General features: G+C 67.2%; 41 protein-coding genes (1 of these 41 running past the window's edge). 18 read left to right on the forward strand and 23 right to left on the reverse strand.

Annotated features, from left to right (window positions below):
• From G3N62_RS03675 to G3N62_RS03710, 8 genes are all read left to right on the forward strand, one after another.
• A protein-coding gene (locus tag G3N62_RS03675; RefSeq protein WP_241012834.1) for an energy transducer TonB crosses the window boundary here: on the forward strand, positions 1-537 show its 3' portion. 210 nt of this gene lie to the left of the window's left edge; the window shows 537 of its 747 coding nt (coding positions 211-747); its start codon lies off the left edge, out of view; the stop codon is at positions 535-537.
• A gap of 22 nt (positions 538-559) precedes the next feature.
• Positions 560-1,294, forward strand: coding sequence for a MotA/TolQ/ExbB proton channel family protein (locus tag G3N62_RS03680; RefSeq protein ID WP_034187958.1), 735 nt, complete (start codon positions 560-562; stop codon positions 1,292-1,294).
• 13 nt (positions 1,295-1,307) lie between these two features.
• Positions 1,308-1,730, forward strand: a complete 423-nt coding sequence (locus G3N62_RS03685; RefSeq protein WP_080287816.1) for a biopolymer transporter ExbD — start codon at positions 1,308-1,310, stop codon at positions 1,728-1,730.
• Positions 1,727-3,508, forward strand: a complete 1,782-nt coding sequence (locus G3N62_RS03690; RefSeq protein ID WP_124671170.1) for an ABC transporter ATP-binding protein/permease — start codon at positions 1,727-1,729, stop codon at positions 3,506-3,508. Before G3N62_RS03685 ends, G3N62_RS03690 begins: the two co-directional genes overlap by 4 nt.
• 79 nt (positions 3,509-3,587) lie before the next feature.
• Positions 3,588-4,811 (forward strand): thioredoxin, encoded by a 1,224-nt coding sequence (trxA, locus tag G3N62_RS03695; protein ID WP_034187955.1) that lies wholly within the window; start codon positions 3,588-3,590, stop codon positions 4,809-4,811.
• A 42-nt stretch (positions 4,812-4,853) separates the two neighbouring features.
• Entirely contained in the window at positions 4,854-6,212 is a 1,359-nt protein-coding gene (locus G3N62_RS03700) for a metallopeptidase TldD-related protein (RefSeq protein ID WP_124671169.1), read from the forward strand.
• Between the two features lie 12 nt (positions 6,213-6,224).
• On the forward strand, positions 6,225-7,700 hold the full coding sequence (gene tldD / locus G3N62_RS03705; protein ID WP_069704630.1) for a metalloprotease TldD: 1,476 nt from the start codon (positions 6,225-6,227) through the stop codon (positions 7,698-7,700).
• A 40-nt stretch (positions 7,701-7,740) separates the two neighbouring features.
• Positions 7,741-8,172, forward strand: coding sequence for a Fis family transcriptional regulator (locus G3N62_RS03710; protein ID WP_241510306.1), 432 nt, complete (start codon positions 7,741-7,743; stop codon positions 8,170-8,172).
• A gap of 60 nt (positions 8,173-8,232) precedes the next feature.
• On the opposite strand, the gene G3N62_RS03715 is transcribed toward G3N62_RS03710, so the two are convergent.
• Together G3N62_RS03715 and G3N62_RS03720 are read right to left on the reverse strand one after the other, a co-directional pair.
• The gene (locus G3N62_RS03715) at positions 8,233-8,991 is read right to left on the reverse strand and encodes an SDR family oxidoreductase (RefSeq protein ID WP_047903003.1); all 759 of its coding nucleotides are present in this window, start codon (positions 8,989-8,991) and stop codon (positions 8,233-8,235) included.
• Between the two features lie 140 nt (positions 8,992-9,131).
• Positions 9,132-10,076 (reverse strand): LysR family transcriptional regulator, encoded by a 945-nt coding sequence (locus tag G3N62_RS03720; RefSeq protein WP_124671168.1) that lies wholly within the window; start codon positions 10,074-10,076, stop codon positions 9,132-9,134.
• Between the two features lie 166 nt (positions 10,077-10,242).
• On the opposite strand from G3N62_RS03720, the gene G3N62_RS03725 reads away from it, so the two are divergent.
• Positions 10,243-11,457: an FAD-dependent monooxygenase gene (locus tag G3N62_RS03725; RefSeq protein ID WP_034187950.1), complete on the forward strand. Its 1,215-nt coding sequence runs from the start codon at positions 10,243-10,245 to the stop codon at positions 11,455-11,457.
• A gap of 51 nt (positions 11,458-11,508) precedes the next feature.
• On the opposite strand, the gene G3N62_RS03730 is transcribed toward G3N62_RS03725, so the two are convergent.
• Together G3N62_RS03730 and G3N62_RS03735 are read right to left on the reverse strand one after the other, a co-directional pair.
• Complete coding sequence (locus tag G3N62_RS03730) at positions 11,509-12,444, reverse strand: alpha/beta hydrolase-fold protein (RefSeq protein ID WP_059556670.1); 936 nt, start codon at positions 12,442-12,444, stop codon at positions 11,509-11,511.
• Positions 12,445-12,505: 61 nt separating this feature from the next.
• Complete coding sequence (locus G3N62_RS03735; RefSeq protein ID WP_034188001.1) at positions 12,506-13,603, reverse strand: OpgC domain-containing protein; 1,098 nt, start codon at positions 13,601-13,603, stop codon at positions 12,506-12,508.
• A 381-nt stretch (positions 13,604-13,984) separates the two neighbouring features.
• Between G3N62_RS03735 and G3N62_RS03740 the strand changes: the two genes are divergently transcribed.
• Positions 13,985-15,139, forward strand: coding sequence for a porin (locus tag G3N62_RS03740; RefSeq protein WP_034187948.1), 1,155 nt, complete (start codon positions 13,985-13,987; stop codon positions 15,137-15,139).
• A 37-nt stretch (positions 15,140-15,176) separates the two neighbouring features.
• Here the strand turns inward: G3N62_RS03740 and G3N62_RS03745 are convergent, their stop codons facing one another.
• Positions 15,177-16,088 carry a LysR family transcriptional regulator gene (locus tag G3N62_RS03745; protein ID WP_124670983.1) on the reverse strand — a complete coding sequence of 304 codons (912 nt, stop codon included), beginning with the start codon at positions 16,086-16,088 and terminating at the stop codon, positions 15,177-15,179.
• A 142-nt stretch (positions 16,089-16,230) separates the two neighbouring features.
• Here G3N62_RS03745 and G3N62_RS03750 point away from each other — a divergent pair, with 142 nt between their 5' ends.
• Positions 16,231-17,232, forward strand: a complete 1,002-nt coding sequence (locus tag G3N62_RS03750; protein WP_124670984.1) for an aldo/keto reductase — start codon at positions 16,231-16,233, stop codon at positions 17,230-17,232.
• 114 nt (positions 17,233-17,346) lie between these two features.
• Complete coding sequence (locus G3N62_RS03755) at positions 17,347-18,087, forward strand: sulfite exporter TauE/SafE family protein (RefSeq protein WP_124670985.1); 741 nt, start codon at positions 17,347-17,349, stop codon at positions 18,085-18,087.
• 104 nt (positions 18,088-18,191) lie between these two features.
• On the opposite strand, the gene G3N62_RS03760 is transcribed toward G3N62_RS03755, so the two are convergent.
• The 3 genes from G3N62_RS03760 to G3N62_RS03770 form a co-directional block, all read right to left on the reverse strand.
• Positions 18,192-20,363 carry a hypothetical protein gene (locus tag G3N62_RS03760; protein ID WP_124608791.1) on the reverse strand — a complete coding sequence of 724 codons (2,172 nt, stop codon included), beginning with the start codon at positions 20,361-20,363 and terminating at the stop codon, positions 18,192-18,194.
• Positions 20,364-20,860: 497 nt separating this feature from the next.
• Entirely contained in the window at positions 20,861-21,247 is a 387-nt protein-coding gene (locus G3N62_RS03765) for an ester cyclase (protein WP_059556718.1), read from the reverse strand.
• 35 nt (positions 21,248-21,282) lie between these two features.
• Entirely contained in the window at positions 21,283-22,179 is an 897-nt protein-coding gene (locus G3N62_RS03770) for a LysR substrate-binding domain-containing protein (protein ID WP_124670986.1), read from the reverse strand.
• A gap of 497 nt (positions 22,180-22,676) precedes the next feature.
• Here G3N62_RS03770 and G3N62_RS03775 point away from each other — a divergent pair, with 497 nt between their 5' ends.
• The 3 genes from G3N62_RS03775 (at position 22,677) to G3N62_RS03785 (ending at position 25,618) form a co-directional block, all read left to right on the forward strand.
• Positions 22,677-23,528: a peptidoglycan DD-metalloendopeptidase family protein gene (locus tag G3N62_RS03775; RefSeq protein ID WP_124670987.1), complete on the forward strand. Its 852-nt coding sequence runs from the start codon at positions 22,677-22,679 to the stop codon at positions 23,526-23,528.
• 210 nt (positions 23,529-23,738) lie between these two features.
• Complete coding sequence (bla, locus tag G3N62_RS03780; protein WP_124670988.1) at positions 23,739-24,638, forward strand: class A beta-lactamase; 900 nt, start codon at positions 23,739-23,741, stop codon at positions 24,636-24,638.
• Between the two features lie 107 nt (positions 24,639-24,745).
• Positions 24,746-25,618 carry a LysR substrate-binding domain-containing protein gene (locus G3N62_RS03785; protein ID WP_034187999.1) on the forward strand — a complete coding sequence of 291 codons (873 nt, stop codon included), beginning with the start codon at positions 24,746-24,748 and terminating at the stop codon, positions 25,616-25,618.
• Positions 25,619-25,654: 36 nt separating this feature from the next.
• On the opposite strand, the gene G3N62_RS03790 is transcribed toward G3N62_RS03785, so the two are convergent.
• From G3N62_RS03790 to G3N62_RS03830, 9 genes are all read right to left on the reverse strand, one after another.
• Entirely contained in the window at positions 25,655-25,990 is a 336-nt protein-coding gene (locus tag G3N62_RS03790) for a type 1 fimbrial protein (RefSeq protein WP_034187940.1), read from the reverse strand.
• A gap of 363 nt (positions 25,991-26,353) precedes the next feature.
• Positions 26,354-26,608: a GlsB/YeaQ/YmgE family stress response membrane protein gene (locus tag G3N62_RS03795; protein WP_034187939.1), complete on the reverse strand. Its 255-nt coding sequence runs from the start codon at positions 26,606-26,608 to the stop codon at positions 26,354-26,356.
• Positions 26,609-26,737: 129 nt separating this feature from the next.
• Positions 26,738-27,514 carry an ABC transporter ATP-binding protein gene (locus tag G3N62_RS03800; protein WP_124670989.1) on the reverse strand — a complete coding sequence of 259 codons (777 nt, stop codon included), beginning with the start codon at positions 27,512-27,514 and terminating at the stop codon, positions 26,738-26,740.
• The gene (locus G3N62_RS03805) at positions 27,511-28,404 is read right to left on the reverse strand and encodes an ABC transporter ATP-binding protein (RefSeq protein WP_059556662.1); all 894 of its coding nucleotides are present in this window, start codon (positions 28,402-28,404) and stop codon (positions 27,511-27,513) included. Before G3N62_RS03805 ends, G3N62_RS03800 begins: the two co-directional genes overlap by 4 nt.
• Position 28,405: 1 nt before the next feature.
• Entirely contained in the window at positions 28,406-29,320 is a 915-nt protein-coding gene (nikC, locus tag G3N62_RS03810; protein WP_124670990.1) for a nickel transporter permease, read from the reverse strand.
• A gap of 66 nt (positions 29,321-29,386) precedes the next feature.
• Complete coding sequence (locus tag G3N62_RS03815; RefSeq protein WP_124670991.1) at positions 29,387-30,457, reverse strand: ABC transporter permease; 1,071 nt, start codon at positions 30,455-30,457, stop codon at positions 29,387-29,389.
• A 10-nt stretch (positions 30,458-30,467) separates the two neighbouring features.
• Positions 30,468-32,069 carry an ABC transporter substrate-binding protein gene (locus tag G3N62_RS03820; RefSeq protein ID WP_034187934.1) on the reverse strand — a complete coding sequence of 534 codons (1,602 nt, stop codon included), beginning with the start codon at positions 32,067-32,069 and terminating at the stop codon, positions 30,468-30,470.
• 61 nt (positions 32,070-32,130) lie between these two features.
• Positions 32,131-32,694 carry a D-alanyl-D-alanine dipeptidase gene (gene ddpX / locus G3N62_RS03825; protein ID WP_034187933.1) on the reverse strand — a complete coding sequence of 188 codons (564 nt, stop codon included), beginning with the start codon at positions 32,692-32,694 and terminating at the stop codon, positions 32,131-32,133.
• 17 nt (positions 32,695-32,711) lie between these two features.
• Positions 32,712-33,611: a MurR/RpiR family transcriptional regulator gene (locus G3N62_RS03830; protein ID WP_069704642.1), complete on the reverse strand. Its 900-nt coding sequence runs from the start codon at positions 33,609-33,611 to the stop codon at positions 32,712-32,714.
• A 398-nt stretch (positions 33,612-34,009) separates the two neighbouring features.
• Here G3N62_RS03830 and G3N62_RS03835 point away from each other — a divergent pair, with 398 nt between their 5' ends.
• Together G3N62_RS03835 and G3N62_RS03840 are read left to right on the forward strand one after the other, a co-directional pair.
• Complete coding sequence (locus G3N62_RS03835) at positions 34,010-35,266, forward strand: oxalate decarboxylase family bicupin (protein WP_034187931.1); 1,257 nt, start codon at positions 34,010-34,012, stop codon at positions 35,264-35,266.
• Positions 35,267-35,358: 92 nt separating this feature from the next.
• The gene (locus G3N62_RS03840) at positions 35,359-36,666 is read left to right on the forward strand and encodes an Nramp family divalent metal transporter (RefSeq protein WP_124670992.1); all 1,308 of its coding nucleotides are present in this window, start codon (positions 35,359-35,361) and stop codon (positions 36,664-36,666) included.
• A gap of 15 nt (positions 36,667-36,681) precedes the next feature.
• Here G3N62_RS03840 and G3N62_RS03845 read toward each other — a convergent pair whose 3' ends face one another.
• The 6 genes from G3N62_RS03845 to G3N62_RS03870 all read right to left on the reverse strand — a co-directional run bounded on the left by G3N62_RS03845 (position 36,682) and on the right by G3N62_RS03870 (position 43,817).
• Complete coding sequence (locus tag G3N62_RS03845; protein WP_124670993.1) at positions 36,682-37,935, reverse strand: hypothetical protein; 1,254 nt, start codon at positions 37,933-37,935, stop codon at positions 36,682-36,684.
• A gap of 197 nt (positions 37,936-38,132) precedes the next feature.
• On the reverse strand, positions 38,133-39,722 hold the full coding sequence (locus G3N62_RS03850; protein WP_069704644.1) for an ABC transporter substrate-binding protein: 1,590 nt from the start codon (positions 39,720-39,722) through the stop codon (positions 38,133-38,135).
• A 124-nt stretch (positions 39,723-39,846) separates the two neighbouring features.
• The gene (locus G3N62_RS03855) at positions 39,847-40,179 is read right to left on the reverse strand and encodes a sugar ABC transporter ATPase (protein WP_034187928.1); all 333 of its coding nucleotides are present in this window, start codon (positions 40,177-40,179) and stop codon (positions 39,847-39,849) included.
• Positions 40,180-40,447: 268 nt separating this feature from the next.
• The gene (locus G3N62_RS03860; RefSeq protein ID WP_124670994.1) at positions 40,448-40,777 is read right to left on the reverse strand and encodes a hypothetical protein; all 330 of its coding nucleotides are present in this window, start codon (positions 40,775-40,777) and stop codon (positions 40,448-40,450) included.
• 179 nt (positions 40,778-40,956) lie between these two features.
• Positions 40,957-42,516: a DHA2 family efflux MFS transporter permease subunit gene (locus G3N62_RS03865; protein ID WP_034187926.1), complete on the reverse strand. Its 1,560-nt coding sequence runs from the start codon at positions 42,514-42,516 to the stop codon at positions 40,957-40,959.
• A 398-nt stretch (positions 42,517-42,914) separates the two neighbouring features.
• Positions 42,915-43,817, reverse strand: coding sequence for a LysR family transcriptional regulator (locus G3N62_RS03870; RefSeq protein WP_034187925.1), 903 nt, complete (start codon positions 43,815-43,817; stop codon positions 42,915-42,917).
• Positions 43,818-43,963: 146 nt separating this feature from the next.
• On the opposite strand from G3N62_RS03870, the gene G3N62_RS03875 reads away from it, so the two are divergent.
• Positions 43,964-44,650 (forward strand): FUSC family protein (locus G3N62_RS03875; RefSeq protein ID WP_206141142.1); only part of this gene is annotated, 687 nt, incomplete at its 3' end.

The raw sequence follows: 44,650 nt of genomic DNA on the forward strand, positions 1-44,650 counted from the left end.
GAACCGAAGCCCAAGCAGGAGCCTCAGCGGAAGCCGGAACCCAAGCCCGTCGAAAAGACCGTGGTGCGGAAGACGGCACCCTTGCTTTCCTCGGAGGCTCCTGCTGCCCGGACCGTCGCGCCAGCCAAGACCGAGCCCGTCAAACCGGTCGAGCCGGCGCCGCCGGTACCGGTGCCCAGCGCGGTCGCGCCCTCCGCAGCGACACCGCCAGCACCCGCGCCGGGCCCCCAACTGCTCGATAGCCCGAAGCAGATCAGCAGCGCGGAGCTCAAGCAGCTCGGTTGCCGTATCCCGCGGCCGGACTATCCGCCGAAGGCCCGGCGGCTGGAGCAGCAAGGCACGGTGGTGGTGAGGCTGAACGTCGGCGTGGACGGTGTGGTGAAGACGGCGCGGGTTGCGCAAAGCAGCGGCTACCCGCTGCTGGATGCGGCCGCGCTGGCGGCGATCGAAGCCGGCCATTGCCAGCCCTACACGACCGCCGGTATTGCCCGTGCCGTAGAGGCCGAGCAGCCGATCGCCTTCAACCTGAATGATTGACCTGGAATCTACGGAGCAAAAAATGGAACAGTACGGCATCGCCAACGTCTGGCAGCAGGGCGACTTCATCACCCGGTTCATCTTCGTCTTTCTTCTCGGCATGTCGATCGTGTCGTGGTTCGTCATCGTGACCAAGGGCCTGGCGAATCGACGTCTCGAGGTCATGGGCAAGCGTGCGCAGACGCGCTTCTGGTCCACGCCGTCGCTCGATGACGGCATCGAGGCGCTGGGCGACGGCACCGACAATCCGTATCGCGCCGTGGCCCTTGCCGGCCGCGAGGCGAACGACCAGCAGGCCGGCGGCGACGCGTCGCTGCAAGGCAGCCTCAGCAGCAGCGAATGGGTGGCGCGCGGCCTGCGCAACGCGTTCGACGACGAGGTTGCCCGCCTGCAGAACGGCCTGGCCATTCTCGGGTCGATCGGCAGTACCGCGCCGTTCGTCGGCCTGTTCGGGACCGTGTGGGGCATCTATCACGCGCTGATGGCCATCGGCGTGTCGGGACAGGCCAGCCTCGATCATGTCGCGGGCCCGGTCGGCGAGTCGCTGATCATGACGGCGATCGGCCTGTTCGTGGCGATCCCCGCCGTGCTCGGATTCAACTACGTCAATCGAGGCAACAAGCGGGTGAGCCATCGGCTGAACCGGTTCGTGCACGAGTTGCACGTGTACTTCGTGACGGGCGCCAAGGCCCGCTGCGACGTTCGCCCGGTGCCCGCGGCGCCGGCGACGAGCAAGCGCGTCAACGCCGCCGCCTGACCGGGAGCCTATCGTGTCGATTCTCATGGATGGCAACAACGACGAAGGCGTGATGAACGACATCAACATGACGCCATTGATCGACGTCATGTTGGTTTTGCTGATCATTTTCATCGTGACGCTGCCGGTCATCAACAAGGCGGTGAAGGTCGATCTGCCCAAGGCCGCGGCCCAGCCCGCCCAGTCGAAAACGCAGGACATCGACCTGTCGATCACGGCTGACAAGACCGTGCTGTGGAACAAGGATGTGGTCGACGACGCGGCGCTGAAGCTGCGTGTCGAGGCGGCGTCGAAGCAGGGCGATCCACCGGCCGTCAACATCAATGCCGACGAGCACGTCGAATACGGGAAGGTCGCCGCGATACTCGCGGCGCTGCAGGGCGGCGGGCTGAACAAGATCAATTTCGTCATGCAACCGGACAAGGGCCAGCAATGATCAGGAATCGGGCATTCCCGACGGATCGCGCCGAGGATCGGGATGCCAGGCGTCACTTTCCTTCCGTCTGGAAGTTGATCACGCCGTACTGGACCACCAGGGAGGGCATGCTGTCGGCATTGATGCTCGCCTACGTGCTTGGGGCGGGCTGGAGCCACACCTATATCGCCGTGTGGCTCAACCGATGGACCGGCACGTTCTACGACGCCGTGGGATCCGGGAGGTTTCAGGCGCTGCCGAACCTGCTGTTGCAGTTCCTGCTGGTGTCCATGGCCGCCGCCGCGCTGACGGTGTCCACGGTGGTGATGCAATCGATCGTCGAGATTCGCTGGCGGCGATGGCTGACGACCTGGCTGGCCGATCAGTGGCTGGCCCGCCATACCTACTACCGCATCGAGCGCGACCGCGCGCTCGAGAACATCGATCAGCGTATCGCGGAGGATGCGAAGCAGTTCGTCAAGGACACCTTGCAGCTGTCGATGGGCGTGCTTCAGGTGCCGGTGAGCATCGTGAGCTTCAGCGTGATCCTGTGGTCGATCGGCCATTCCCTGGATCTCGATATCGGTGGACACACGTACAGCATCCACGGATACCTGGTCTATGCCGTCTTTCTCTATCAAGGCCTGTTTTTCTGGGCCACGCACCTGCTCGGCCGACGCTTGATCACCCTCAATGCCAAGCAGAACCGCGTGGAGGGCGACTTCCGCGTGCTGATGGTGCGGGTGCGCGAATTCGCCGAGCAGATCGCCTTCTTCGATGGAAGCGGCGCGGAAGGCAAGCGATTGAACGGGGCTTTTCGCCAGGTCGTTTCGAATCTTTATGCGCTGCTTTGGGTCAACACGCGGGTCTCGCTGTTTACCAACATCGTCGGGCAATTCAGCTCGGTGGTGCCCGTGGTGCCCACGTTGCTGGTATTGCCGCAACTGATAACGGGGGGGCTGACGCTGGGCGGGCTGATGCAATCGAACGCAGCATTCAGTTCCGTGTCCAGTTCCCTGGCGTTCTTTCCGCAAGCCTATCTGGGATTCACCGCGTGGCGCGCCGAAGCGAACCGGCTTCGGGAATTTCTCTACGTGAACGCGCTGGATTCGCGGGGAAACGTCGTGTTGACCGCCGGCGAGCGCGGAGCCGTAGGCGCCCATGGGTTGGTTCTGCGCGACGCAGCCGGCGCGGAGATTGCCCGCGTGCCCGACTTCTCGCTCGCACCCGGTTCGCGCTGTCTGATCCGCGGGCGCTCCGGAAGCGGGAAAAGCACGCTGCTCAGAGCGCTCGCGGGCCTCTGGCCCTACGGCGAGGGCATCGTCACCTGCGGTGCCGAAGGAACGATGTTCGTTCCGCAGCGCAGCTACATTCCCGTCGGCACGTTGAAGGCGGCGATCGCGTATCCGCACGAGGAATCGACGTACACCGACGGCCAATGCGCGGACGTCCTGCGCGCATGCGGCCTCGATGCGCACGTTGCATCGATGCTGGACGCCGATCGCTGGAGCGACCGGCTTTCCGGCGGAGAGCAGCAGCGGGTGGCGTTCGCACGCGTGTTGCTGGCCCGCCCGACCACGATATTTCTCGATGAATGCACGTCGGCGCTCGACACCGAGAGCGAGCGAACGCTCTACCAACTGCTGATCGACTGGCTACCTCAGGCCACGATCCTCAGCGTCGCGCATCGACAGGCGTTGCTGGCCTTTCATCAGCAGACCCTCGACTTTTCGCCGGAACCGGCATCCGCGGTCGCGGCCGGCCTGACCGGCCCGGCTTCGTCTGCCTGCCCGGCATGACACCGTGATCCCGTCAGGACGCTTGCACCTCACCGGGGGCAAGGTCCGACAAAACCGAACTGATGGACAGGAACGTGAAATGAGCGATTTGAAAAGTGTGACCGCCGCGAGCTTCGAGGCCGACGTGATGATGAACAGCCGTCCGGTGCTGGTCGACTTCTGGGCCGAATGGTGCGGGCCGTGCAAGGCGCTGGCGCCGACGCTCGAGAAGGTGGCGCGGAACTTCGACGGCAAGGTCGACATCGTCAAGGTCAACGTCGACGAGCATCCGTCCTTGCGCGAGCGTTTCGGTGTGCGTGGCATTCCCGCCCTGGTGCTCATGAATGGCGGCCACGAGGCGGGCCGCATCGTGGGCCCCCGGTCGGCCACGCAACTGGCGAGTTATCTCGATGCGCACCTGGGAACCGTCACGCAGCTGGCCAGGCCCGAAGTGACGCTTCGCGCGTTCGGCGGTGATCCGCAGGTGAAAGCGGCGCGCATCGCACGGTTGCGCGATTATCTGGATCACAAGCAAGCCGCGCTGGACACCCCCATGTGGCCGGACAAGATCAGCGGCGCACTGGAATTCGTCGCCGACTCGCATGATCCGGACGAGTGCGCATCCGTGTTGGGCATGCCGACCGATGTGGTCGAGGCGGTGACGGTCCTGTCGAGCTATCGAGGCACCCATTTCAAGGCGGCGCTGTTCGTGGCGGACTGGCTGGAAAGCGTGCCGGTCGGCGCGAATCTCTCGACGCTGCCCGGCCGGCTGCTGGTGTCGATCCTGTCGAGCCGGATCGTCTCGGACACGCTGGAGGGAGAATCGAGGTTGCTGGCGATTCGTGACGAGCTGGTTTCGCTGCACGCGGCGGAAACGGACGGCGCTCCTGTGGCGGACGCGAACTGGGCGGACGTCCGACAGGCATCCAGGGCGGCGGCGGCCGAACTCGGCGACGGGAGTGCTGCCGTGGCCGCCGAAGTGCTGGAGGCCGCTTCGTCGTCGTTGGCCCGGAATCCGGACGTCTTGAAGGAATTCGTCTTTTCACTTTGCAGCTCCGTGCGGAAATGGCTGCAGGTCAAATGCAACTGGGGCGCGCAGGACGATGCGCGCTTGAATCAATTGGCGGAAGGGGTCTTCAAGCAGGCAATCGACGCCGGCGTCGAGCCGCCGCGGGGCAGCGCGCTGATGGAGCGGGTGGCGGAGGTCGATCCTCAACTCGTGGGGCGTTTCCTGTCTTATTACGAGGACGGCCATCTTGCCGCGGCCGAGCGGGGCAGCGCGATCGGCGACATGCTGATCGCGCTCACCGGGCAGACCGCCTGACGCATTCGACGACACGATGCCGCATGGCGGAGGAGCAGGCTGATGCAATCGAGCAGTACGCAGTTGCAAACCGTTGCCGCTGAACTGGCGAGTTCGGCGGAGCGTGTGATCGCGTTCGCGCGGCAGGCGGGTGCCGAGGGGACGCGCGTGGAGATCGAGGCCGCCGAATCGAGCGCCGTGACCGTGACGAACCGGGTACAGACGGAACGCAGTTTTTGCGGCACCCTGGAGATGACGGTGACGGTATTGCGCGACGGAAAACGCGCTTTCGCGAAATCGTCGGACCTGTCGGACGACGGGCTGAAAAAAATCGTTCGCGCGGCGATCGAGAGTACCGCCGCAACCGAGCCCGATCCCGCGGCCGGATTCGCCGATTCGAGCCAGTTGGCCAGGGACTTTCCCGATCTCGATCTCCATCACCCGCTGGATTGGTCGCTCGACGATATCGGTGCCCATGCGCAACGCGCCGAGGATGCGGCGTTCGCACATGACCCGTCGATCAAGGCGTCGAAGGGCGTGACGGTGAGAACGAGGTCGGGCACGTCGTTGCTGGCCACGTCGGCGGGGTTCCATGCGACGGCGCCGTGGTCCGTCCATTCGATCGCATGTGCGCCCGTCGCGTTCGGCACCGGCGAGAAGCAGATCGGTTTCTGGGGCCATGCAAGTCGCGCATTCGACGATCTCGCGAAACCGGAGGAGGTCGGGGCGCTGGCCGCCAGGCGAGCCATCGACGCGCTCGGCGCGACGCAAGTCCCCACGCAGCAATGCCCGGTTTTGTTCGAGCCGTCGGCGTCGCTGGGGCTGCTGGCCGAACTGGTGTCCTCGGCATCGGGGGATGCGCTGTACCGGAGCGGATCGTTCTTGAAGGATGACATCGACGCGCCGTTGTTTCCGCCGCATGTCCAGCTTGACGAGGATCCATTCGTCAGGCGCGGGATGGCCAGCCGCTGCTTCGACAGCGACGGCATTCCGGGCGGGCGCCGCAAGGTGGTGGAGGACGGCCGCCTGCGCGGGCTGTTTCTCGGACTTTATGCGGCGCGCCGCTTGAACCTGACGCCCACCGGCAACGGCTACGGGCCTCACAACCTCGACATGCGCAGTACACGGACCCAGCCCGGCGACGACTTCGCCGCGATGCTGAGGAAGCTGCATCGCGGACTTCTGGTCACGGAGATGGTCGGCGGCGGCGTGAACCGCCTGACCGGCGATTTCTCCCGCGGCGCCAAGGGGTTCTGGGTGGAAGACGGCGAGATCCGCTTCCCGGTGAGCGGTATCACGATAGCGTCGAATCTCCGCCGGATGTTCGGCGGACTACAGGCGATCGGCAGCGACGCGTTGACGAGGGGATGGGCGACCTCCGGATCGTGGCTGATCGATGCAATGAAGATCGGGGGAGCTTGAAACATGAGTGACATGAAGCAGCGGCAGGTATTGCGGCCTGCCCGCGAGGAGATCCGCACGCTGGCGCGGCACGCGCTGCTGGACCGGCATGGCATCGACGAAACGGCGCTTTTTTCCGCGATGGGCATCGCCCTCGGCCAGCGATGGGACTTTGCGGATGTCTTCCTCAAGGAAACGACCGCGGAATCCTGGTCGCTGGAAGGCGGGGCCGTGCGCGCGAGTTCGTATCGTTGCGATAGCGGCTTCGGACTGCGCGTGTTGAAGGGAGAGCAGGCGACGCTGGCGAGTTCGCAACGCATCGACGCGATGGCGCTCCGGCATGTTGCGTCGCGACTTAGCGAAACCGGAAGCGGCATGTCGCGTGACGGCTCGGCAGCGATGCAGCGCAGGCCGGTTGCAACGGCACGATCGTTCTACGACCCGGCTCATCCGTTGCGGACGATGGAGGGAGCGGACAAGATCGCGCTGCTGAAGACGCTCGACGAGATCGCCCGGGCCGCCGACCCGCGCGTGATCGAAGTGCATGCGGTGCTGAGCGCCGTGCATGAAACGATCTGGATCGCGCGATGCGACGGCCTGAGTGGCGGCGACGTGCGTCCGCAACTGGCCTTGTGGATCAACGTGCGCGTCAGGTCCGGTGCGCGCGTGGAGAGCGCGAGCGGAGGGATCGGCGGGCGCTATGGCATCCGGACGTGGGATGACGACGAACTTCGTACCTTCGTGCGGGAGCGTGTGACGGCCGCCCTCACGAAGCTGCAGGCGCGGCCGGCGCCGGCCGGAAAAATGACGGTGGTGGTCGGCCCGGGCTGGAATGGCGTCTTGCTGCACGAAGCGGTCGGCCATGGACTGGAAGCCGACGGCGTGCGCCGCGGGACGTCCGCCTTCGCGGGACGCCTCGGCGAAAAGGTGGCGTCCGGGAACGTGACCATCGTCGACGACGGAACGCTCCAGGGGGGCCGCGGTTCCTTGAATATCGACGACGAAGGGTGCGCGACGCGGCGCACGACCTTGATCGAGAACGGCGTGCTGCGCGCGTACATGCAGGATGCGCTGAGCGCGAGGTTGATGGGAATGGAGCCGACCGGAAACGGCCGCCGCGAGGGTTACGCGTCGCCGCCCATGCCGCGCATGACGAACACGTTCATGCTGAACGGGGACCACGAGCCGCAGGAAATCATCGAGTCGGTACGCAACGGTATCTACGTGTCGGGTCTCGAGGGCGGGCAGGTCGACATCACGAGCGGTCAGTTCGTCTTCGAGGCATCCGAGGCCTACCTGATCGAAAACGGCAGGATCACCGCGCCGGTCAAGGGCGCGACGATCACGGGCCACGGCCCCGATACCATCCGGAACATCAGCCTGGTCGGCAACGATCTCGCCTGCGATCCCGGCAGGGCGACGTGCAGCAAGGCGGGGCAGTCGATCCCGGTGGGCGTGGGCCAACCGACCGTGAGGGTGGATGAAATGACCGTCGGAGGCACCGCATAGTCATGGCCGTCGAGGCGGCGCATTGCCGGTGGAATGGAACGTGAATAAATGGGCTCATCGTCTCAGTCAGTCCAGCCGCACGCAACGCGAGGCGAAAACGGAACTGCTGCCCTTGCCGAGGCCGATACGCGATGCCTTGTCGCTGGAGTATCACCTTCAGCTCGAAGCGCTGCATGCCGGGGTGGGGTCGCTTGTCGCGCTTCAGGTCCTGATGAGGACCGTGATCGCCACGGGCATCCTGTGCGAATACGGCTACGGGGATGTCGAGGACGCTTCGTACAAGGACCTGGAAAAGATCGCGAACCACGCGTTTTCCTCGGGTTGCCAAGGGCATTTCCATTTCGACGGCGACGCATTCCATCTGTTCGCGAGGGTGCTGACAACGCATGATTTGCAGCTGGAAGTCGCCCCCGTCAAGGTGATCGACGAAGTCGCGAAGCGCCTGCAGCGATACTGCACGGCGACCCGGTGATCGGGTTCCGAAGAATCGGCCGGTGCGGCGCGCGCAACGCGCCTTCGCCCGCAGCGCGCGCTATCCGCGCCCCACGAACGGCATCGCGGTCGCCATGATCGTCATGTTCAGGATGTTCGTGTCGAGCGGCAGGTTCGCCATCTGGACGACGGCGTTCGCGACATGCGCGACGTCCATCCGCGCCTCGGGCGCGAGGCTGCCGTCCGCTTGCGGGACGCCTTGCGTCATCCGTTCCGTGAGCGAGGTCGCCGCGTTGCCGATGTCGATCTGGCCGCATGCGATGTTGTACCGGCGGCCGTCCAGCGCCAGCGATTTCGTGATCCCGGTCACCGCATGCTTGGTGGCCGTGTACGCGATCGTATCGGGGCGCGGCGCGTGCGCCGAGATCGAGCCGTTGTTGATGATCCGGCCGCCTTGCGGCGTCTGCGCTTTCATCACGCGCCACGCGGCCCGTGCGCACAGAAAGACGCCGGTCAGGTTCGTCGCGACGACGCTGTTCCACACGTCGAGGTCGTATTCGTCGAGCGATACGACCGGGGCGTTGCGTCCGGCATTGTTGAACAGGACGTCGAGCCGGCCGAATTGCTGCGCGATCTGCGCGAACGCGCGGTCGACCGACGCCTCGTCGGTGACGTCGGCGGGAAACGCGTGCGCGTCGCCGCCGGCGGCGCGGATGGTGTCCTGCGTTTCTCGCAACGAGGCCTCCGTGCGCCCGAGCAGCGCGACGGTGAAGCCGGCCTGCGCGAGCGCGATTGCTGCTGCCCGACCGATGCCGGAGCCGGCGCCCGTAACGGCGGCGAATTTCTTCGAGACAGACATGGCTTGATTTCCTGCGGGTTGAGTGAGGAACGAGGCGGCCGAGGTTCGATGTCGTCAGCCCTTCGGCAATGTAGTCGAAATGCGCGGCGCACGGATTCGAGCGATATCGGCACTCGTGTCCGACCACGCGGCGAAGGCGATCATTTCTTCCGGCCAGTCGCGGCCTTCCGTGCTCGTGCGCCCGTCTCCGCGAACAGGTCGACCACGACGTCGCGCAGCCAGCGGTTGCCTTCATCCTGATTGACGCGCGTGTGCCACAGCATATGGATCGGCGTGCCGGGCAGCGCGACGGGCAGCGCATGCCAGCCGAGCGAGAACGGCGCGGCGAGCTGCTGCGCGAGATGCTCGGGCACCGTCGCGATCAGGTCGGTGCGCTGCAGGATGTAGCCCACGCTCATGAAATGCGGCACCGTCAGCCTTACCCGGCGCTTCACGCGGCGCCGCTGCAGCCATTCGTCCACCTGCCCGTGACCGGTGCCGGCCGACACCACGACCAGATGTTCGGCGTCGCGCCATGCGTCGACCGTCAGCGCCGCTTCCTCGAGCGGATGGCCGCGCCTGAACAGGCACACGTAGCGCTGATCGAACAACCGGCGCTGATAGAACCCGCCCTTGAGCTGCGGGAGCAGGCCGATCGCGAGATCGACGCGGCCGTCGGCCATTTCGTCGCCGAGGTTGACGCTCGTGTTGCGCACGGTATTGAGCGCGATGCCCGGCGCCGCGCGCGCGAGGTGTTCGAGCAGCGCGGGCAGGAACACGACTTCGCCGATATCGGTCATGCCGATCGTCAGCGTGCGCGTGGCGCGCAGCGGATCGAAACCGGTCTCGGGATTCAGCGCGGCGTGCAGCGTCGCCAGCGCATGCGACACGGGTTCGGCCAGGCGCAGCGCGAACGGCGTCGGCACGACGCCGCCCGGCCCGCGCACGAACAACGGATCGCCGAGCCGGCGGCGCAGCTTCGCGAGCGCGTTGCTGACGCCCGGCTGGCTCATGTTCATCTGTTCGGCGACGCTCGACACGCGCCGCTCCTGCATCAGCCGCTGGAAAAGCAGCAGCAGGTTGAGGTCGATCTCGCTCAGTTCCATGGGTTTCGCGGTGCCCGGTTCATTGCATTCCGTGATGAAGCAGATTCATTTCATTTTATTGCGGGATGAAAGTCCACTCCTGAAAATACCGATACGGCCCATGCACTCGACATGGCCGCTGCGCAAGGCGCGGGCCCCACACGGAAATATCGGAGACACCTTCATCATGCAGACGAATCTGAAGATTGCGATCGTCGGCGCCGGCATCGGCGGCCTGACGCTCGCGCTTGCATTGCGCGAGCACGGCATCGACGCGCAGCTCTACGAGCAGACCCATGAATTGCGCGAAGTCGGCGCGGCCGTCGCGCTGTCGGCCAATGCGACGCGCTTCTACGAACGCATGGGCTTGCGCGCGGCCTTCGATGCGGTGTGCGCGGACATCCCGGGGCTCGTGTATCGCGACGGGCGCAGCGGCGCGGTGATCGGCCATCATCGCGGCGAGCCCGACTACCGCCGGCAATTCGGCGGCGCGTACTGGGGCGTGCATCGCGCGGATCTGCAGGCGGTGCTGTCGAACGCGGTCGGTCCCGACTGCATCCATCTCGGCCATCGTCTGGTCGATCTCGCGCAGCATCCCGATCGCGTGACGCTGTCGTTCGACAACGGCACGCGCGTCGACGCCGATCTCGTGATCGGCGCGGACGGCGCGCGTTCGATCACGCGGCGCTGGATGCTCGGCTACGACGATGCGCTGTATTCGGGCTGCTCGGGTTTTCGCGGCGTGGTGCCGGCCGCACGCATGGACCTGCTGCCCGATCCCGACACGATCCAGTTCTGGGTCGGGCCGCACGGGCATCTGCTGCACTATCCGATCGGCGACAACGGCGACCAGAACTTCCTGCTGGTCGAGCGGCATCCGTCGCCGTGGCCGTCGCGCGACTGGGTCATGCCGGCTCAGGAGGGAGAGCAACTGCGCGTGTTCGGCGACTGGCACCCGGCCGTGGTGCAGATGATCACCGCGGTGCCGATCAGCCAGCGCTGGGGGCTGTTCCACCGTCCGCCGCTCGGCCGCTGGAGCCGCGGGCGCGTGACGCTGATCGGCGATGCCGCGCATGCGCTGGTGCCGCACCACGGGCAGGGCGCGAACCAGTCGATCGAGGATGCGGTGGTGCTGGCGGCACAGCTCGCGAAGGCCGGGCCCGGGAAGTGGCGCGAGGCGCAGGAAGCCTACGAGCGGTTGCGTCGCGGCCGCACGCGCAAGGTGCAATACGCATCGATCTCCGCGGCCGACGTGCTGCACCTGCCCGACGGGCCGGCCGCGCAGGCGCGCAACGCGCGTCTGGCCGACCGCGATCGCGTGCTGCAGCACCTCGACTGGATTCACGACTTCGACGCGCTCGACGATGAGCCGAGCGAGCGGCAGGGCGGTACCTGGCTTTGAGCCCGATGGCGGACGCGACAGGTGTTGCGTTCGCCGGTTATCGGCCGGTCGTCACTTCACGCACTCCAGCGCGTACTTCAACCCCTGCCCGAGCACCCCGCGCCACACGTCCCACGTGTGCCCGCCGTCGACGATGCGCAGCTCGGCCGGATTCTGCGCGCGGCGCAGGTGCGTGTACAGCACGCTCGATTCCGCCTGGATCGTCAGGTCGTCGTCGCCGGCCGCGATGAACATCGGCACGCGCCAGCTGCGCGCGAAATAGCCGCGCAGCAGCGCCGGGTAGTTCAGCTCGTGCCACACGCGTGAATCGAACTGCCGGTCGCCGAACACGCCGACGTAGCGCGCGGCGGAATTGAGCGGCGGCTCGTTCGCATAGATCGCGGGGCTCAGCAGCATCGCGCCGCAGAACAGGCCCGGCTCGAGCAGCGAGAAGCGCAACGCGCCGAAGCCGCCCATCGACACGCCGCCGATCGCGCGGCCCGCACGCTGGTTCGACACCGCGAAGTGCGCCTCGACCTCCGGCAGCAGGTCGTTGAGGAACGCGCTCTGCATCTTCTCCTTGCGGTCGACGTACCAGTCGGTGCCGCCCTGCGGCATCACGATCACGACGGGCGGAATCTCGCGGCGCTCGATCAGCGTGTCGGCGGTGGCCTGCAGGCGGCCTTGCGTGACCCAGTCGTTCGCGTTGCCGGCATTGCCGTGCAGCAGGTACATCACCGGGTAGCGCGCGCCTTCCGGGTTGTAGCCGGGCGGCAGGTAGACGGTGTATGACCAGTCGCGCTTCAGCGACGCCGACCGGAACGTGCGCAGCACGACGCTGCTGCCCGGGTTGACCGGCGGTTCCTGGGCGCTCGACGGTGTCGTGGCGGTCTGGACGGCCGGGGGCGGCGGCACGGGCGAGACCGGCGGCGCGGCCGGCGTGGCGCCGGCGGTGGCGATGGAGCCGGCGATCAGGGCGATGGCGAACGGAAGGGCGAGTCGGCGCATGGCGAAGCGTTTCAGGAGAGGCGCCGGCTATCGTAGCAGCGGCGCGTGACGGCGCGGCGCGTCATCGCCGCGAACGGAACGGCAGCCGCGCGACGAGCGGCCCGTAGAGTTTGGCGACGAGATACAGCAGGCCCATCGCGACGGCGTCGGCGGCCAGGCCGAGCGGCACGTTCAGATAACCTTCGGTCGCCTGGTAGAGCAGCGAATCGACGGCGAGCGAGATGCCGGTGCCCGCGACGAAGCACAGCAGCCCCTGCCGGCCGATCGTGCCGATCCACGGCATCGCGTGCGCGACCTTCTTCATCCAGCCGAGGTGCACGAGCTTCGCGGCGAGCCATGCGATCGCGAGGAAGTTCACGAGCCGCAGCGCGCCGAGGTTCTGCTTGATCGACGGATCGGTCGGGAACGGCTCGATGCGCAGCCGGTAGTACGCGCCGGCCGCGACGATCGCGAGCGAGCCGGCCGTCAGCAGCCAGCCCTGCGGGCGGGGAGCGAGTGTCTGGTAGACGGGCTGGCAGCGCGCGATCACGCCGAGCACGAACAGGAACTGCCACGCGAACGGGTTGAAGTCCCACGGCACGCCTTCGACGGTCGGCAAGAAGCGCGCGACGTGCGGCGCCGCGTACCAGAGCGACCCGCTGAACGCGAGCAGCAGCCACGGCTGCGTGCGCGCCAGCGGCAGCGTGAGCGGGACGAGCAGCGCGAAGAACGCATACATCGGCAGCACCGACGCGAGGTACGGCTGGCGGCGGAACAGCAGGATGTCGCGCAGCGCGGCGAGCGGCTTGTGCAGCAGGCCGTCGAGGTCGTTGGTCGGCATGTTCGGGCCGTCGATCGCGAACGCGTTCAGCGCGGCGGTGATCAGCAGCATCAGCCCGGCCGTCACGAGGAACGCGCGATAGATCTCGAACGCGCGCCGGATGAAGCGCTGGCGCGCGGCGGCCTCGTCGTGCCGTTCGGCGAGCGAGTTGTAGGCAATGGCGGTCGCGAAGCCGCCGAGAAACACGAACACCTCGGCCGCGTCGCACAGCGCGTACGCATGCAGCGTCACGCGCGACAGGATGCTGCCGCCGATATGGTCGACGACGATGACGAGCAGCACGAGGCCGCGGAAGAAATCGAGTTCGGCGTAGCGGCCGGCCCGGGCAGGCGCGGTCATCGGACCGCCGCCCGGCGCGCGCCGCGGGCGCGGCCGGCACGGGCCGCGCATGAGTCGGGGTGAAGCATGACTTCGTGAAGAAATGGCGAACGGATGCGCATTGTGCCACCGATGCGACACCCACCGGGTTTACGCGGATGGCGGGCCCGCCTGCCGCTGCCGATAAGCCCGGTCAGGCGGTCGGCGCAACCGGGCAGTTGGACGAGCGCAACGCTTTGCGCACGGCGACGCCCCCCCGATGGACGGACGGTTTCCGACGTGACACCATTTTATCCTCACGCGGCCGCACACCGCGTCGTCCGCCCTGCGGGCCACACATACAACAGACCAAACATTCGCCGGGCGCTCGGCCCGCCCGGCCCCCGGCTCCGGAGATACGTCATGAAGAAGCACGCCATTTTTGCCGCCGCGCTCGCTGCATTCGCCGCGCCGGCCTTTGCCCAAAACAGCGTGACGCTGTACGGCCTGATCGATGAAGGCATCAATTACACGAACAACGTCAACGTCAATGGGGTCGGAAAGACGAATTACCAGCTCGCGAGCGGCTACGCGCAGGGCAGCCGCTGGGGGCTGAAGGGCAGCGAGGATCTCGGCGGCGGGCTGAAGGCGATCTTCACGCTGGAAAACGGTTTTGACGTCAACAACGGCCGGCTCGGCCAGGGCGGCCGCATGTTCGGCCGCCAGGCGTTCGTCGGGCTGAGCCAGTCGCGCTTCGGCACGCTTACCTTCGGCCGCCAGTACGACGCCGTCGTCGACTATCTCGCGCCGCTGACCGCGAACGGCAACTGGGGCGGCACGCTGTTCTCGCACCCGTTCGACAACGACAACACGGACAACTCGTTCCGCGTCAACAACACGGTCAAGTACGCGAGTCCCGACTGGAACGGCCTGACGTTGGGCGGCACGTACAGCTTCAGCAACAGCACGGGCTTCTCGAACAACCGCCAGTACAGCATCGGCGCGCAGTATTCGCTGGCCGGGCTGCAGGTCGCGGCCGCCTATCTGCAGGCGAACAATCCGGGCATCGGCAACGCGGGCGCGATCGCGGCCGACGACGCGAACTTCGTCGCCGACCGCCTGCGCATCTTCGGCGGCGGCGTGAACTACACGTTCGGCCCGGCGACGGTCGGCGTCGTCTACACGAAGACGGACGTGAAGAACCCGGTGTCGACCGTCTACCTGCCGGCCTCGACGTTCGCCGGCCTCGGGCTGACCGCGACCAAGTTCCAGAACATCGAGATCAACGGCAAGTACCAGCTCACGCCCGATTTCTATCTCGGCGCGCAGTACGTGTACACCGACGGGAAGTTCGATGCGGCCGCCGGCTCGTTCAAGCCGAAGTACCACACGGTCGGCCTGATGGCCGACTACAGCCTGTCGAAGCGGACCGACGTGTACCTGCAGGGCGCGTGGCAGAAGGTGGCCGGCGACAAGACCGGCACGGCGGCCGATGGCGGCTACGTCGTCGGGACCGACGGCCCGTCGGCGTCGTCGAACCAGTTCGCGGTGCGCGCCGCGATTCGCCACAAGTTCTGATCGGCGGGCGGGGCCGGCGCCCCGGCGTCGGCCCGCGTCAGTCCGCCAGGTGGGTGCCGCCGAGCGTGTCGGCAAGCCAGTCCACGAAGATCCGCACGCGCGGCGCCAGGTGCCGGCCGTACGGGAACACCACCGACACGGGCAGCGGCCCGGCACGCCATTCCGGCAGCACTTCGACCAGCGAGCCGTCGGCGAGCAGCGGCGCGAGCCCCTCGCGCGGCGCCTGGATCAGCCCGAGGCCCGCGAGGCAGCAGGCGAGATACGCCTGCGAACTGTTGACCGACACGACGCTGTGCATCTTCACCGCGTGCATCTCGCCCGAATCCATGTCCGCGTATTCCCAGTCCAGCTCGCGGCCCGTCCGGCTCGAGAAATAGCCGACCGCGACGTGGTCCGGCAACTCGTCCGGCGAGCGCGGCGTGCCGTGGCGCGCCAGATACGCGGGCGACGCGCAGTTGATCTGCGCCAGCTCGCCGATGCGCCGCGCGACGAGCGACGTGTCGGACAGCACGCCGACGCGTACCGCGCAGTCGATGCCGTCGGCGACGAGATCGACGAAGCGGTCGGTCGTGCCGATCACGACGCGCAGGTCGGGGTAGCATGCGTGGAAATCCGGCAGCGCCGGAATCACCTGGTTCAGCGCGAAGCGTTCGGGCAGGTCGACGCGGATCACGCCGCGCGGCGACGCGCCGGCGTCCTCGAACAGCGTTTCCGCATCGTCGAGATCGGCGAGCAGTTGCACGCAGCGTTCGTAGTAGGTCGCGCCTTCGGCCGTCAGCGCGACGCGCCGCGTCGTGCGTTGCAGCAGGCGGATCTTCAGGTGCTTTTCGAGATACTGGACGGCGTTGCTGACGGTCGGGCGCGGCAGGTGCAACTGCTCGGCCGCTTTCGTGAAGCTACCGAGATGGGCGACGCGCGCGAAGATGCGCATTGCTTGCAGATGGTCCATGCGGGCGGAAGCCTGGGCGGGGAGGAGAACAGGCTCCATTGTTAATCAGCGTCGAATGGTTTGGTGGCGCGTTTCGCGTTTATCGCGCGGCGTCGTGCGCCCAGAATCCGTTCCATCCACTCACCCTTCGGAGGAAACGGACATGGACACGCGTCAACTGGGCCGCACGGGCCCGCAGGTATCGGCGATCGCACTCGGCTGCATGGGTATGTCGGACTTGTACGGGCCGGCCGACCGCGACGAGAGCATCGCCACGCTGCACGCGGCGCTCGACAACGGCATCACGATGCTCGACACCGGCGATTTCTACGGGATGGGCGACAACGAGATGCTGATCCGCGACGCGTTGCGCGGCCGCGCGCGCGACCAAGTGCTGATCAGCGTGAAATTCGGCGCGCTGCGCGATCCGGCCGGCGGGTTTGCCGGCTACGACGCACGGCCCGTCGCGATCCGGAACTTCGTCGCGTATTCGCTGAAGCGGCTCGGCACCGACTACATCGACATCTACCGGCCCGCGCGCGTCGATCCGGCCGTGCCGATCGAGGACACGGTCGGCGCGATCGCCGATCTCGTGAAAGCCGGGTACGTGCGCCATATCGGGCTGTCCGAAGCCGGCGTCGACACGATCCGCCGCGCGGCGGCCGTCGCGCCGATTGCCGACCTGCAGATCGAGTATTCGCTGCTGTCGCGCGGCATCGAAGCCGACATCCTGCCGGCCTGTCGCGCGCTCGGCATCGGCGTGACGGCCTACGGCGTGCTGTCGCGCGGGCTGCTCGGCGGGCGCTGGAGCGCGGCACGGCAGGGCGAGCGCGACTTCCGCGCGGCGAGCCCGCGCTTCCAGGGCGACAACCTCGTACACAACCTCGCGCTCGTCGACGCGCTGCGTGCGATCGCCGACGAGAAGGGCAGCAATCCGGCGCAGGTCGCGATCGCGTGGGCGCTGTCGCGCGGCACCGACATCGTGCCGCTGGTCGGTGCGCGCAAGCGCACGCAGCTGCAGGACGGTTTGCTGGCGACAAAAATGCAACTAACGGTCAATGATGTCGACCGCATCGAAGCGGCGGTACCCGCCGGGTCGGCTGCCGGCGAGCGTTATCCCGCCGCCCAGATGGCCCACCTCGACAGCGAGCACGGACGGGGGTGAGCCAGGGGCCGGCCCGTCCGGCGGGGCCTAGCCAGCCTCAGGCAAAACCAGATGGCGGGCTGCGTGGCGGAGCGGCACCATCGGCGCCGTACTCGACCGGATGGAACCGCCTCCATGCAAATTCATACGCTGACAATCATCGTGCTGGTGTTCCTGCTGGCCGGCGCGGTCAAGGGCATGATCGGGCTCGGGCTGCCGACGATCGCGATGGGGCTGCTGACGCTCGCGATGCCGCCGTCGGCCGCGGCGAGCCTGCTGCTCGTGCCGTCGTTCATCACCAACGTGTGGCAGTTGGGCCTCGGCCCGTCGTTCGGGCCGCTGCTGCGCCGGCTGTGGCCGCTGCTCGCTGGCCTCACGATCGGCACGCTGACGGGCGGGCTGCCCGCGCTCGCGGCCGGCAGCACGTGGACGCACGCGGCGCTCGGTGTCGTGCTGATCCTGTACGGGGTGTGGGGGCTGGCCGCCGCGCGGCTGCCCGCGCCGGGACGCCGCGAGAAATGGCTGTCCGCCGTGGTCGGTTACCTGACGGGCGTCGTGACGGCGGCAACCGGCGTGTTCGTCGTGCCGGCCGTGCCGTATCTGCAGGCGCTGCGGTTGTCGAAGGACGACCTGATCCAGGCGCTCGGGCTGTCGTTTACCGCATCGACGATCGCGCTCGGCCTGCAGTTGCGCGTATCGGGTGCGTTGCAGACGGTCGACCTCGGCGTGTCGGCACTCGCGCTCGTGCCGGCCCTGGCGGGGATGGCCGGCGGGCAGTATGCGCGACGCGTGATGAGCGAAACGGCGTTCAAGCGCTGCTTCTTCATCGGGCTGATCGCGCTCGGCGCGTATATGGCCGTTGCGGGGTGGCTGTGAACGGGTACCACGCGCCGCGCGTGGGCGCTGCCCCTTGCTGAAGCGCCCGAAGCCGGCTCAAGCGGCCGGCTTCGGGCGCGTTCACGTGGCGCGAATCACACGGTTCAGGCCGGGTCGGCGTACTTCAGCGACCACCCGAACGTGCGCGTCGTGCCCGCGCCGAGTGCGAACGGCTTCGTCGTGCACGCGAAGTTAGAGTGCAGCTGGCCGATCGGTGTCGTCGACAGCGGGTTCGTCGTGCCGTTCGCCGTGTCGAAGGCGGACAGCGCGCAGGTGTCGAACCCCGACGCCGCATAACCGGTCGCGGCGCTGTTGGCGTACGTCACCGACACGCCATCGCCGTTGGCCTGCGTCGATGCGAAATCCGCGAACGACGTGAAGTCCGTCTCGACCGCGAGGTTGCCCGCGAGCGTACCCGAGCTGAGCGTATCGCTGCGCGAGATCGTGCCGTGCGCGAACGTCAGCACCGTATGCACCTGCAGGTCGAGATCCGTCGTGTAGGCGGCGTTCTTCGATGCGAGGCGGAACTTCGTCGTATCGAACGACACGATCACCTGGCCGTTGGCTTGCTGCACGTTCAGGTTCTTGTAGTACGTGACGGGAATGTACGTCTTCGCGTTGTACGTCACCTGCGGCACCAGCAGCGCGTAGCCGAGGTCGGTCGTGCCGTAGATCAGCTTGTCCGAGAACGGTACCGGGTAGTACGGCGTGTACGAGTTGTAGTCGGGCGCCTGGCTCAGGTTCAGGTTGATCACGCGCCGGCCGTCGCGCACGGTGAGCAGCGCGGCGCTGTACGGATGCGCGGCGTCGGTTGGCTGGTTGTACCAGGTCAGCGTATAGCGCGGCAGCGCGTCGAGCCATGCGCCATAGTCCGCATCGGCCATCGGCGCCTTGCCGCCGAAACCGAGCTTGTTCCACCACGCGTTCACGTACAGGTACTGGTGCAGCAGGCTGAAGTTCTCGCCCATCACGCGCGGCTTGCCGCGATACGCGTCGGTGCCGCGGCCCTTGACCCACATGTTCACCGACGGTGTCGGCAGCGACGGGTCATACCAGTACGTGTCGAAACGATGCGCGGCCTGGTAGATGAACGTGTACGCGACGCGCTTCTCCTGGTCGGTCAGCACGCCGGCGTTGGCGGCGGCCGTCAGCACTTCCATGAACGCGGAATCGCCGTACGGGCCGATCGAGCGGCCGTAGTTGAAGCCCTGGCCGCTGGCGTTCAGCTGCGGCAGGATCAGGTCGACCGACTTGCGCAGATAGCCCTTCAGTTCGGGCGTGAGATTCGCCACGTTGTCCATCTCGAACGTGCGCTCGACCACTTCGCCAATCAGCAGCGTGCTGTAGCGGTCGAAGCGCGCCTGGTCGTAGTAGGTCGTGTGCGTGTTCGACGCTTCATCGGAGAAGCCGCCGGAAGAATCGTTGCGGATGTGGTTCGTCAGCGTGTACAGCAGCGCATCGCGCGCGCCCATCGCCGCGACGGACGGATCGGTCTTCGACGCGAACGACGGGCTGCTCCAGCCGAGTTTCTGGCGCAGCCCGGCAATGCCGTAGGACACCGCATAGTAATTCTGCGCGGTGTTGAGCGACGCGATGTCGATCGGCGTGCCGGCGGCCGGGCACGTGTTGGTCTTGCCGCTCGCATCGGGGCCGAACATGTCGCAGAAGGTGAGGCGCTGCTGCAGTGTCGCGAGCATCGCGTCGCTGAAGACTTCGTTGAGCATCCCGTGCGCCTTCAGGTTGTTCAGCGCGACGAGATAGTAGTACTCGCCCCACGACGTGTTCGCGTACGTGTAGTTGCCGCCCGACTGCGCCATCATCGCGGTCGTGATCGTCTGGTAGGTCGCGAGGTAGCTCGCATACTGCGGGTCGTTCTTCGACTTCATGTCGATCAGGATGTACGACAGGCCGAGCGCGAGCTTGCCGGGCAGGAATTTGTCGCCGGTGTTCGTGTCGAGCACGTGGACGGGCGTGCCGTCGCCGAGATCCATCACGACCTGCGTGAAGTCGGGCGATTTCCGGATCAGGTCGAACAGCGCGCGCATCTGGCCCATCATCGTGACCGGCACATTCGTGCCGGCCGGCACGCTGGTGTCGGGCGCGCCGTAGACGAGCGCCTGCAGCGAGTTCGCCGCGAGCGCGGGGGGCGTGGACGTGGACGGGGGCGGCGATGACGGCGGCGTATCGGTCACGTCGTTGCCGCCGCACGCGCTGACGAACACGACGGAAAGGGCGCTGAGCGCGGCGCCGAGCGCGAATCTGCTGCGCGGATGCATTGTGTCTCCAGTTTTGAATAGTGATGAAGGACGGGCGGGTGTGGCCGTTGCCGCGCTCGATGCCCGTACCTGACCGTCGCCTTGCAACCCTGATCCCTGAAGGCGGACGGCCTGAATCACAACTCGAGCGGGCAAGCGTTTCCCCCGCGCGGACCGTGGCCGGCGTCGCGCCGATGAAGGGGAAAACGTTTTCCAAATTTAGGCATCGCGCGGTGCGATGTCAATGAACTTTCACGTCGGAGGCGCCGGTGAAAACCCGGATGGTGGGAATGACCGGACAGGTGCGCGAATCAGAATTTCGCGAAAATCACGCAAGATATTGCCGATGGGCGAGCGCGTTTCATCCTGGGTGCGGGCGGTGGCGTGGCAAACGGCAGGGCTGAACGACGGCACGCTCTCGGCCAGTCATGAGAGAAAACGTTATCCAGAAGAGCCGAAGTGCATCAGGCGGGAAATCGGATCGCCGATCCCGACCGGCAGCGGCTGCCGCGACGGGGTTAAAGCTGTGCCTCGATCGCGGCCTTGTCGATCACCGACCAGACCTGGCGGATCTTGCCGTCATGAAACTCGTAGAACACGTTCTCGGCGAACGTGACCTTGCGGCCGTCGACGGCCAGCCCCATGAACGTTCCTTTCGGCGAACAGGCGAAACGCAGCCGGCACGCGACGCGCGGCGGCTCGCACGCGAGCAGCCGGATCTCGAAGCGGAGATCGGGAATGTCGCGGTAGTCCCGTTCGAGCATCGCGCGGTAACCGGCGAGGCCGAGCGGGCGGTCGTTGTGGATCACGTCGTCGGCCACGTATTCGCCGAGCGCCTGCCAGTCCTGCCGGTTCAGGCAGTCGATATAGGCGCGATAGCGGGTGGCGAGATCGGTGTCGGTCATGGTCATGGCTCCGAGTATCGACGAGACCGCATGCGTCACCGCGACGCCGCCTCGCCGGACAAGAATGCGACGAATTCGCGCGTGTACTTCGGCAGCGCGTCGAACGAGCGCGCGCAGAGCGTCAGTTTCCGGTGACTCCACGGATCGGACAATTCGACGAGCCGCACGTCCATCGTCTGCATCGCGCGCTCGGCCGCATGACGCGACACGATGCCGATGCCCACGCCGCTCGCGATCACGCGGCAGATCGCATCGAAGCTCTTCAACTGCACGCGATAACGGATCCGCTTGCCGAGCGCGCGCGCCTGGTCGGCGAGATGCACCTGCAACGCGCTACCGTCGGTGAGGCCGATGAAATCCTCGCCGGCGATCGCGTCGAACGCAACCTTCTCGTGCGACGAGAGCGGATGCGCGGCCGGCACGACGACGATCAGCCAGTCCTCGCGGAACGGCTTCTGTTCGAGCCCGCCGAGCCCGACCGAATCGGCGACGATGCCGACCTCGGCCGTCTTGTTGCGGATCGCATGCACGATCTCCTGGCTCGAGCGCTCCTCGACGCTGACCGACAGCTTCGGGTGATGCGGCAGGTAATCGGCCAGCGCGTCGGGCAGGTATTCGCTCAACGATGCCGTGTTGCACAGCAGCCGGATATGGCCGCGCAGCCCCTGGCCGTATTGCTGCAGTTCGCCGCGCATGTGGTCGATCTGCTGCAGCACGGTGCGCGCATGGTGTTCGAGCGCGCGGCCCGCGTCGGTCGCCTGCGCGCCCGACTTGGTCCGGTGCAGCAGCGGCACGCCGAGCTCGTCCTCCATGCCGCGGATCCGCTCGCTCGCGGCCTGCAGCGTGATGTGCGTGCGCTCCGCGCCGCTCGTGATCGTGCCGGCTTCGCAGATGTTCAGGAAGAGCCGCAGGTCGGTCAGGTCGAAGCGCATGATGGGCGGGGCGTGAGGACGTTGTCGAATGGCCGATAAGTTAGCAGGAACCGCCGCGCCGGTCTCAGGCGCAGCCTGAGGCCTGCTTCGACGGTTCCGCATTTCCGGGGCGCGATCGATGGCCGATCATGGCTGCACATCAACCGGGGAGCCTGTCATGCAGATCGATTCGTCATGGGGCGTGTCGTTCAAGATCGCGCTGCATCTGTTGTTCCTGTGCATCGGCATCGCGTGGGCCTGTGCCGAATTCGTCGGATGGTTGCGTTGAGTCGAGTACCTATCGAGGTTGATCCTTCATAGGTTTTTGAAACGAAAATTCTTCCGCTTTCCTGCAAAAAGACCATCAAGTTTTTCCGAATCGGACCGTATTACCGGTATCGAATGCCGGCCGGCATCCGGTTCGTGATCGTTTGTCATCATTGTTTGCATCCGGTTACACGTCGGCCGTTCCGTTTTTGAGATGCTTGAAAGATTGTCAAACCGGAGTCGGATCGTCCATGAAAACGCGCGAGTTTCACCGCAACGCGGCGTGGCTGCCGGGCCTGGCAGCCGCGCTCGTCATGGCCGGTTGTGCAAGTACGCAGTCCGTCCCGCCGAGCGATACGCTCGCGGGCCCCACGTCGAACCAGCCGGCTTCCGCTCCGTCGGCGGCCACGTCCGCCGCGCTGCCGCCGGCGCCGATTCTCGTCGCGCAAAAGTACGTCGTGAAGCGCGGCGACACGCTGACGGGCATCGCGTCCGCGAACGACTGCAGCGTTGCCGACCTGCGCACCTGGAACAAACTGGCCGCGCACGGCAGGCTGCGCATGGGGCTGGTACTGCGCATCGTCAAACAGCAGCCGTTGCCGCCGGCCGGCGCGGCCGGCACGCAAACCGCGGCGGCCAATGGGGCCGCGGGAAGTCAGGCAACGTCGCAGAGCGCCGCGTCGAACGCGAGCGACCGGCAGGTCGTCAAGGAAACGAAACGGCATGCGGGCGGGGTCGCGCTCAAGTGGCCCGCCAACGGCAAGATCGTCGACGGGTTCCGGCCGGGGCAGAACCGCGGCATCCAGATCGCCGGCCGACCGGGCGACCCGGTGCGCGCCGCGGCCGACGGCCGCGTGATGTATGCGGGCACCGGCCTGAACGATTACGGCAGCCTGATCATCGTCCAGCACAACGCCGATTTCCTGACCGCCTATGCGCACAACCGCAAGCTGCTCGTGAAGACGGGCGACATCGTGCGCCAGGGTGACGCGATCGCCGAGATGGGCGACCTCGACAACTCGCGCGTCGCGCTGCTGTTCGAGGTGCGGCGCGACGGCAAGCCGGTGAATCCGATGCCGTACCTGCCTTCGTCGCAAGGGTGACGCGGGGCCGTTTTGCTGGAACGTGGCGGCGCTCGCTGCTACGCTAGGGGCTGTTCATGCGCGTCCCGCGCATGGCGGGGCCGACGGGCGTCATTCGGGGATGCGCGGCGAATGCCGTCGCGGGCCGGCCGTCGGCGTGAACGGGCGCGCTTCGTCGAAGCGCACCCGCGTTGCTTCGTGCCACCGTTTCCGACAGAACACACCGCATTCATGGAACACTCTCCGACACGCCGCTCGCTGTTGCTTGCCGCCGTTGCCGCACCGTTCGTCGCCGCGTGCACGTCCGCGCCGGTCGCCGACCAGGGGCGCGCCCATACCGCGCAGGCCGAACTGGCCGCGCTCGAAAAAGCCTCGAACGGCCGGCTCGGCGTCGCCGCGCTCGATACGTCGAATGGCGTGCGCATCGCCCATCACGCGCGCGAACGCTTCCCGCTGTGCGGCACCTATGCGGTCATGGCGGCCGCCGCGATGCTCGCGCGCGGGTCGCTCGATGCGTCGCTGCTGCCGCGCCGCATCCTGTATCGTCGTTATGAAGTCGTGTCGGGCTCGCCGATTACCGAAAGCCGCGTCGACACGGGCATGACGATCGTGCAGCTGTGCGAGGCGATGCTGCAGGCCGGCGACAAGGGGGCGGGGAACCTGCTGATGGGCGTGCTCGGCGGCCCGCAGGCCGTCACGTCGTTCGCGCGCGAGAGCGGCGACACGACGTTCCGCCTCGACCACTGGGAGCCCGAACTGAACCGGGCCGCGCCCGGCGACGAACGCGACACGTCGACGCCGGTCGCGATGGTCGACACGCTGCAGCGATTGCTGCTCGGCGATACGCTGCACGAGCCGCAGCGTACGCAGCTGACGGAATGGATGGCCGGTGGCGCGCGCGGCGCGACCGGCATCGCGGCGGGCGTGCCGCCGGGCTGGCGCGTTGCGGACAAGGCCGGTACGGGCGGCTACGGCACGACGACCGATGTCGCGGTGCTGTGGCCGCCGTCGCGCGCGCCGATCGTGATGGCCGTGTCGTTCACGCAGCAGCGGGCCGACGCGGCGGCCCGCGCGGACGTCGTCGCGTCGGCGGCGCGCATCGCGGCGGGTGCGTTGACCGCGACGGCCTGACCGTCCGGCGTCTCGCGCAACGCGCACGTTTGGCTTATCGTGTCGGTCTGTGCGCGCCGGTGTCGGCGCGCGGCCCTTTCGCGCCGTATTTCCGTTTCCCGTTCGCCATGCGCCGACTTCCGCCCCTGCACGCGTTGCAGATCTTCTCGACGGTGGCTCGCCACCGCAGCTTCACGCGCGCGGCCGAGCAGCTGTGCATCACGCAGGGCGCGGTGAGCCGGCAGATCCAGACGCTCGAGGCGCACTACGGCTTTCCGCTGTTCAAGCGGCATGCGAAGGGGCTCACGCTGACGGCGGAGGGCGAGCAGCTGCTGCCGGTCGTCAACGAGAGCTTCGCGCGGATCGAGGACATCTCGATGAAGCTCACGCGGCAGCGCACCGATCTCGCGCTGAAGGTGCCGACCTGCGTGATGCGCTGGATGCTGCCGCGCATCATGCGCTTCCAGGGCGAGCACCCCGATCTCCATGTGCAGATCACGACCGCGTGGCAGCACGTCGTCGATTTCTCGACCGAGCCGTTCGATGCGGCGGTCGTCTACGGCACGTCGCCGGGCCCCGGCGTGTTCGCGCTGCCGCTGTTCGACGAACGGCTGACGCCCGTCTGCGCGCCCGAATTGCGGCAGGCGTCGCCGCTCGATACGGTCGGCGATCTCGCGCGCCATACGCTGCTCCATCCGACGCGCGACCATCGTGACTGGCGTGCGTGGCTCGACCATGCGGGCGAGCGCGGCGTCGATCCCGCGCGCGGGCCGACGTTCGACACGCTCGATCTCGCGACGAACGCGGCGATGCAGGGTTTCGGCGTCGCGATCGGCGACGTGACGCTCGTCGACGACGACGTCAGCGCGCGCCGGCTCGAACGGCCGTTCGACATCGTGCTCGAAACCGGCGCGCGCTACTTCTTCGTGTATCCCGAAACCATCGGCAGCCAGCAGAAGATCCGCGCGTTCAGCGACTGGATCGCGCGTCATCGCGACTGACGGGCGGCCACGGCGGCGGGCGCCCGGCGGCGGATTTTACTGGTAGGTCACGACGGCGATCATCGGCGCATGATTGCTGCCCGTACGCTCAGGTAAAACGATTGCGCGCGAGGCCTGCGTAAAGGTCGTGGTCTTGATCGTGCGCAGGCTGGCCGCGTCGACGAACGCGACTTGTCCGCTTGCCGGACGCGGGCAGTCGGGGCGCACGTGTGCGTGGGCGACATCGGCCGTATCGAGCGCGAACGAGCAGGGCGGCTCGACGATCATGCCGGAGAAGTGAATGATGCCGGACGTGCCGCCGGCAAAGGACGAGGACGTGGCCAGAAGCGAGCCAGCCAGGACGAACGAGGCGGCGAACAGGCGATGCTTCATGACAGGCTCCAGAGAGGAAGCGCGTCGCAGCGGGGCCGCTCGGGTGGCAGTCCGTCAACGCTGCGATGCTGTATGCGTAAACGGCAAAACCATCGGACCTCTTGAATCGAAAAATGGAAATAAAGGGAATAAGCAAACCGCGCGTTATTCCTTCAATCAATTTATCTCAAATTTGCGCGCCCGCAAGTCGGGGATTTGCCGGTCGCGTACGCTCGCCGGAAGACCATTGGCGGATGGAGGAGCGTGCCGTTGAATCGTTGCGAAGCCAACGAGTCGGTAGTTACCCGGTCTCCGGCTCGCCACAAGCAAAACGGCCGCTCTGACGAGCGGCCGTTTTGCATTGACACGACGCAAGCGCGGTGTTCAGCCCGTGCGCTTGCGGATCGCGCCGACGACCACGAGCAGCACGATCGCGCCGATGATGGACGCGATCCAGCCGGCGCCCTGGCCCGGCGCATACCAGCCGGCGGCGCGGCCGACGTAGCCGGCGATCAGCGAGCCGACGACGCCGAGCACGACGGTCATCAGGATACCCATCTTGTCGTCGCCGGGCTTGAGCGCGCGGGCGAGGAGGCCGACGATGAGCCCGACGACCAGGGTTTCGATGAATTGCAGCATGAACGCCTCCCTATTGCGATTGAGCTGTTGATGAAAGGAAATGGACCCGCGTCGCGCGCAAGGGTTCCATGCAACGGCCAGCCGGCGCGTGGCGTGCCGAGTATCGCACGCCGGCGCGTCGCGCGGATGTCAGTTCGCCGGTGTTGCAACCACCGGGTCGAGACGGCGGTAGCCTTCGGTCGCGTTCAGCAGCGTGCGCGTGTAGTCGCGTGCGACCTGTCCTGCCCGCACGTCCTCGACACGGAGCTGTTCGACGATCTCGCCGTGCTGCATGACCGCGACGCGCTGGCACAGGAAGCCGATCACCGCGAGGTTGTGGCTCACGAGGATCATCGTCAGTTGGCGTTCGCGATGCAGGCGGCGCAGCAGGTTCAGGATTTCTGCCTGCACCGACACGTCGAGTGCGGACGTCGGTTCGTCGAGCAGCAGCACGCGCGGTTCGACGATCAACGCACGCGCGATCGCGACGCGCTGCCGCTGGCCGCCCGACAACTGGTGCGGATAGCGAAAACGGAACGCGGGGCCGAGGCCGACCTCGGACAGCGCGCGGGCGATGCGCGCATCGGCGTCGCCGATCGCATGGATCGACAGCGGCTCGCGCAACGTCTGGTCGACCGTGAAGCGCGGATGCAGCGACGCGTACGGATCCTGGAACACCATCTGCACGTGGTGGCGGAACGCGCGATCGGGCGTGCCGCCGACCGGCCGTCCGTCGATCGACAGGCTGCCGGACGCGAGCGGCACCAAGCCCGTCAGCGCACGCAACAGCGTCGACTTGCCGGAACCCGATTCGCCGACGAGCCCGAACACTTCGCCGTCGCGCACCGCGAAGCTCGCGTCGCGCACGGCGTCGACGTGACCCGTGCGGGTCGGGAAACGGATCGATGCGTGATCGACGTCGATCATCGTGCTGCCTCCTGTCGGCCGGCGGGCTCGAGCCACGCCGGATCGCGGCGCAGCACGGGCAGTTCGTCGGGCGGGTTCGCGAGCGGCGGGGTCGCCGCGAGCAGCCCGCGCGTGTAGGGATGCGAGGCGTCGCGCAGGTCGCGCGCGGCGCAGGTCTCGACCACGCGGCCCGCATACATCACCGCGACGCGGTCGCAGAACGACATCACGAGCGGCAGGTCGTGGCTGATGAACATCAGGCCCGTGCCGTGGCGCGCGATCATCGCGTCGAGCACCGCGAGTACCTGCATCGACACCGCGACGTCGAGCGCGGACGTCGGTTCGTCGGCGATCAGCAGGCGCGGGCCGGTCGACACCATCATCGCGATCATCACGCGCTGGCCCATGCCGCCCGACAATTCATGCGGATACGCATCGGCGACGCGCGCCGGGTCGCGGATCTGCACGGCGGAGAGCGCGTCGACGATCCGTTCGCGCAGCGCGCGGCCGCGCAGCCCGGGCTCGTGCAGACGAAACGCTTCGCCCATCTGCTTCGCGACTGTCATCACCGGGTTCAGCGAATACTTCGGGTCCTGCAGGATCATGCCCATCTGGCTGCCGCACAGCCGCCGGCGCTCGCGCGGCGACATCGCGAGCAGGTCGTGGCCCGCGAAGCGCATCGTGCGCGCCGACCAGCGGGCGGCGTCGGGCAGCAGGCCGAGCAGCGCGCGGCCCGTCAGCGACTTGCCGGAGCCCGATTCGCCGACGATGCCGAGCCGTTCGCCGGGGGCGAGCGTCAGCGACAGGTCGCGCACGGCGTCGGTGACGACGCCGTCGTGGCCGCGAAAGCCGATCTTCAGCCCGTCGATCTCGCAGAGCGGGGCGGGCGCGGGGGCGGTATTCGTCGGCATGTCATGCTCCATGGCGGGGATCGAAGACGTCGCGCAGCCCGTCGCCGAGCAGGTTGAACGCGAGGCTCACGAGCAGGATCGCGATGCCGGGCAGCGTCGCGACCCACCACGCGTCGAGCAGCACGTTGCGGCCCGATGCGACCATGAAGCCCCATTCGGGGCTCGGCGGTTGCGCGCCCAGGCCGAGAAAGCCGAGGCCCGCGACGGTCAGGATGATGCCGGCCATGTCGAGCGTCGCGCGCACGATCACCGACGACATGCACAGCGGCATGATGTAGCGCAGCAGGATGCGCGGGCCCGACGCGCCCTGCAGCCGCGCGGCGTGGATGTAGTCGGCTTGCGCGATGCGGATCGTCTCCGCGCGCGCGAGCCGCGCATACGCGGGCCACGCGGTGATCGAGATCGCGACGACCGCGTTGATCACGCCGGGCCCGAGCGCGGCCGCGAACGCGAGTGCGAGCACGATCTTCGGGAACGCGAGCGCGATGTCGGTGATGCGCATCAGCACGCTGTCGACGAAGCCGCCGCAATAGCCGGCCGTGGTGCCGATCAGGAGGCCGATCGGCACCACGATCACGACGACGAGCAGCGCGATGCCGAGCGTGAGGCGCGAGCCGGCGATCAGCCGCGAAAGGATGTCGCGGCCGAGCTGGTCGGTGCCGAACCAGTGCGACGGCGAGCCGGGCGGCAGCAGCCGGTCGGACAGCACCTGGCGCAGTGGGTCGTGCGGCATGATCAGCGGGCCGATGATCGCGACGACGATCAGCGCGACGAGGATCGCGAGCCCGAACAGGTTGAGCGGATTGGTGGCGAACCGGCGCCAGCGTCGGTACGCGAGGCCGAGTGCGGCCTGCGAGCGCGACACGGGCGCATCGGACAGCAGCCACGCGCGCGGCGTGAGGCGCTCGGTGTTCATGATTGGACGACCTTCGGCATCGGCGATGAAAGAAGCGGGGGGAAAGCGGTCATGTCGGCGTAGCCCTCAGCGCGCACGCGGATCGAACACGCGGTAGAGCGCGTCGGTCAGCAGGTTGACGGTGATGAACATCGCGCCGATCACGAGCGTCGCGCCGAGCACCGCGTTCATGTCGGCGTTCAGCAGCGCGCCGGTCAGGTACGAACCGAGCCCCGGCCACGCGAACACGATCTCGGTCAGCACCGAGCCTTCGAGCAGGTTGCTGTACGTAAGCGCGATCACGGTCAGCAGCGGCACCGCGATGTTGCCGAACGCATGCCGCCAGATCACGCGCCGTTCCGACAAGCCCTTCGCGCGCGCGGTGACGATGTATTCCTGACTCAACTGGTCGAGCATGAACGAGCGCGTCATGCGGCTGAGATACGCGACCGAGTAGTAGCCGAGGATCGCGGCCGGCAGCGCGATGTGCGACACCGCGTTGCGGAACACGTCCCACTCGCCGGCGAGCGCGGCGTCGATCAGCAGGCTGCCCGTGCGCGGGTCGACCATCCCGTCGTACACGGGGTCGAGCCGGCCGGGCCCGCCGACCCAGTGCAGCCGCGCGTAGAACAGCAGCAGCCCCATCAGCCCGAGCCAGAACACGGGCACCGAATTGCCGATCAGCCCGACGAAGCGCGCGATGTGATCGATCGGCCGGTTGTGCTTCACGGCGGCCGCGACACCGAGCGGCACGCCGATCGTGATGCCGATCAGCGTGGCGATCGTCGCGAGTTCGAGCGTGGCCGGGAACACGCGCCGGATGTCGTCGAGCACCGGGTTCGCGGTCAGCAGCGACACGCCGAGATTGCCGTGCAGCACATCGCGCACATAAATCATGAATTGCGTGGCGAGCGGCTTGTCGAGCCCGAGCGCGATGCGTTCGGCCGCGTATGCGTCGGCCGACGCGCGATCGCCGAGGATCGCGAGCACGGGATCGATCGGCACCTTGCGGCCGATCACGAACGTCAGCGCGAGCAGCCCCGCGAACGTGACGGCGAGCGTGAGCGCCCAGCGCAGCACGCGCAGCGCCCAGCGCACGGCCGGGCGACGCGCGGGCAGCGTGCGCAGTGCTTCGAGTGAGGAGGCGGGAGTCGACATGCGGCGAATCTTATTGCTTCTTCAGGTTGCGGTACGACACGAGATCGTTGATCGGCCCGACCTCGAGCCCGCTCACGCCGGGCCGTGTCGCGACCTGCGCGACTTTCTCGAACATGATCACGAACGGCGAGTGCGCGAGCACTTCCTTCTGCATCGCCTGATACCGCTGCGCGCGTTTCGCGGCGGTCGGCTCGGCGAGCGCGGTGTCGGTTTCCTTCGTCAGTTGCGGGATGTCCCAGCTGTTGCGCCAGGCCAGCATTTTATAGCTCGACTTGTCGGAGTTGTCCGGATTCCACGCGAAACCCTGCGCGTTGCTGTGCGGATCGATGTAGTCGGCCGACCATTCGCCGATGTAGATGTCGTGCTGGCGCGCGCGGTATTTCGCGAGCGTCTGCTTGTTGTCGCCGGGGATCAGCTGCACCTTGATGCCCGCCTGCGCGAAGTTCGCCTGCACCGCCTGCGCGATTTCCGTGTACGGATAGTCGTTGCGCACGTCCATCGTCACCGAAAAGCCGTCGGGCACGCCGGCCTTCGCGAGCAGCGCCTTCGCTTTCGCGACGTCGAGCTTGTAGGGGTTCGCGTTCAACGTGCCGAGGAAGCCTTCGGGCAGGAAGGTCTGGTGCACCTTGTAGGTCGTCTTCACGACGTTGCCCTGGATGCCCGCATAGTCGACGAGCCATTTCAGCGCTTCCTGCACGTCGGGCTTCGCGAGCGTCGGGTTCTTCGTGTTCAGGCCGAGATACAGCAGCGTCGCCTGCGGCGAAGCCGATACCTTCGCCTTGCCCGATTTCACGACCGACGCCAGATCGTCGGGGCTCAGGTCGCGCGCCGCGTCGACGTCGCCGTTTTCGAGCAGCAGGCGCTGGCTCGCGGCCTCGGGCACGTGGCGCAGCACGATGCGTTTCATCGCGAGCGGCAACCGGTAGCCGTCGAAGCGCTGCAGCACGAGGCTGTCGCCGGCCGTCCACTTGACCAGCCTGTACGCGCCGGAGCCGGCTTCGTTGGTCTTCAGCCACGCATTGCCGAAGTCGTTGCCTTGCTGATGCGACAGCAGCAGCTTCTTGTCCAGCACCGACGCGGGCCACGAGCCGAGCACGTTCAGCACGAACGTCGGCGCGTACTTGCGGTCGGTGGTGACGGCAATCGTCTGGTCGTCGAGCTTCTTCACGTTCGCGCCGACGTTCGCCTTCGTCAGGCCGATGCCGGTCAGCACGGCGGCCGGGCCCTTGTCGAGCAGCACCGCGCGCTGGATCGACCAGGCGACGTCGTCGGCCGTCAGCGGATTGCCCGAGTGGAACTTGAGGCCCGGGCGCAGCTTGAACGTATAGGTCAGGCCGTCGGTGCTCACCGTCCACGACTGCGCGACGTCGCCGTTGAATTTCGACGGATCGCGCAGGTCGACGCGCACGAGTCGGTCATAGGTATTCGCGACGTATTCCTCCGGCACCAGTTCGTAGATCTCGCCCGGGTCGAGCGTCGTGAATTCGTCGAGCAGCGTGGCCATCACGAACATGTCCTTCGGTGTTTCCGCATGCGCGGCGCAAAGCGGAACGGCGGCGAGAACGGCCGCGGCGGCCAGCGCCGCGACGAGTCGGGATGTCGGGAATTTCATGGGCGCTCCATCTGTCGTTGAAGTCGTTGAACGTGAACGGTGAGGGGGACGTGCATCGTCGTTACATCAGGCGCCACGGGCCGCTTGCCGCGTCGTCGATCTGCGGCAGCGCGTGCGAGCCGGGCAGTTCGTAGTGCCACCATTCGCTGTCGATGTGCGCGAAGCCGGCCGCGTGCATCACGCCGAGCAGCAGCAGGCGGTTGCGTTGCACGGCTTCAGGCAGCCCGGCGTGGAAGTGACCCGACGCGGCGACCATCTCGTCGAAACCGGTACCCATGTCGAGCGGCTCGCCGTTCGCGGCGACGAGCGTCAGGTCGAGTGCGGTGCCGCGGCTGTGATTCGAGCCGCGGCCGAGATCGGCGATGAAGTTCGGGTCGGGCAGGAAATCCCACAGGACCTGCTGCGCCTGCGGCGGCCGGTACGCGTCGTAGACGCGCAGCGTGAAGCCGGCTTGCGCCGCGATGTCGACCGCCCGCCGCAACGCGGCCTCGGCCGGCGCCAGCAGCAGGCAGTGCGCATGGCGGTAGATCGGCTTGCCGGTCAGGTTGCGGTCGGTCGCGTAGACGAGATCGATGTCGACGCGATGCGTGGCGGGCGTGATTTCGACGAGGCGGTGATCGTTCATCGGCAGGGCGGTCTCGCTCAGGATTCGAATTGGTCGAACGTGCGCTGCAGTTCGCGGTTGCGTTCGACGCGGCGGTCGATCGCGGGGCCGAGGCGGTCGACCACGGCCGTGATCAGCAGGTTGAACAGGCAGGTGAGCGGCGCGAGCGAATCCCAGAACTGGCCGACATCGGTCTTCACCTGCAGCAGGTCGGACGGCCAGTCGCGCGCCCACGGGCACGACAGGTCGGTGACCAGCGCGAACGGCTGCCCGCGCTCGGCGGCCGCCTGGCAATAGCGGCGCGCGCCGCGCGAATACGCACGCGTATCGGTAACGATGCAGTACGGCCGCTCGAATTCGGAGTTCAGCGAATCGACGTACGAGCCCGACTGGCCATCGGAATAGAACACGCGCGGGCGCAGGTATTCGAGGTAGCTGCTGAAGGCGTTGCTGATGCCGCGCGTCGACTGGATGCCGAGGATGAACACCGCGTCGGCCTGTGCGATCCGGTCGGCGACCTGCGCGAACACCGGGCCTTCGGCGAGCCGGTACACGTGGCGGATCGCATCGAGCTCGCGTTCGAGCGACAACGCGAGCGCGCGTTCGCCGCGGCGGGCGCCGTCGTTGCCGCCGACATCGCCGTCGACCGAGTGCGTGCCCACCGTGCGGCGGTATTCGTCGAGCCGGTCGGTGATCATCCACGGACGATCGCTGCCGCCGCGCAGCTCGCGCTTCAGGTCGTCGAGATTGCGGTAGCCCACGCTGCGCAGGAAGCGCCCGACCGAGATGCCGCTGGTGCCGGCCTGCTGCGCGATCTGGTCGGCAGTCTCGAGCCCCAGACGGTCGAGGTTCGCGAGCATGTAGCTCGCGATGCGCTTGGCGGTCGGTGTCAGCTCCGCGTAGCGGGATTCGACGGTACGGGCGAACGCGCAAGTCATCGGCTGTTAGATCGTTGTCGTTTGGTGATCGAATGTCATCTATCTGACAAAGCCAAAATCATTCGCGCCAGCGGATAAAAACTATGGTGTGGGGATGGGTGATAGGTGCGTGACGGACCGGCGTTCGCACGGCCCAACCCTGAATCGCCAATCGATTGGCGGATCGTTCGCCTTGAATGTCGCGGTGAGCCGTTCCGCCAGTCGTGTCCCGCGGTATCGCGATCATTACAAAATTAAAGCGAATCACATTAAATCATTAATTCAGGTCAATAATTCATTTAAGTTTTACGTCGATTTGGATTTAACTTGCGTGACGGGATGTTCGATTTTCGATAATCCGAAAACGGCATGTATTCCGTAATGGGAATTCGCTCAATCGAAATAATGAAGAGGCAATCATGACGAATCTTTCTCGACGCAAGATGCTGGCGAATACGGCTGGCGCCATTGCCGCCGCAGGCCTTGCCGTAACGGCCAAAGCCGCGTCGTTCGGCAATCCGGACAGTCCGCCGGAAGGGGCGATCAACGCGCGCAACAAACAGGGATTGACCGACCCGGGGCCACAAAATCCCGCATTGGCGAATCAATTCCCGTCTTTTCAGGATCCGCCTGCCACCGATATCAACGGGATGCCGTTATTCTGGGCGTCTTTCAATAATGCCCATAAACGCATTCAAAACGGCGGGTGGGCGCGCGAGGTCACGCAGGACGATTTTGCAATTTCCGAAACCATTTCCGGCGTCAATATGCGCCTCACGCGCGGCGGCATTCGCGAGATGCACTGGCACCAGCAGGCCGAGTGGGCAATCATGCTTGACGGCCGCTGCCGGATCACCGTGCTCGACGAACTCGGGCGGCCGTCGGTGCAGGACGTCAAGACCGGCGATCTCTGGTATTTCCCGCCCGGCCTGCCGCATTCGCTGCAGGGCCTCGGCACCGACGGCGCCGAATTCCTGCTCGCGTTCGATAACGGCCGCGCATCGGAATTCAATACGCTGCTGCTGACCGACTGGGTCGCGCATACGCCGCCGGACGTGCTCGCGCTCAACTTCGGCGTGCCGGCCGACGCGTTCAGGAACATTCCGCTCGACAACCTGTGGATCTTCCAGGGCGACGAACCGGGCCCGCTCGCGGACGCGCAGCGCGCATCGGCCTCGTCGGCCGGCGCGCCGCCGCATCCGTTCATCTTCTCGCTCGGCGACATGAAACCCGTCAAGAAGACGCGCGGCGGCGAAGTGCGGATCGCGGACAGCACCAACTTCAACATCTCGACGACGGTCGCGGCGGCGCTCGTCACGGTCCACCCGGGCGGCATGCGCGAGTTGCACTGGCATCCGAACGCGGACGAATGGCAGTACTACCTGCAGGGCGAGGCGCGGATGACCGTGTTCGACACGGGGCCGAAGGCGCAGACGGCCGACTTCCGCGCGGGCGACGTGGGCTACGTGAAGAAGAGCCTCGGGCACTACGTGCAGAACACCGGCAAGACCGATCTCGTGTTCCTGGAGATCTTCAAGACCGACCGGTATGCGGAGGTGTCGTTGTCCGACTGGCTCGCGCATACGCCGCCGAAGCTCGTCGAAGCGCACCTGAACGTCGCGCCCGACGTGATCGCGCGGTTTCCGCGCAACCGTCCCGACGTCGTGCCGCTGTAACGCGGCCGGCGCGCCGCGGCCGGCGGGCGGCAGGCCGGCCGTGGCGTCCGCTTCCACTTCCACGTAAGCCCCTATCCGAACGGAACCTCACCATGATTCCCGTCACGAGCAAAACCGCCGGCGGCTTCGCGCTGCCGGGCGCGTCTCCCGAACGCATCGACGGCGCGGCGCGCGCCGCGCTGGAAGGCCGCCGCACCGGTATCGCCGCGCTGCTGCCGTTCGTCGGCCCGGCCGTGATCGCGTCGATCGGCTACATGGACCCCGGCAACTTCGCGACCAACATCCAGGCCGGCGCCGCGTACGGCTACCGGCTGCTGTGGGTCGTGCTGGCCGCGAACGCGATCGCGATGCTGTTCCAGGCGATGTCCGCGAAACTCGGCATAGTGACCGGCCGCAACCTCGCCGAGCTGTGCCGCGACCGTTTCCCCGCGCCGGTCGTGCTGGGCATGTGGATCGCGTCGGAAATCGCCGCGATGGCGACCGATCTCGCCGAATTCCTCGGTGGCGCGCTCGCATTCGGGCTGCTGTGCCACCTGTCGCTGTTCGCCGGGATGATCGCGACGGCGCTGGCGACCTGCGCGATCCTCGCACTCGAGAAGCGCGGCTTCCGGCCGCTGGAAGCCGCGATCGCGGCGCTGGTCGGCGTGATCGGCGCGTGTTATCTCGGCGAACTGCTGATCGCGCCGCAGGACTGGCATGCCGCGGCGTTTCATCTGGTCGTCCCGCAGATTCCGGATCACGCGGCGCTGACGATCGCGGTCGGGATCATCGGCGCGACGATCATGCCGCACACGCTGTATCTGCATTCGGGCCTGACGCAGGATCGCGCCGCGCCGCGCGACGACGTGGAACGGCGGCGGCTCGTGCGTTTTTCGAACCGCGAGGTCGTCGTCGCGCTCGGGCTCGCCGGGTTCGTGAATCTCGCGATGGTGATGATGGCGTCGTCGGCGTTCCATGCGAATGCGCCGGGCATGACCGACATCGGCGACGCGTATCACACGCTGATCCCGGTGCTCGGGCCGGCGGCCGGCGCGCTGTTCCTCGTCGCGCTGCTGACGTCGGGTGTGTCGAGCTCGGTGGTCGGCACGATGGCCGGGCAGGTCGTGATGCAGGGCTTCATCCATCGCCGCCTGCCGGTGTGGGTGCGCCGCGCGGTGACGATCGCGCCCGCGTTCGCGGTGGTCGCACTCGGCTGCGACGTCACGCGCGCGATGGTCGCGAGCCAGGTCGTGCTCAGTTTCGTGTTGCCGATACCGATGATCGCGCTGTTGATGCTGTCGGCGCGCGAGGACGTGATGGGCGCTTATGCGATGCGGATGCCGCTGCGGATCGTCGCCGGCGCGGCGACGGTCGTGATCGTCGGGTTGAATGCGTACCTGGTGTGGGCGGTGTTCAACTGAGCGGCGGCGGGGCGGCTACTGCTGCATGTCCGGCGCCTCGCGCAGCCGCCAGATCGCGTTGCACTGCTGGCCGCCGAGGCTCGTCGCGCGCAGCGTGATGACGGTGCCGGCGGCGACCTGATACCAGAAATGCGCCATCAGCTCGGTGCCTTTGCGCTGCGCCTGCCCGTCGACCAGCACTTCGCACCGCAGCGGCGACGGCGAACCGGACGGGTGCGTGACGTAGACGTTCAGGCGCGCGATGTCGCGGGTCGAGGTGAACACGACTTCGTGGTTGCCGCTGCCGACGAGCATCGTGCCGCCCGGTTCGTCGATCGCCTGCAGGTAGGCGCCCGCGCTGCCCTCGATCGCGGCGGACGAAACGGTCAGCCCGGCCGATCGCACGTAGTCCGCCGCGGCGATGCGTGCGGCGACCGCGCCGGAGGGCACCGGGGTGCCGTCCGACAGCGCGAACGGCGCGCCGTCGCGCAGCGCGGCGTCGGTGTGGTTCGCGTAGTAGCGCCACCGGTCGAGGAAGCGGATGTCGCCGGTCATGTGCAGCGCGCGGATCGGTTCGTCCTGGTAACGGAGCGTCGTCGTACCGCTGCCCGCGTCGAACGATTCGTGAATGCCGTACTTGCTGACGAAGTTCTGGACCGGGTCGAGCAGCGCCGTTTCGCCCTGGGCGCTCCACAGATGCAGGAACGTCGTGTCGATCCCGAAGCACGCCTGGAAATCGGTGCCGACGCGCGCGAGGCAGTCGCGCAGGTGAGCGGCATAGCGTGCCCATGCGTCGGCGGTCCCGGCCACGAGCCCGGCCTGCAGCGCACCGCCGTGGCGGGCGGTGACCGCGTCGACGACGAGACGCCAGTGATGGTCGCGCCGCTCGCCGATCAGCGGCGTGACGACGAACGTGCAGAACAGCGGGTCGGGGCACACGTGAATCCGGTCGTCGCCGATCCGCGAGAACAGGTCGAATTGCGGCGCACAGAACCAGATGTCGGCATCGTACAGCGCGAGCTTGCGGATCTGCGGGTTGCGCGCGCAATACCCGGCCGCCTCGATGAAGCGGCCGACCGGCAGCGCATACGCGTCCGACGCGTCGATGACGTCGACCGACTGGCTCGCGAGGATCTGCCGCTTGCGCTCGGACAGCCCGTAGCCGATCACCGCGATCCGTCCGTCGTAGCCGGTCTGCCGGAGCGACAGCAGGAACGGCACGAGCATTTCGTACCACGCGCGGTTGTTGTCGTTGATCGCTACGCAGACCGCGTGCTCGCTCGGATGCATGTTCGGTTCCCGTTGTGCGCACTCGGGCGTGCGCATCCTGTCCTGGTTGGTGACGCGAATCCGGTGACGTGGATCACCGCCGGGCGCCGCCGGCCCCGGTCATTGTAGATCGGCGCCGCCGCGCGACATAGCGCCGGCGCCGCGGCCCATGGCGATTACCCGCGCGCCGGCAGGGCCGGGCACGCGGGCCGCCGCGATTATTTCGCGAGCGTGCGGTATGACACGAGGTCGTTGATCGGCCCGATTTCCGGCCCGGTCGCACCGGGGCGCGTCGCGACCTGCACGACCTTCTCAAACATGATGATGAACGGCGAGTTCGCGAGCACGGCCTTCTGCAGTGCTTCGTAGCGCTGCGCGCGCTTCGCGGGCGACGGCTCGACGAGCGCGGCCTCGGTGTCTTTCGTCAGTTGCGGAATATCCCAGCTGTTGCGCCACGCGAGCATCTTCGTCGGCGATTGATCCGAGTTGTCCGGATTCCATGCGAAGCCGCGCGCGTTGCTGTTCGGGTCCATGTAGTCGGGCGACCATTCGCCGATGAAGATGTCGTGCTGGCGCGCGCGGTACTTGCCGATCGCCTGCTTCGCATCGCCGGGGATCAGCTTCACGCGGATGCCGCCCTGCGCGAAGTTCGCCTGCAGCGCCTGCGCGATCTCGAGGTACGGATAGTCGTTCGGCATGTCCATCGTCACGTCGAAGCCGTTCGGCAAGCCGGCCTTCGCGAGCAGCGCCTTCGCCTTCGCGACGTCCTGCTTGTACGGCCGCGCGTTCGACGTGCCGAGGAAGCCTTCGGGCAGGAAGGTCTGATGCACCTTGTAGGTCGTGCTGACGATGTTGCGCTGGATGCCGTCGTAGTCGACGAGCCATTTCATCGCCTGCTGCACCTCGGGTTTCGCGAGGTTCGGGTTCTTCGTGTTCAGGCTCAGGTACAGCAGCGCGGATACCGGCCACGACGCGACCTTGATCTTGCCGGCCTTCGACAGCGCGGCGAGGCTGTCGGGGCTCAGGTTGCGCGCGGCGTCGGCGTCGCCGTTCTCCAGCAGCAGCCGCTGCGCGGACGCTTCGGGCACGTGGCGGAGCACGACGCGCTTCATCGGGTACGGCGTGCGGTATTTCTCGAAACGCTGCAGCACGATGCTCTCGTTCGGCGTCCACTTGACGAGCTGGTACGGGCCCGAGCCCGCATCGTTGGTCCGCAGCCAGGCGCTGCCGAAATCGTTGCCCTGCTGGTGCGACAGCAGCAGCTTCTTGTCGAACACCGAGGCCGGGCACGCGCTGAGCACGTTGAGCACGAAGCTCGGCGCGTACTTGCGGTCGGTTTCGAGCACGACGGTCTGCGGATCGACCACGCGCACCTTCTGCATCACGTTCGCCTTCGTGAGGCCGAGATCGGCGAGCACGCCGGCCGGCCCCTTGTCGAGCAGGATGGTGCGCTGCAGCGACCATGCGACGTCGTCGGCGGTGACGGGGTTGCCGGAATGGAACGTGAGGCCGGGGCGCAGCTTGAACGTGTAGGTCGTGCCGTCTGCGCCGACCGTCCACGATTGCGCGATCTGTCCGTCGAAGCGCGTCGGATCCTTCAGGTCGACCCGCACCAGCCGCTCGTAGGTGTTCGCCACGTATTCGGACGGCACCAGCTCGTAGATCCCGCTCGGGTCGAGGGTCGTGAATTCGCCGAGTTGCGTGGCGACGACGAAGATGCCGGGCGGCGTGGCAGCCTGCGCCGGCAGCGCCGGAACAAGCGCGACGAGCGCGGCGCTGACGAACAGCCGGGACAGCAGGTGCTTCATGCGGGCTCCATCGAGAGGGAATCGTGGTGCGATTCTCTCATCGACGGCCGTCCGGATGAAAATATTCGGCGCGCGCGGTGCGGCGCGCGGCAGTCGGCCGGGCGGGTGCCCGGCGCGGGGGGCGTCAGATCGCGCAGCGCGCGATCGCGAAGCGCATGGCTTCCTCGGCCGGTTCGTTGCCCGAGCCGCGCACGACCTTGACGACCGAGCCGTTGCCCGACGGCGTCAGCGTGACGAAGTAGGAATTCGAGCCGACGGCGATATCGGTCACGCCGTTGTGCTGCGATTGCTCGGTGCCCGACAGGCGGCTGTCGAGGCAGTTCGCGATGGCGTAGGCCGGACGTTGCGACGACACGTAGATCATCGGTGCGGCACCCGACGAGGCCGAGTCGGACGAGGGCGCGGAACCGCAGGCGGCGAGCAGGGCGGCGGGAAGGAGCAGCAGGAATCGTTTCATGGTCGGTCGTCGGGTGTCTCGTATCGAGGCTGGGGCGCGGGGTAGGCGAAACGCGAAGCTTCGCGACGAAACCGCCCGGAATCGGGCCGTTTTTGACGGACGACGATGCGACAGGCGGCTGACGACGGAGTATACCCGCAGCATCTGACGCCGTTCGCGCGTTGAAACGATTCGATACAACCAGCCGATCGAACAAGCACCCGCTGCCGCATCGCGGCAGCGGGCGTTTCAGGTGATGGCGAATGGGCGCTTGCCGGTGTTGTCGCTGTTATTGGCCGATCTTGTTGCCGACCGCATTGTCCTGCTGGTTCAGCACGTGCTTTTCGCTCTTCGTGATGTGGCCGTGATCCTGCGCGGCCATGTCCCGCTCTTCCCGTCGGATCTTGCGGTCGTCACGGTGCAGGCGCGCGGCCCGGGCGTGCGACATCTCGCCTTCCGTCACTTCGTGATGGATGCGGCGATGCTGGTTCGCGAGGCGCCGGTTGACCGCTTCGCGGCGCGGATGCGCTTGCTGCCACGGCGTTTCGGCGAACGCGGTGCCGGTCAGGACCGACATCAGGGCGGCGGCAATCGCGATTTGACGGGTCAGGGCTCGCATCGTGTTTTCTCCTGTCGTTGCGCCGTCCCTCTGGAGGAGCGGCGCATGACGAAAAAACGCGGTACGGGTGCCGGCTGTTGACGTTTCCGCCTGTATCGATTGCAAGTCTTTATTACGTCGCTGGGTGGCGGCCCGGGCCCGGCATGCGCGGCACGAGGCCCGGCCGCAACGGCTGCGAATCAATGCGCGCCGGCCGCCGCCGCATCGGCATCGCCGCCGCCCGAGCGCGCCGGTTTCGTGATCCAGATGAGCGGGATGATCGCGATGAAGATGATCGCCGACACGTAGAAGATGTCGTTCAACCCCATCACGGCCGCCTGCGAATCGACCGATGCGTTGAAGAACGCGAGCGCCGAATCGGGGCTCAGGTGCAGCAGCGAGCGTGTCGTGTCGACCTGTTGCGTGAAGACCGGGTTGGTGACGCTCGCCTGTTCGGTGAGCCGCACGTGATGCAGGATCGTGCGGTCGTTCCACGCGTTGCTGATCAGCGACGTGCCCACCGCGCCGCAGAACGTGCGGCCGAAATTCGACAGGCCGGCCGCGGCCGGGATCTTTTCGGGCGGCAGCCCGGACAGGATGATCGACGTCAGCGGCACGAAGAACATCGCCATCGGAATGCCTTGCAGCAGCGTCGGCAGCACGAGGTCCCAGCGCGACACGTCGGTGTAGAACGTCGTGCGCATCATGAACACGACCGCGAAGCCGACGAACGCGAGCGTCGCGATATAACGCGGGTCGGTGCGCGGCAGCAGGCGTCCCATGACCGGCGTGAGCAGGATTGCGAACAGCCCGAGCGGCGCGGTCGCGAGCCCCGAATCGACCGCGCGGTAGCCGAGATAACCCTGCATCCATTGCGGCAGCAGCACGAGCGTGCCGAAGAACATCCCGTACGCGACCGAGATCGCGATCGTGCCGCCCGCGAAGTTGCGCTGCGTGAACAGCCGCAAGTCGACGATCGGGTTGGCCTCGTATAGCTCCCACACGAGGAAGAACGCAAAGCCGATCAGCGCGACGATGCCGAGCGCGACGACGACGGGCGAGTTGAACCAGTCGAGATCCTTGCCCTTGTCGAGCATGATTTGCAGCGACGCGACCCACAGCACGAGCAGCAGCAGGCCGACCGTGTCGATCGGCAGGCGGCGCGTGGCCGATTCGCGGTCGCGGAACACGATCCACGTGACGGCCGCCGCGAAGAAGCCGACCGGAATGTTGATGTAGAAGATCCACGACCAGTTGTAGTCGTACGTGATCCAGCCGCCGAGCGACGGCCCCGCGATCGGGCCGACGAGCGCGGTCATCGACCACAGCGCGAGCGCGCTCGACGATTTCTGCCGCGGCCAGGCGCCAAGCAGCAGCGCCTGCGACAGCGGCGCGAGCGGCCCCGCGACCGCGCCCTGCAGGATCCGTGCGGCGAGCAGCGTCGGCAGGTTCGGCGCGATCCCGCACAGCCACGACGCGAACACGAACAGCAGGATCGACGTGACGAACAGGCGCACCTGGCCGAAGCGCTGCGTGAGCCAGCCGGTCAGCGGAATCGACACCGCGTTCGCGGCCGCGAAGATCGTGATCACCCACGTGCCTTCGTCGACCGAGACGCCGAGGTCGCCCGAGATCGTCGGGATCGCGACGTTCGCGATCGACGAGTCGAGCACGTTCATGAACATGGCGAGCGATACCGCGATCGTGCCGATCGCGAGCTTGCCGCCCGACAGCGGCGCCTGGGGTGACGGAGATGACATGGTGTTCCTGCGTGATGAAAGGTGGCCGGGCGGCGCGCGCCGTCGGCCGCGCGCGCGCCGCGTGTGCGGGCGGGCCGCGAAGCGGACGGCGCGATGCACCACGCGCGGGCGGCCCGGCAAACGGGGCCGTCCGCGCGCGGCGTGCGGTTCAGGCGTTCGATCGGATCGGCGAAGCCATGACGGGCTTCGGGGCGCGGGCAGGCCGGTCAGGAAGGCGCGACGCGCGTGACGCGGCGGCGGGCAGCGCTCGCGTGGCTGCCGTAGCGTGTGTGGCGATTTTTCATGGGCACAGGCTAACGATGCGGCGAACGGCGATCAACGCTCGCGCGCTCATTAATTCCTTTCGTGCGCCGCAATAATGCAGCCGGCCCGCCTCGATGCCGGTCGCGCGATGCCGGTTACGGCGACGCGCGCCACGCGGTGAAGACTTCCGTCAGGAATTCGACGAATGCGCGCACCTTGCTGTCGAGCGTGGCGCGCTTCGGATACAGCGCGTGCAGTTCGACGTCGTCGGTGCGGTGCCAGTCGGGCAGCACGATTTCGAGTTCGTTGTTCGCGAGCCGCCGCGTGGTGAAGTGCGTGGAGATCAACGCGATGCCGCCGCCGCTCGCGGCCTGGCGCAGCACCGTGACCGATTCGTTCGAGATCAGCACGGGCCGCACCGGCACGTCGGCCACGTCGCCGGCCGCGTTGGCGAGCCGCAGCGTCAGGCCGGGCGTGTCGCGGCCGACGAACAGGATGTCGTGATCGGCGAGGTCCTGTGGTGTCTGCGGCCGGCCGGCACGGTCGAGATAGTGCGGGCTGGCCGCGAGTTTCGCGTGCGACCAGCCGAGCGAGCGCGCGACATAGCCGGAATCGGTCAGCACGCCCGTGCGCAGCGCGACGTCGAAGCCGTGCTCGACGAGGTCGAGCGCGCTGTTGTCGTAGATCAGCACGAGCTGCACCAGCGGGTAGCGCCGGCGAAACTCGGCGAGCGCCGGCTCCAGTTCCAGCAGGCCGATCGCGTAGGGCACCAGCACGCGCAGCGTGCCCTCGGGCTCGGTGCGCAGCGCCCGCGCCTGGCGGTCCGCGTCGAGCAGGATTTCCTCGGCGCGCAGGCAGCGTTCGTAATAGTCGCGCCCCGCTTCGGTGACGGACACGCGGCGCGTTGTGCGGTACAGCAGCTGGACGCCGAGATCGTCCTCGAGCTGCCTGACCTTGCGGCTCACGCGGCTGAGCGGCATGTCGAGTTGCGTGGCGGCGGCGGTGAAGCTGCCGCGTTCCACCACGCGCAAGAATATCCGGATGCTTTCGAGGTCCATACGGGGCGTTTCAGGGTTCGGCCTGCGCGCATCTTACCGTCGCGCGCCGGATCGCGGCGGGCCGCACCGATTATCCTGCCCGGTGCAATAACGCATCCCGCCGCCGCCCCGTAGTGGCGGCCCGCGCGCGATCGTATGCTCGCCGGATGAAATTCGCTTTCCCCAGCGTGCCGCCGTTCGCGGCCGTCCGGGCCGCGCTGCGCGACGCGCGCCCGACGTTGCCGCCCGGCGCGCTCGCGTTCGCGCTGCGCAATACCGCCGCGTCGTTGCTCGCACTCTATATCGCGTTCCGGATGAATCTCGACGATCCGAAATGGGCCGCGTCGACCGTGTGGATCGTCGCGCAGGGCAGCCGCGGGATGGGGCTGTCGAAGAGCCAGTACCGGATTCTCGGCACCGCGATCGGCGCGGCCGTCGCGCTCGCGCTGACCGGTGCATTCGCGCAGACGCCCGAGCTGTTCCTGCCGGCGCTCGCCGCGTGGATCGGGCTGTGCGCGGGCGTCGCGACGTTCCAGCGGAATTTCCGCGCATATGCGGCGGTGCTCGCCGGCTATACGGCCGCGATCATCGCGATGGATGCGGTGTCCGCGCCGCTGCATGCGTTCGACATCGCGGTGGCGCGATTCCTGTATGTGGTCGTCGGCATCCTGTGCGGTGCGCTGTTCGAAACGGTGTTTGCGCCGGGCGCGCCGCTGAACGATGTCCGCACGCGGCTCGCGCGCTATCTCGACCGCGCGGTGACGCTCGGCGCGGGCGCGCTGCGCCGTGAGCCGAACGGGGCGGCCGTGCACCGCCTGTTCGCGGATGCGCTCGAACTCGACACGGCGGCCGAG

This window comes from Burkholderia sp. Tr-20355 (assembly GCF_017104685.1).
In the GTDB taxonomy this organism is placed as follows: domain Bacteria; phylum Pseudomonadota; class Gammaproteobacteria; order Burkholderiales; family Burkholderiaceae; genus Burkholderia; species Burkholderia seminalis.

What these genes read in the sequence shown, in the direction of transcription:
- G3N62_RS03795 (WP_034187939.1), bottom strand. Translation starts at nt 26,608, where the DNA reads ATGCTGCAATTCATCGAAACCCTGGTCGTCGGGCTCATCGTCGGCCTC.
- nikC (WP_124670990.1), bottom strand. Translation starts at nt 29,320, where the DNA reads ATGAACACCGAGCGCCTCACGCCGCGCGCGTGGCTGCTGTCCGATGCG.
- G3N62_RS03680 (WP_034187958.1), top strand. Translation starts at nt 560, where the DNA reads ATGGAACAGTACGGCATCGCCAACGTCTGGCAGCAGGGCGACTTCATC.
- G3N62_RS03720 (WP_124671168.1), bottom strand. Translation starts at nt 10,076, where the DNA reads ATGGAACTGAGCGAGATCGACCTCAACCTGCTGCTGCTTTTCCAGCGG.
- G3N62_RS03855 (WP_034187928.1), bottom strand. Translation starts at nt 40,179, where the DNA reads ATGAAACGATTCCTGCTGCTCCTTCCCGCCGCCCTGCTCGCCGCCTGC.
- G3N62_RS03805 (WP_059556662.1), bottom strand. Translation starts at nt 28,404, where the DNA reads ATGCCGACGAATACCGCCCCCGCGCCCGCCCCGCTCTGCGAGATCGAC.
- G3N62_RS03750 (WP_124670984.1), top strand. Translation starts at nt 16,231, where the DNA reads ATGGACACGCGTCAACTGGGCCGCACGGGCCCGCAGGTATCGGCGATC.
- G3N62_RS03740 (WP_034187948.1), top strand. Translation starts at nt 13,985, where the DNA reads ATGAAGAAGCACGCCATTTTTGCCGCCGCGCTCGCTGCATTCGCCGCG.
- G3N62_RS03765 (WP_059556718.1), bottom strand. Translation starts at nt 21,247, where the DNA reads ATGACCGACACCGATCTCGCCACCCGCTATCGCGCCTATATCGACTGC.
- ddpX (WP_034187933.1), bottom strand. Translation starts at nt 32,694, where the DNA reads ATGAACGATCACCGCCTCGTCGAAATCACGCCCGCCACGCATCGCGTC.
- G3N62_RS03755 (WP_124670985.1), top strand. Translation starts at nt 17,347, where the DNA reads ATGCAAATTCATACGCTGACAATCATCGTGCTGGTGTTCCTGCTGGCC.
- G3N62_RS03760 (WP_124608791.1), bottom strand. Translation starts at nt 20,363, where the DNA reads ATGCATCCGCGCAGCAGATTCGCGCTCGGCGCCGCGCTCAGCGCCCTT.
- tldD (WP_069704630.1), top strand. Translation starts at nt 6,225, where the DNA reads ATGAAGCAGCGGCAGGTATTGCGGCCTGCCCGCGAGGAGATCCGCACG.
- G3N62_RS03725 (WP_034187950.1), top strand. Translation starts at nt 10,243, where the DNA reads ATGCAGACGAATCTGAAGATTGCGATCGTCGGCGCCGGCATCGGCGGC.
- G3N62_RS03815 (WP_124670991.1), bottom strand. Translation starts at nt 30,457, where the DNA reads ATGTCGACTCCCGCCTCCTCACTCGAAGCACTGCGCACGCTGCCCGCG.
- trxA (WP_034187955.1), top strand. Translation starts at nt 3,588, where the DNA reads ATGAGCGATTTGAAAAGTGTGACCGCCGCGAGCTTCGAGGCCGACGTG.
- G3N62_RS03790 (WP_034187940.1), bottom strand. Translation starts at nt 25,990, where the DNA reads ATGAAGCATCGCCTGTTCGCCGCCTCGTTCGTCCTGGCTGGCTCGCTT.
- G3N62_RS03745 (WP_124670983.1), bottom strand. Translation starts at nt 16,088, where the DNA reads ATGGACCATCTGCAAGCAATGCGCATCTTCGCGCGCGTCGCCCATCTC.
- G3N62_RS03785 (WP_034187999.1), top strand. Translation starts at nt 24,746, where the DNA reads ATGCGCCGACTTCCGCCCCTGCACGCGTTGCAGATCTTCTCGACGGTG.
- bla (WP_124670988.1), top strand. Translation starts at nt 23,739, where the DNA reads ATGGAACACTCTCCGACACGCCGCTCGCTGTTGCTTGCCGCCGTTGCC.
- G3N62_RS03850 (WP_069704644.1), bottom strand. Translation starts at nt 39,722, where the DNA reads ATGAAGCACCTGCTGTCCCGGCTGTTCGTCAGCGCCGCGCTCGTCGCG.
- G3N62_RS03835 (WP_034187931.1), top strand. Translation starts at nt 34,010, where the DNA reads ATGACGAATCTTTCTCGACGCAAGATGCTGGCGAATACGGCTGGCGCC.
- G3N62_RS03865 (WP_034187926.1), bottom strand. Translation starts at nt 42,516, where the DNA reads ATGTCATCTCCGTCACCCCAGGCGCCGCTGTCGGGCGGCAAGCTCGCG.
- G3N62_RS03735 (WP_034188001.1), bottom strand. Translation starts at nt 13,603, where the DNA reads ATGACCGCGCCTGCCCGGGCCGGCCGCTACGCCGAACTCGATTTCTTC.
- G3N62_RS03845 (WP_124670993.1), bottom strand. Translation starts at nt 37,935, where the DNA reads ATGCATCCGAGCGAGCACGCGGTCTGCGTAGCGATCAACGACAACAAC.
- G3N62_RS03800 (WP_124670989.1), bottom strand. Translation starts at nt 27,514, where the DNA reads ATGATCGACGTCGATCACGCATCGATCCGTTTCCCGACCCGCACGGGT.
- G3N62_RS03830 (WP_069704642.1), bottom strand. Translation starts at nt 33,611, where the DNA reads ATGACTTGCGCGTTCGCCCGTACCGTCGAATCCCGCTACGCGGAGCTG.
- G3N62_RS03870 (WP_034187925.1), bottom strand. Translation starts at nt 43,817, where the DNA reads ATGGACCTCGAAAGCATCCGGATATTCTTGCGCGTGGTGGAACGCGGC.
- G3N62_RS03840 (WP_124670992.1), top strand. Translation starts at nt 35,359, where the DNA reads ATGATTCCCGTCACGAGCAAAACCGCCGGCGGCTTCGCGCTGCCGGGC.
- G3N62_RS03820 (WP_034187934.1), bottom strand. Translation starts at nt 32,069, where the DNA reads ATGAAATTCCCGACATCCCGACTCGTCGCGGCGCTGGCCGCCGCGGCC.
- G3N62_RS03690 (WP_124671170.1), top strand. Translation starts at nt 1,727, where the DNA reads ATGATCAGGAATCGGGCATTCCCGACGGATCGCGCCGAGGATCGGGAT.
- G3N62_RS03730 (WP_059556670.1), bottom strand. Translation starts at nt 12,444, where the DNA reads ATGCGCCGACTCGCCCTTCCGTTCGCCATCGCCCTGATCGCCGGCTCC.
- G3N62_RS03775 (WP_124670987.1), top strand. Translation starts at nt 22,677, where the DNA reads ATGAAAACGCGCGAGTTTCACCGCAACGCGGCGTGGCTGCCGGGCCTG.
- G3N62_RS03700 (WP_124671169.1), top strand. Translation starts at nt 4,854, where the DNA reads ATGCAATCGAGCAGTACGCAGTTGCAAACCGTTGCCGCTGAACTGGCG.
- G3N62_RS03860 (WP_124670994.1), bottom strand. Translation starts at nt 40,777, where the DNA reads ATGCGAGCCCTGACCCGTCAAATCGCGATTGCCGCCGCCCTGATGTCG.
- G3N62_RS03715 (WP_047903003.1), bottom strand. Translation starts at nt 8,991, where the DNA reads ATGTCTGTCTCGAAGAAATTCGCCGCCGTTACGGGCGCCGGCTCCGGC.
- G3N62_RS03770 (WP_124670986.1), bottom strand. Translation starts at nt 22,179, where the DNA reads ATGCGCTTCGACCTGACCGACCTGCGGCTCTTCCTGAACATCTGCGAA.